We start from the raw sequence: 55429 nt of genomic DNA, 5'->3' as shown, positions 1-55429 counted from the left end.
GGTGCTGCGGGTGCACGACGCGGGCATGCGCCGCGAGGCGTGCGCCCTTGACCGGATGCGGTTCAATCTTGTCGTCCGGCGGCTCCAGGAGCGCTACGGCTGGCGGTAGTTTCCCGAGGCGGCCCGAGCCGCCCCCTTGAACCCCGCGCCGAACGCCTTCTCGAAGGCGGCCCGTGTCACCGCGCCGCGCGTGCGGTCGAGCACCCCGAAGACGATGTGCTCGAAGTACCCGCGGAACCGGCCGCCTTCGTCGAGCAGCGTCCGGAAGGCGTCGGCCACCTGCGCGGGGTCGTTCTGGAAGACCCCGCAGCCCCACGCGCCCAGTACCAGCCGCCGGTAGCCATGGGTGGCAGCGGTCTCCAGGACCCGCTCCGCGCGCCCGGCCAGGGCGGCCGGCAGCTCCCCGGCGCGCTCGGGGGTCTGGCGCAGGACGACGCCCGCGTTCGGCGCCGCCGAGGTCAGGAAGCCGACCGGGTACGGCGCGTCGAGGAGCCGGCCCCGGTCGTCGCGGAAGACCGGCACGGCCGGGGAGTGGATCACGCGGTCGCTGTAGAAGGGGTCGCGGTCGGCGCGGTGGTGGTCGTAGAACTCCCTCGCCTGCCGCACGCACGTGTACAGCGCAGAGGCCCGGCACAGCGCCTCTTCCTGGGCCTGGGCCCCGTTCAGATAGCCGCCGCCGGGATTGCGCGCGGAGGAGAAGTTCAGGGCGGCCACCGGGCCGCTGTCCTCCGCGCTCTCCGTGGCCTCCGCACCCGTCAGGCGGTGCGCGGCCTCCAAGCTGCTCTCCCCGGTCACCTCGACTACCGTGGAGGTCAGCTCGGGCGGCGTCACGGGAGTCACGTCCAGGGCCGCAGGACCGAACATCCGCGTGCCGGAGCGCGCGGCGTCCACCGCATCCGCGATCCACACCTCGCGGCCACCAGGAGCGGCGTACCACCCCGCCGCCACGATCTCCTCGGTCTGCTGCGCGATGCCCCGCAGCCGCGCGCTCATCCTCGCTCCCCCGACCCGAACCCTGACCTGTCCCCCGACTCACACATGAACGCATCGTGAGCTCCGCGCATCGCCCGCCGCAACAGAATTACCCGGCACGGGTTGGCCCCAAGGGCACTCTTGTGCGAACGGCCGACAAGGTCTTGGGTGGTACGAGCGCTGCCGACCCAGATCAGCTCAACCCATCCCACATCGAGTTGACCGGGTGGTCCGAAACCGCTGGACCAGGCAGAACTTGAACAGGAGGACCCCTGCATGCCCGAGGGTGACTGTACGACGTACCGCGCGAAGTACGGCACCGCGGTATCCGAGTCCGAGGCGGAGGCGCTGGTCACCGGCATCTGCTTCAAGACAGGACCGCCGCGTATCACCGGTGTCGAACTCGAATGGCTGATCCATGAGCCGCACCGGCTCCACCTGCCCGTGTCCCCCGCCCGCCTCGAAGCGGCCTACGCCGCACTGCGGGCCCTGCCCCTGCACTCCCTGATCACCGTCGAACCAGGCGGCCAGCTGGAGCTCAGCTCGCTCCCCGCCGCCTCGCTCATGGAGTGCGTATCCGCCGTATCGGCCGATCTCTCCCTCGTACGTGATCGACTCGCCGCCCTGGACCTGACGCTCACCGGCCTGGGTGCCGATCCCTGGCGCCCGCCGTCCCGCATCCTGCACCGGCCGCGCTATGACGCGATGGAGCGCTATCTCGACCGCGCGGGCCCCGCCGGCCGCCGCATGATGTGCTCCACGGCCTCCGTGCAGATCTGCCTGGACGCCGGGCACGAGGAGCCGGGCCCGCTCGGCTACGGCCGGCGCTGGCGGCTCGCGCATCTGCTGGGCCCCGTACTGGTCGCCGCGTTCGCCAACTCACCGGTCCAGGACGGGCGTTCCACCGGCTGGCGCTCCACGCGGCAGGCGGTGTGGGCGTCGATCGATCCGGGCACGTCCGGCGCGCCTTCGCTGGACGCCGAGCCGCGGACGGCCTGGGCGCGGCACGCCCTCGACGCACCGGTGATGTTCATCAGAGCCGGGGACGACGAGGAAGCGCCCTGGACCGTGCCGGAAGGGCTGACCTTCCGCACCTGGGCGCGCTCGGGCGGGCCGCGCCCGCCGACCCGCGACGACCTCGACTACCACCTGACCACGCTCTTCCCGCCCGTACGCCCGCGTGGCCATCTGGAGCTGCGGATGGTCGACGCCCAGCCCGGCGAGCACGGCTGGATCGTGCCGCTGGCCGTGACGAGCGCGCTGTTCGACGACCCGCAGGCGGCCGAGACCGCCTACCGCGCCCTGAAGCCGCTGGCCGAGCGCGCCTGCCCGCCCGGCGCGCCCGCGGCGCCGCGCAGCCCGCTGTGGCTGGACGCGGCGCGGCACGGGCTCGCCGACCCGGAGCTGCGCGAGGCCGCGGCCGCCTGCTTCGCGGCGGCCGCCGAGGCGCTGCCCCGGACGGGCGCGAGCACCGAGGTCCAAGAAGCCGTCGCCGCCTACGCCGAGCGGTATGTCACGCGGGGCCGCTGCCCGGCGGACGACCTGCTCGACGGGCACCGGGACGGCCACCCCTACGACCACGAGCACGAGAAGGGCATCCTGCGATGACTCCGACGACCGGAACCGTCAGCGACCCCGATGCGCTTCGGCGGCGCGCCCTGGCGGCGCTCCTCACCGCCCGGGACCGCACCTCGCTCCTCACCACGTGCGTCGAAGAGCCCGAACTGACCGCACAGCACTCGCCGTTGATGTCGCCGCTGGTCTGGGACCTGGCGCACATCGGCAACCAGGAAGAGATGTGGCTGCTGCGCGCGGTGGCGGGACGTGACGCCATGCGTCCCGAGATCGACGGCCTGTACGACGCCTTCGAGCACCCCCGCTCCGAGCGGCCGAGCCTGCCGCTGCTCGCGCCCGCCGAGGCCCGCCGGTACGCGGCCGAGGTGCGGGGGCGCGCCCTGGACGTACTGGAGAGCACGCCCTTCCGCGGATCACCGCTGACCGACGCGGGCTTCGCCTTCGGCATGATCGCGCAGCACGAACAGCAGCACGACGAGACGATGCTGATCACCCATCAGCTGCGCTCGGGCCCCACGGCGCTCACGGCCCCGGACCCCGCGCCCGCACCGCCGTTCAAGGGCCCTGCCGAAGTCCTCGTACCGGGCGGCCCGTTCACGATGGGCACGTCCACCGAGCCGTGGGCACTGGACAACGAACGTCCCGCGCACCACCGGCTGGTCCCGCCCTTCTACATCGACACGACGCCGGTGACCAACGCCGAATACCAGCGCTTCATCGCCGACGGCGGCTATGCCCGGCAGCAGTGGTGGACCCCGGCGGGCTGGGACATGGTCCGCGGCAACAACCTCTCGGCGCCGCTGTTCTGGCGCCAGGAGGGCGGCCGGTGGCTGCGCCGCCACTTCGGGACCGTCGAGGCCGTGCCGCCCGACGAGCCGGTGCTGCACGTCAGTTGGTACGAGGCGGACGCGTACGCCCGCTGGGCGGGCCGTCGGCTGCCCAGCGAGGAGGAGTGGGAGAAGGCCGCCCGGCACGACCCGGCCACCGACCGCTCGATGCGCTACCCGTGGGGCGACGCGGACCCCACGCCCGAGCGCGCGAACCTGGGCCAGCGGCATCTGCGCCCGGCTCCGGCCGGCAGCTATCCGGCCGGTGAGTCCCCGCTCGGCGTACGCCAGTTGATCGGCGACGTGTGGGAGTGGACGTCGAGCGACTTCCTGCCCTACCCGGGATTCGCCGCCTTCCCCTACCGCGAGTACTCGGACGTCTTCTTCGGCGGCGACTACAAGGTGCTGCGCGGCGGGGCGTTCTCCGTGGACGAGGTGGCGTGCCGTGGCACGTTCCGCAACTGGGACCACCCGGTGCGGCGGCAGATCTTCTCCGGGTTCCGCACCGCGCGCGACGCGGATCCGACGGAGACCGTCTGATGTGCCGTCATCTGGCCTTCCTCGGCCCCGAAGAGCCGCTGGGCAAGCTCCTGGTGGACCCCGCGCACAGCCTGTTCCGGCAGTCCTGGGCGCCGCGGCAGCAGCGCTACGGCACGGTCAACGCCGATGGATTCGGGGTGGGCTGGTACGCCGAAGGCGATCCGGTGCCCGCGCGCTACCGCCGCTCCGGGCCGATCTGGGGCGACCGGTCCTTCGCGGACCTGGCCCGGGTCGTCCGGTCCGGGGCCCTGCTCGCCGCGGTGCGCGACGCGACCGAGGCGGGCGCGGACGGGGAAGCGGCGGCGGCGCCGTTCTCCGCCGGGACCTGGCTGTTCAGCCACAACGGCGCGGTCACCGGCTGGCCGCACTCGCTGGCCCCGGTGTCCCGGCTGCTGCCGTCCGCCGACCTCCTGTCCATGGAGGCGCGGTGCGACTCCGCCCTCGTGTGGGCGCTCGTCCTGCACCGGCTGCGCAGCGGCGACGACGAGGGCCAGGCCCTCGCGGACACCGTGACCGAGGTCGCGGAGGCGGCCCCCGGATCGCGCCTCAACCTCCTGCTCACCAACGGCGAGACGATCGCCGCGACCGCCTGGGGGGACACCCTCTGGTATCTCACCGAACCGGGCCGCCGCACCGTCGTGGCCTCCGAGCCCTACGACGACGATCCGCACTGGCGCCAGGTGCCCGACCGCACCCTGCTCGCCGCCAGCCGAACCGATGTCCTGCTGACCCCGCTCAAGGAGCCCACCGCGTGAGCCCGTTCCAGCTGACCCGCACCCTGCCCCTGGACGCCACCGACGCCGCCCTGCGCGCCGACGTCCTGCACGGCCTCACCCACACGCCCAAGACGCTGCCGCCCAAGTGGTTCTACGACGCGCGGGGCAGCGCGCTCTTCGACGAGATCACCACGCTCCCCGAGTACTACCCCACGCGCGCCGAGCGCGAGATCCTGCAGACGCGCGCCACGGAGATCGCCGGCGTGACGGGCGCGCGCACACTGATCGAGCTGGGCTCGGGCTCCTCGGAGAAGACCCGCCACCTGATCGACGCGCTCGATGACCTGCACACGTACGTCCCCGTGGACGTGAGCGAGAGCGCGCTCACCGGCGCCGCCAACGCCCTCATCGCCTCGCGCCCCGCCCTGAACGTGCACGCCCTGATCGCCGACTTCACCCGCGGCCTCGCCCTGCCGGGCACCCCGGGTCCGCGCCTGGTCGCCTTCCTGGGCGGCACGATCGGCAATCTGCTGCCCGCCGAGCGCACCGCGTTCCTCACGTCGGTGCGCACCCTGCTCTCCCCCGGTGACGCGCTGCTGCTCGGCACGGACCTGGTGAAGGAGGAGTCCGTGCTCGTCTCGGCGTACGACGACGGGTCGGGCGTCACGGCCTCCTTCAACAAGAACGTCCTGACCGTGATCAACCGCGAGCTGGGCGCGGACTTCGACCCCGACGCGTTCTCGCACGTGGCCGTCTGGGACCGCGAGCACGAGTGGATCGAGATGCGCCTGCGCTCCCGCGCCGCCCAGACGGTGAAGATCCCGGCCCTTGACCTGGCGGTCGACTTCGACCGCCACGAGGAGATGCGCACCGAGATCTCGGCGAAGTTCCGGGAGGAGGGGGTGCGGTCCGAACTGGCCGCGGCGGACCTGAAGCTGACCCACTGGTGGACGGACGAGAGGGCACGCTTCGCGCTGTCGCTGAGCGTGGCGCGCTAGGGGCTCCCGGCGCCCGGCGGGCCCTCTCCGGCCCGCCGGGCGCCCCCGCCTCACGACCCGCTGACGTCCAGCTCCCGGGTGATCCGGCGCGAGGCCGCCTTCGCCTCCGTCGTCGGGTCGCTCCCGGCCAGCACCTTGGACATGTACGCCTTGATGGGGTTGTCCGCCTCCACCGCCGCCCACTTCGGCGAGGCCGGGGTCGCCCGGCCCCGTGCGGCGCCCGCGGCCATCGCGGCGACCCCCTCCTCGCCCGAGACGGCGGAGGCCAGCGTCGTCTTGTTGGGCACGTAGTTCATGGTCCTGGCCAGGTCCTTCTGCCACTTCTTGCCCGCGAGGGCCTCGATCACGGCGACCGCGGCCCTGCGGTCGTCCGTCTTCCCGCGCACGACGAGGTCGGACCCGCCGGTGAAGACCGCCCCCGGCTTCGCCGCCGTCTTGCCCGGGATGGGGAAGTAGCCGAGCTTCCCCTTCAGTTCGGGGTTCTTCTCCTCGATGGCCCGCGCCGTGCCCGGCACGGCGACGATCTGCGCCACGTTTCCCTCGGCGAAAACGCCGGCCTGCGGCGGGTGCTCCTCGTCCGCGTCCCGGGGGCCCTGGCCCAGTGCCTGCAGCTGCCGGTAGAACTCCATGCCCCGCAGCGCCGCGGGCGTGTGCAGGCTGCCCTCCCACACGCCTCGTGACCCCTTGGCCTCCGTGGCCAGTTCGCCGCCCTCGTCCCAGATGAAGCCGGCCAGGGTGTACCAGTCCTGGCCCGCCAGGTAGATCCCCTGGTCGCCGCCGGAGTTGAGCTTCTTGGTGTCGGCGATCCACTGCGCGCGCGTCTTCGGGGGCTCCTCGATCCCGGCCCGCGCGAAGAGGTCCTTGTTGTAGATGACGACGCGGTTGGCCGCGTACCAAGGGATGCCGTACTGGCTGCCGTTGTACCGGCCCGGCTCGGCCAGGCCGGGCAGCCACTGCTTCATGCCGAGGTCGCGCGCGGACTCCAGGGTGAGGTCGTAGAGTCCGCCCTCGTCGACGTACTGGGCGACCTGGGTGTTGCCGACCTCGATGACGTCGGGCCCGTCCTCGGCCTTGAGCGCGGCCTTGACCTTGTCGCCGACGCCGGTCCACTCCTGGAGGCGTATCCGGAGGTCGATGTCGCCGTGGCGCTCCTCGAAGTCCGTGGTGAACCTCTTGATGAACTCCGCCGACGCACTGCCCCGCATGAGCCACACGGTGACGGTCCGCTTCTCCTCTTCCCCGCCCGGCAGGACGCCGCATCCGGGGAGCAGCACGGTGGCGGCGAGGACGAGGGACAGGGACATGGCGACGCGGCGGTGCGGTTTCACGTGGGTCACTTTCTTCCTGCGGACAGGGGAAGGTCGGCCCGACGTGGGGGTGAGCTGGTGGCTCGAACGGGTACGGCTGGATTTTGGTCTGTACCAATGGGTCGGTCAAGGGGGAACGGCACCGGGATCGCAGATTCCGGTGCCGTTCCCGGGGTCGGATCAGCTGCCGGGGACGGTGTCCTCGAACGCCGTACCCGCACTGCGGTAGGAGCTGACCTGCGCCTTCACCTGCTCCGGGGTGAGGACCTGGTCCTTGACGTGCAGGACGTAGTCGACCTGCTGGTCGTAGGCGCGCGGGGCGGTGCCCGACTGGCCCGCCAGGTCGATGAGCCACTGGTTGAAGTTGATGGACATGGGACGCTCCGGCAGGTACTTGGCGTCGTGCGTACCGAACAGCCGCCCGTCGACGTAGTACTTGATGGTGCTGTCGTCGATGGTGAACACCACGTCGTGCCAGCCCGCGTAGCTCTGCCGCACCTCGGTGTGCTGGTTGACGGCCTCCCACGGCTCGGGGTTGAACGTCTCCCAGGACGTGGTGTAGAGGATGTTGGCCGGCTCGCCCCAGCCTCCGTTGGGCAGGTACTCGAAGTCGTACTCGGAGTAGTCGTCCGCCATCGGGGCCTTGAGGTCGTTGATGGCGAAGAACGCCTGCACGAGGTGGTCCCCGTCGGGGCCGGACCTGGGCGCGTCGGCGTACTTCACGCGGGCCGCGTAGGTGCCGTTCCTGAACTTGACCGCCTTGGTGAGGATCTCGGTCTGCTCGGTCGAGGCGCCCGTGCCCGCGGTCGACGTCTCCAGGTTCATGACGGAGTTGCCGTCGGCGGCGGAGAAGGTGACGTTCTCGGGCACCCAGGACGCTCCGGGGACGCCGGGGCCGCCCGCGTTGGAGCGGATGTTCCAGCCATGCGCGGAGATCTTCGGGTCGCCGTGCCCGGTGTAGTCGAAGTCGTCGAAGAGCGCGGGGGCGGCGACGGCCGCCGCGCCACCGGCGTCGGGCGCGGCGGACGCGGGCAGTGCGGCAGGACCGGCGAGGCCGAGCCCCGCCGCCACCGCGACCGCGACGGCCGTACGGACCCGGAGTCTCACGCTGGAGCGGTGTCGGTTCATCGACTTGGTTCCTTTCGCGTGGGGGGAGGTGCGGTACAACGACACACCGTGGCCTTACCAATTGGTAAGCTGACCACTCGCGAGGACTGAAGGTGGCATAGACCACTGGGGGCGTCAAGTCCCCTTGCGCGAAAGGGCGTTGCGCGGCGTGGACGGCTCGGGAAGGGCGGCGGCATCGATGGACCAGCGGGGCACATCCGGCGGCGTACTCAAGCGCGAGCGGGTGCGCGAGGTCCTGCTCGATCTGATCGAGGCCCGCCGCCCCGGCGACGCGATCCCCTCGGAGCGCACGCTCTGCACCGAACTGGGTGTCTCCCGGCCGACGTTGCGCGCCGCCGTCGACACGCTGGTCGCCTCGGGTCTGCTGGTGCGCGAGCACGGCCGCGGCATGTTCGTGGCCCGAGCCAAGGTGACGCAGGAGCTGGCGCCGGGCAGCCGCCCGCTGACCGCACCACGGGCCGCCGGCGACTGGACGAGCCGCGTCCTCGACTTCAGCACGGTCCGGGCCGGGGCGCGGGTCGGCCGCAAGCTGCGCATCTCGCCCGCCGCCGGGCTCGTGTACGTGGTGCGGCTGCGCCTGGTCGACGGCGAGCCCATCGCCCTGGAGCATCTGCACGTCCCGGCCGCTCTCGCCCCGGGGCTCACCCCCGCGCAGGTGGAGTCCGGCTTCTACGCCCACCTCCGCGAGGCCCGCCGCATCCGCCCCGCGCACGCCGCGCAGTCCATCGAGCCCACGGTCCTGACGGAGGACGAGGCGGCGCTGCTCGGCGTGCCCGTGCTCTCCCCCGCGCTGCTCTTCGACCGCATCACCACGGACAGCGAGGACCGCCCGGTGGAGTACGTGCGCTCCCTCTACCGAGGCGACCGCTACCGCATCGTCTCGCGGCTCGAACTGGACGGTGCCGAAGAGCACCCCGCGCCCACCGCCTCGCGCACCGCGGCGTGGTGGGGCACGGTGGAGTGACCTCACCCCACGGCGGTGAGGTCACCACACGGCGGAGAGGAACATCCTGATGTCCGACCACACCTACCGGGTCACCGAGATCGTCGGCACCTCGCACGAGGGCGTCGACCAGGCCATCCGCAACGGCATCGCCCGCGCCTCGCAGACGCTGCGCTCGCTGGACTGGTTCGAGGTCACCCAGGTGCGCGGCCACATCGAGAACGGCGAGATCGAGCACTACCAGGTGGGCCTGAAGGTCGGTTTCCGCCTGGAGGACGGCGACAGCGCCTGACCCTCACCGCCGAGCGGTCACGTCCGCCCCTCGCGCTCCTGCGCGTCCTTCAGCGCGGCGGACGTGCTCGCCCAGCGCGCCCGTACGACCGTGAATCCCGCCCGCTCGGCCTCGTCGCACACCAGCTCGTCGTCGTCCACCAGCATCCGGACCTCGCGTGACCCGGAGATCTTCTTCAGGATCTCCAGCTTGGTGCGGCGGGCGGGGCGCCGGTCGTCGTTGCGGCGCATCCAGATCCGCCCCTCGGGAAGCCCCTGCGCCGCGAGCCACGCCACGGTGTCCCTGCGGCACCGCTCCGGCCTGCCCGTGAGGTAGACGACCTCGCACGCCCGCGTGCTCTCCAGGGCGAGCGCCACGCCCTGCTCCAGCGGCGGGTCGTCCGGTGCCGCCGCGAAGAAGGCGGCCCAGTCGCGCGGCTTGCGCTCCAGGAAGCGCTGGCGGTGCCCGGTGTCCGCGAGGGTGCCGTCCAGGTCGAATACGGCCAGAGGCCTGCTGTCGTCCGTCACGCGCCCAGCGTAGGCAATCCCCGCGGGTCCCCGAAGCTAGGCCCGCGCCCCTCGGTAGGTCCTGCCCCCACGACGCGGCAGAGCGGCCGACCCGTCTCCCGGAGGCGCGATCGTCTCGGCGGCCAGATGCAGCTCGGCCCTCACGGTCGCGGACGACAGGTCCAGCCCCAGGAGCCGGCCGCACTTGTCCAGCCAGGCGGTGAGGGTGGTCCGGTGCAGTCCCAGCGCGGCGGCGGCGGGAGCGGTCCGGCCGCGCTGCCCGAGCCAGCACCGCAGTGCGGTGCGCAGCCGCGCGTCCAGCGGTTCGAGCAGGGCGGACGCCCAGCGGTCGGCCTGCCCGGGGCCGATCAGCTCAGGGGGCAGCGGCGCGGCGGGAAGGCGTACGTACGTGGTGGCGGGCTCGGGCGGTGCCGGGGCGCGCAGGGCCAGCAGCAGCTGCGCCTGCACGGTGGGGTCGTCGAGGTCGGCCGCGAGCAGGGCGCCGATGCCGCGCAGCCGTGAGCGGACCGTGCCCTCGGACACCCCGAGGGCCGGCACCGCGGCCTGGGCCGAGCCCGACCGCAGCCAGGCCTCCAGGGTCCGGCGCCGCTCACGGTCCAAGGGCTGAAGGACGGCCGCGGACCAGGCGGCGAGCCGGTCCGCGGGCAGGACACGCAGCAGCCCGTGCGCCCCGAGGCCGGCCGCGGGGATGAGGCAGCCGACGGCGGCGCTGTTGCGCGCGGTCCCGGCCTCGCCCCAGGCGGTGGGAACCATGTCCAGGGGCGCGGGGTCGGCCGCCCCGCCGGTCAGCCGGTACCGCTCGGTGATCCGGGCCAGGAGCGGGAGCGCCGGGCTGTGGCTCTCCTGGGCGCCGTGCAGGGCGACGACCACCAGTTCCGGCCCGTCCAGGCCGACGAGCATCCGGGTGTCGCCGAAGGACACCCCGGACTGCGCCGCTCGCCACAGGGCCTGGTGTGCGGTGTGGGCGGTGCTTCCGGCCAGCCGGTACACCGTGGCGTGCGTGAGGTGGGCGGCGCCGGTGCCGAGCACGTCGACGGCCAGGCGGTGCCGGCCGTGCAGCAGGAGGTGCAGCGCGGCGGCGTGCAGCCGCTGCTCGGCGCCGCGCGTCTCCTCGGCCTGCCGGGCCCGCACCAGCAGCAGGTCGGCGGTGATCTGCGCGATCAGGGCGGCCCGGGGTGCGGGCGTCGCTCTGCCGGGGCCGATGACCAAGGCGGCATCGGCCACCTGCTGGACGGTGAGGTGCGGGTGGGCCTTGGGGTGCGCCGCGGCGCGCACGGCCGCGGGCCCGGCGCTGTGCGGGTGGCAGTGGACGGCGCCTGCCACCGGGTGCACCACGGCGGCCCAGCCGTCGGCCAGGGCGGCGGCCTCGGCGATCAGCATGTCGCCGGAGCGGCCCGCCGCACGCGTGAGCCGTCGCGCCGCTTCGTACGGCGTGTCCTCGACGGGTGCGGCGGGCGCGCGCGTGTCCTCGACGGGTGCGGCGGGCGCGCGCGTGTCCTCGACGGGTGCGGCGGGCGCGGGCCCCGCGCGGTGCTGCGCGCGGCCCGCCCTGCTCGTCGTCACGGAATGCGCGCGACGGCGCCCCAGCCCGCCCTCTCGGTGGTCCGGTCCGTGGTGGGGTCGGGCCGCCAGTTGGGCCAGGAGACGAAGCCGGGTTCGACCAGTTCGAGGCCGTCGAAGAAGGCGACGGTGACCTCCGGCTCGCGGAAGATGTAGGGAATCGCCCCGGAGTTGTTGTACTCCTCCTGCACCTTGCGGTGTTCCTCGTCCGATGCGGTGGAGTGGCTCAGGGCCAGATAGCTGCCCGAGGGAAGTCTCTCCACCAGGCGGCGCACGAGCGACAGGGCGTCGTCCCAGTCCACGATGTGGCCGAGCACGTCATTGATCACCAGGGCGACGGGCCGGGTCAGGTCCAGGGTCTCGGTCGCACCCCGCAGGACCGTGTCCGTGTCGCGCATGTCCGCAAGCACATAGGCGGTGGCGCCCTCAGGGGTACTGGTGCGCATCGCGTGCACGTGCAGCAGGACGAGCGGGTCGTGGTCCACATAGACCACGCGGGATTCGGGGGCGATGCGCTGGGCGACCTCGTGGGTGTTGTTGGCGGTCGGTAATCCGGCGCCCAGGTCGAGGAACTGGCGGATGCCGGCGTCCCGTGCGAGATAGCTGACCGTGCGCCGCAGGAAGTCCCGTGACTCACGGGCGAATTGCTCGATCATCGGGTACTTGTCGCGATAGGCGTCCCCGGCCTGCTGGTCGGCGGGGAAGTTGTCCTTGCCGCCCAGCCAGTAGTTCCAGACCCGCGCGCTGTGGGCGACGGTCGTGTCTATCTCCGGGGGCAGCTTCGTCGGTTCGGTCACACCAGTTCCTCTTTCGATTTGTGGGGGTGGGACGCGGCGGTGCAGGAGTAGTCGAGGAGCATGAGGTAGGCCGTCACGGTCTCGTGCGCGTCCCAGACGTCGGCCGTGCCGGGCAGGCCTCCCTCGCGGACCACGTGGTCGGAGATCTCCGGTACTTCGACCCGGTAGACGGTGAGCGGCGGATTGCCGGTCATGGCGTGCACCGGCCCGTCCAGCGGGTGGATCTGCAAGGTCACCTCGGGTCGCTCGGCGGCGGCCCGGAGCGACTTCCGCTGCCCGGCCATGATCTCCGCGTCCCCTACGCGCGTGTGCAGGGAAGCGGCCGACATCAGGGCCCAAAGACGCGTCTGCTGGGCACGCAACCGTTCTTGACGCTCCATCAGGAACTCGGTGCGCCGGTCCTTGTCCGCAGGGGACAGGTCCGGGCGCAGGACGTCGTCGACGGCACGGGCATAGGCCGGGGTGCGCAGCAGGGCGGGGACGAGCGAGGGGTGCCAGGTCCGGACGATGCTGGCCGCGGACTCCACGCTCATCAGGTCCAGCTCCCAGGCGTCCATGACGGCGCGCCACGGATGCCACCACCCGGGGCGGTTGGCGGCCGCCAGCTTCCCGAGGAATTCCCCGGTCTCCGCCGGGCCCGCCCCGTACAGCGCAAGGAGCGTGGAGACCTGACCCGCGTCCAGGGACGTCTGGGCCTGCTCGATGCGGCGGACGGTCGCCGGGTGGGCGCCGAGAGCTTCGGCCGCCTGCTGGAAACTGAGCCCCGCCGACTCGCGCAGGGTCTTCAGCCGGGTGGCCAGAACGAGATGCGCGACGGTCCGGCCGGATCGTTCGCGAGCCACAAACACCCCCCCTGCGCCCGCAGTTACCGCACTTACCGCAACTTGTGGATCGTGCACACTCTGTACCTTGCAATCGTTGCGCGCAACCCTTTGTATGGCCTCATTCCCCAGGGCGAGAGAAGCGGACCGAACCAGGCGAAGGGATGATCAACTATCCGTGAGAACACGTAAGTTGAAATCAAAAACAGAAAGAACTCCCGGTCTTCCGCCGAGCGACGAGCGATACCTTCAGCGAATCCATGACTTCTTCCGATTGTTGAACGGCGAATGGCATTGGGACGTCCTCGTGGCCCTCAATGACGGACCGCTGAAGTACACGGAACTGCTGAATACGGTTCGCGCGCAGACCCCCGTCAGCAACTGGCCCGGAACCGCCCACCATTACCTCGAGGAGGCCATGCTGAGCCGGACCCTGCAGCGCCTCACGCAGGGAGAGCTCGTCGAGCGCGAGCGGGCGTTGGGCTACCCGTACGCCACGACGTACCGTCTCGCCCAGCCGGCCCGGGAGCTCCTGACGGTCATGGCGCCCGCCGCCGAGTGGACGGAAGCACACTCCGCCCTTGTGGTCCGGGTCCAGGGGATGCGGCAGAGAGTGCCCGAGGAGTAGCGGGCCCCATCCTTCACGGCGATCGAAATCACTTTGCCCGCTTCCCGCACCTGACGGATCATGGAGACCACGGAGGAGATCAGAACGCGATCCCCGCCCGGCGAAGGGATCTCGTGTGGAAGCGACCCGGTTCTCCGTCCTCGACCGTTCCCGCACCCGCGAGGGGCACGACGGCGCCGAGGCCCTGCGCGACACCGTGCGCCTGGCCAAGGAGCTCGAAGACCTCGGCTACCACCGTTTCTGGGTGTCCGAGCACCACGCGGTGCCGGGTGTCGCGGGCTCCGCGCCGACCGTCCTCGCCTCCGCCGTCGCCGCCGCGACGCGCACCATCCGGGTCGGCACCGGCGGCGTGATGCTGCCGAACCACCAACCCCTCGTCGTCGCCGAGCAGTTCGGGGTGCTCGAAGCCCTCTTCCCCGGGCGCATCGACATGGGCCTCGGCCGGTCGGTGGGCTTCACCGACGGGGTGCGCAAGGCGCTGGGCCGGGACAAGCACGACGCCGACGACTTCGCGGCGCAGCTCACCGAGCTCCTGGGCTGGTTCCGCGGTACATCGGACACCGGGGCGCACGCCCGCCCCGCCGAGGGTCTGCGCGTCCCGCCGTTCGTCCTGGCCATCGGCGAGGGCGCCACCATCGCGGCCCGGGCCGGGCTCCCAATGGTCATCGGCGACATCAAGAGCCGCGAGAAGATGCTCCGCGGCATCGAGCACTACCGCACCTCCTTCCGGCCCTCGGAGTGGTCCAGCGAGCCGTATGTCGTCGTCTCGGGCACCGTCGCCGTCGCCGGGACGCCCGAGGAGGCCCGCCACCTGCTGATCCCGGAGGCCTGGTCGATGGCGTACTCGCGCACCCACGGCACGTTCCCGCCCCTGCCCCCGGCCGAGCGCATCGAGTCGCCGCAGATGCGGATGACCGAGAAGGAGCGCGGTTTCTACGAATCCGGGCTCCTCGGCCAGATCCACGGCACGGAGGACCAGGTGGCCGACGAGATCGAGACACTGATCAAGGAGACCGGGGCGCAAGAAGTGCTGGTCACGACCAGTACGTACGACCGCGAGGGCCTCCTCGACTCCTTCCGGCGGCTGGCTCGGGTCGCGGGTCTGGCCGCCACCTAGAATCGTGGGGTTTGCCCCCGAGCCGCGTACGGAGTCCCCATGCACAGCCCCCACGATCCGTTCGTACGTGTCCGGGGTGCCCGCGAGCACAATCTGCGGGACGTCGACGTGGACGTCCCGCGCGACGTCCTGGCGGTCTTCACCGGTGTCTCCGGCTCGGGGAAGTCCTCGCTCGCCTTCGGGACGATCTACGCGGAGGCCCAGCGGCGCTACTTCGAGTCCGTCGCACCGTACGCCAGACGCCTGATCCACCAGGTGGGGGCGCCGAAGGTCGGAGAGATCACCGGCCTGCCCCCCGCGGTCTCGCTCCAGCAGCGGCGCTCGGCACCCACGTCCCGCTCCTCGGTGGGCACGGTCACCAACCTCTCGAACTCGCTGCGCATGCTCTTCTCGCGCGCCGGCACCTACCCCGAGGGTGCCGAGCGGCTCGATTCGGACTCCTTCTCGCCGAACACGGCCGCCGGGGCCTGCCCGGAGTGCCACGGCCTGGGCCGCGTGCACCGCACGACCGAGGACCTGCTCGTCCCCGACCCGTCCCTCTCCATCCGGGAGGGCGCGATCGCCGCCTGGCCCGGCGCCTGGCAGGGCAAGAACCTCCGGGACGTGCTCGACGCCCTCGGGCATGACGTCGACCGCCCGTGGCGCGAGCTGCCGCGGGCGGACCGGGACTGGATCCTGTTCACGGACGAGCAGCCGGTGGTGACGGTGCACCCGGTGCGGGACGCGGGCCGCATCCAACGCCCGTACCAGGGCACGTACATGAGCGCCCGGCGCTATGTGATGAAGACGTTCTCGGACTCCAAGAGCCAGACGCTGCGCGCCAAGGCCGAGCGCTTCCTGGCAAGTGCCGACTGCCCGGCGTGCGGCGGCAGCAGGCTGCGTCCGGAGGCGATGGCGGTCACGTTCGCGGGCCGTACGATCGCCGATCTCGCCGCGCTGCCCCTCTCGGAGCTGGCCAAGTCCCTGGAGGGCGAAGGGGGTTCGGAAGCGGCCCGCGTCCTGTCCGACGATCTCCTCGCCCGCATCGCCACCATCACCGAACTGGGCCTGGGCTATCTGAGCCCGGACCGCGCCACGCCCACCCTCTCCGCGGGCGAGCTCCAACGACTGCGCCTGGCCACCCAGTTGCGCTCCGGTCTCTTCGGCGTGGTGTACGTCCTGGACGAGCCGTCGGCCGGTCTGCACCCGGCGGACACCGAGTCCCTGCTCACCGTCCTCGACCGGCTCAAGGCCGCGGGCAACTCGGTCTTCGTCGTGGAGCACCATCTCGACGTCATGCGCCATGCGGACTGGCTCGTCGACGTGGGCCCGGACGCCGGTGAGCACGGCGGGCAGGTCCTGCACAGCGGCCCGGTGGCGGACCTGGAGAGCGTGCCGCGGTCCGCCACGGCCCGCTTCCTCTTCGACCGCGAGCCCGCTCCGGAGCGCCGGGTGCGCACCCCGCTCGGCTGGCTGAAGGTCGGCCCCGTGAGCCGGCACAACCTGCGCGACGTGACGGCCGAGTTCCCGCTCGGCGCCTTCACCGCCGTCACCGGCGTCTCCGGTTCGGGCAAGTCCACGCTCATCGGCGAGGTCACCGAGGACCTGGACGGCGTGGGACGTCTGGTGTGCGTCGACCAGAAGCCGATCGGCCGCACACCGCGCTCCAATCTGGCCACCTACACCGGCCTCTTCGATGTCGTGCGCAAGGCCTTCGCGGCCACGGACGCGGCACGGACACGGGGTTTCGGCGTGGGGCGCTTCTCGTTCAACGTCGCGGGCGGGCGGTGCGAGACCTGTCAGGGCGAGGGGTTCGTGAGCGTGGAGCTGCTCTTCCTGCCCAGCACGTACGCGCCGTGCCCCGACTGCGGGGGCGCGCGCTACAACCCCGGGACCCTCGAAGTGACGTACCACGGACGGAACATCGCGGAGGTGCTCGACCTGACGGTGGAGTCGGCCGCGGAGTTCTTCGCGGACACCCCGGCCGTCGCCCGCAGCCTGCGGACCCTCCTCGACGTGGGGCTGGGCTATCTGCGCCTCGGCCAGCCGGCGACGGAGCTCTCGGGCGGCGAGGCCCAGCGCATCAAGCTGGCCAGCGAGTTGCAGCGGGTGCGGCGCGGCCACACGCTCTACCTCCTGGACGAACCGACGACCGGACTGCACCCGGCCGACGTCGAGGTCCTGATGCGGCAGCTGCACGGCCTGGTCGACGCGGGCCACTCGGTGGTGGTCGTCGAGCACGACATGGCGGTGGTGGCGGGCGCGGACTGGGTGATCGACCTGGGTCCCGGCGGCGGCGACGAGGGCGGTCGCGTGGTCGCATCGGGGCCGCCCGCCGCGGTGGCGGGTGCCGAGGGGAGCCGGACGGCGCCGTATCTGGCGCGGGCGACGGGTGGGGACCGGTGAGGCTGGTACACACCAACTCCTTGACGGGGCCCGTGAGTCTGCCTTAAATCAAGTACTGAACAAAGCGGTGGGGTTGATCGCTCGCCGCGTTCAGTTCTCGATGTTCGGTTGTCATGCGCATGGCTTGGAAGTTCGCACCCCCCACTCTCTCGCCACCCCCACGTGAAGCGATGTGATGACAGTGCACACCTCTTGGCGCCGCCGTGCGGCGCTCTCCACGGCCGCCCTGGCCTGCTGCGCCTCGGCCCTGGCCGGGCTGCCCTCCGGAGCGTCCGCGGCCCCCTCCCCCACCCGGCCCGCCGCGGCGGCCGCCACCTTCACCGACGACTTCAACGGCGCCGCGGGCTCCGCGGTCGACGGCGGCAAGTGGCAGATCGAGACCGGCGACAACGTCAACAACCACGAGCGGCAGTACTACACCTCGGGCAACAAGAACGCCGCCCTGGACGGCCAGGGCAACCTGGTCATCACCGCCCGCAAGGAGAACCCGGGCAACTACCAGTGCTGGTACGGCCGTTGCGAGTACACATCGGCCCGCCTGAACACCTCGGGCAAGTTCACGCAGACGTACGGCCACGTCGAGGCCCGGATGAAGGTGCCGCGCGGGCAGGGCATGTGGCCCGCGTTCTGGATGCTCGGCGCCGACATCGGCACCGTGGGCTGGCCCCAGAGCGGTGAGATCGACGTGATGGAGAACGTCGACTTCGAGCCCGGCACGGTCCACGGCACCCTGCACGGCCCCGGCTACTCGGGCTCGGGCGGCATCGGCGCGGGCTACACCCTGCCCGGCGGCGAGGCGTTCGCGGACAAGTTCCACACCTTCGCGGTGGACTGGTCACCGAACAAGGTCACCTGGTCCGTGGACGGCAACGTCTACCAGACCCGCACCCCGGCCGACCTGGGCGGCAAGCAGTGGGTCTTCGACAAGCCCTTCTTCCTGATCCTCAACCTCGCGGTCGGCGGCTACTGGCCCGGCGACCCGGACGGCAGCACGGCCTTCCCGCAACAGCTCGTCGTCGACTACGTCCGCGTGAGCACCAACAACTAGCTTGATCTCCAACAGCCGACCAGTACACGCTAGTTGAGCCGCGCCAGCTGGTGCGCGGCCTCGCGGGTCGCCGGATACAGGTCCAGGTAGATCCCGTACAGCCGGTCGTAGACGGTCGAGGTGGTGGCATCGGGGGCCACCACCTCGACCGTCGGATTCCAGTGCGCGATGTCGGCCGGCTCGGCGAGCCCGGCGCCCACCGCCGCGAGGAACGCGTCGCCGTACGCCGCTCCGATGGTGTGGCGCGGCAGATGCTGCTCGCGCCCGGTCACGTCGGAGACGATCCGGGTCCACAGCGCACGCGCGCCGCCGCCGACCGCGACCAGGCGCTCGGCGGTGGCACCCGCATCGGCCATGGCGGCGAGATTGTGCCGGACGCCGTACGCGGTGGCCTCCAGGGCGGCCCGGTAGAGATGTCCGCGGCCGTGCCGCAGCGTGAGCCCGTGGACCAGTCCCCGGGCGTCGGGGTCGAAGAGCGGGGTGCGCTCCCCCGCGAAGTACGGCAGCATCAGCAACCCCTCGGCGCCGGGCGGCAACGCCCCTGCCTCCGCCGTCAGTTGCTCGTACGAAGCGCCCGTGAGGTCACGCAGCCACCCGGTGACGGCGCCCGACGTGGCCATCCCGGCGGCCAGGCAGTACGTGCCGGGGAACGCCCCCGCCGTGCCCCACAGATGCGGGCTGGTCAGCGGCTGCGGCACGATGCCGACCAGGAACATCGTCGTGCCGTACATGAGCATGAGGTCGCCCGGCGCGGCCACGCCGACACCGGCCGCCTCCGCCCAGGCGTCGACCGTGCCCGCGACGACAGGAGTGCCCGCGGGGATGCCGGTGCGGGCCTCGGCCTGCGGCGTCACGGCGCCGACGACGTCGGAGGGCCAGACCAGCTCGGGCCACTGGAGGCTCGGAGCGACCTCCTCGCAGCGGTCCGCCATCCAGGTCCGGGCGGCCAGGTCGTAGAGCGGGGTGCACTGGCTCGCCGAGTGGTGGTCGAGGACGTACCGGCCGGTGAGGCGGTGCACGAGGTACGAACTGGCCATGTACCAGCGGCGGGTGATGCCATAGGCCGCCGGTTCGTGGCGGCGCAGCCACGCGAGCTTGGGGCCGATCGCCTGACTGGTCAGGGGTGAGCCGCAGCGGCTGATGATCTCCTCGGGGCCGTAGCGCTCGTTCTGCTCGGCGATCTCGGCACCGGCCCGGGTGTCCACGCCGTACAGGATGGCCGGACGCACCGGCGCGCCCTTCTCGTCGACGGGGAGCAGACAGGGGCCGATGCCGCTGACGCCGACCGCGGCGAGCGTCTCGCCCGCGGGCAGCTCGGCCAGCAACTCCCGGGCCAGATCCCGGAATTCGGCCCACCACACGCCGTCCGCGTCGTGCTCGAACCAGCCGGGGTGCGGCGTGGACGTCACGTGCTCGCGCTGCGCCCGGGCGACGAGCGTGCCGTCGGGGCGGACCAGGACGCCCTTGGAGGAGGACGTCCCGATGTCGACGCCGAGCAGCAGTCCGGTGCGGGGCGCGGTGGCGGAGGTCGTGGCCGCGGAGGGGACGGTCGCGGAGGCCATGGCTACGGGAGGATCGAGTCCACGTAGCCGCCGTCGACGCGGATCGCGCCGCCGGTCGTGGCGGAGGCCAGCGGGGAGCTGAGGTAGACGACCATGTGCGCGATCTCCTGCGGCTCGATGAGCCGCTGGATCAGGGACTGCGGGCGGTGCTTGATCATGAACTCCCGCTGCGCCTCGTCCCAGGGCAGCGCGGAGTCGACCAGCTCGTACACGAAGTCCTCCACGCCGCCGGTGTGCGTGGGGCCCGCGATCACGGAGTTGACGGTCACGCCCGACCCGGCGGCCTCCTTGGCGAAGCCTCGGGAGACCGCGAGGAGCGCCGTCTTCGACATGCCGTAGTGGATCATCTCGGCGGGGACGACGACCGCGGAGTCACTGGCGATGTTCTGGATGCGCCCCCAGGCGCGGTCCTTCATCCCGGGCAGGTAGTGGCGGATCATGCGGACGGCGGTCAGGACGTTCACCTCGAAGTAGCGGCGCCATTCGTCGTCGCTGATGTCGAGGGCCGGCTCCGCGCCGAAGATGCCGAGGTTGTTGATGAGGATGTCCACCTGGGGGACGGCCGCGAAGACCTGCGCGGCGCCTTCGTCGGTGGAGATGTCACCGGGGGCCCGGAGGAATTCGGCTGCGCCGTGCTCCCCCTTCAGCCGGTCGACGGCCTTGTCGACGGAGGCCGCGGACCGTCCGTTGACGGCCACCCGGGCACCGGCCTTGGCCAGGCCGACCGCGATGGCCGCCCCGATTCCCTGGGTCGATCCGGTGACGAGGGCGGTCTTGCCGGAGAGATCTACGAGCATGGTGCGTTCCTCCTGCTGCGGTGCGACTGGACGGGCCCGGTGCGTGGACCCCGCCTTGCCCCCGATGCCCAGTAGATCATTCCGGCGGGCTCGGCGGGCCTTTTGAGGGCTTGCTGCGGGCTTTCTGAGGGCTTTATGCGGGTCAACCATGCTGCTTTCTGTAGGCGCTCGGGGTCACTCCCACCTCTCTTCGGAAGATCGTCCGGAAATTCGCGGCCGAACCGAATCCCACCTCTCCCGCGATTCTCTCGACGGACCAGTCGGAGGCCTCAAGGAGTCGGCGCGCGCCGAGAATCCGCTGGAGGGCGACCCACTGCATGGGCGGCATTCCCGTCTCGCGCACGAAACGCCGGATCAGCGTTCTGCGCGAAAGCAGGCTGCGGTCGGCCAGTTGCTGCACGGTGATCGAGGCTCCCAGGTTCTCGCTCACCCATTCCCGCGTCGCCCGCAGGCTGTCGCGACGAGGGGTGGGGACGTCCGCGTACTGCGGCTCGCTCGCGCCACGGACAGAAGAGAAGACGACGTCCTTCGCCACTCCGTCCGCGACCGTGGTGCCGAAATCGCTCTGGACCACATGAAGACACGCGTCAATGGCCGCGCCCCCGCCCGCTGACGTCAAAATCGCCCCGTCCTCGACAAACAGCCGATTCTCGATGACGTCGACGCGCGGGTACGCCAGGCGGAGTTCGTCGGTATGGCGCCAGTGCGTCGTGGCCGACTTGCCGTTCAGAATGCCGCCGGCCGCGAGCGCGAACACCCCCGTACAGACGCCTACGACACGCGCGCCCCGGTCGACAGCGATCCGCAGCGCTCTGAGGTATTTCTCCGGGACCGGCAGATGCGGGGCTTCGTAACCCGGGACCACGACGATATCGGCGTGCTCCACGTCGGCGAGCGACGACGATCCGTCGCCGGCATCCCCGCACACCCGGACGCGATATCCCAGATGCCGCCCAAAAACATGTTCAGGGATGCTGACGTCCAGCGCGTAGAAGCGCGGCATCGCCAGGACCGCGACAACCGTCCCGCCCTCCGTGGATCGCAAGTGCGCCCCCTCATACCTTCGCGTACCCGTCGCTCGGACCTGGCACGATCCTTGCCTCACGTGGCACAGCCGAGCCTGTTCCACCCCGGAACCGGCCTCATATCGTCGACACCATGAGCAGCACACAGCAAGTCGAGAACTTCGGGGTCCCGTGGGAAGAGACGTACGGGTACGTGCAGGCGGTCAGACGCGGCGACACCATCTACCTCTCCGGCCAAGTGGCCCACAGCGGGACGGAAGTTGTCGCCCCCGCTCCCGTCAATGATGCAGGACTGGTCACGGACTTCTCCCGCATGGGCGATCAGCTGCGCCAGTGCTACGCCAACGCGGCGCAGCTGCTCCGGCGCTTCGGCGCGTCGCTGGACGACGTCGTCGAAGAAGTCATCTACGCACTCGACGTCGACGCGGCCGACGCCGCGGCGGGACCGGTGCGCAAGGAGGCCTACGGCCGGCCGGACCCGCAGGTGGCGAGCACCATGGTCGGAACCCCGCGGCTGGCCTTCCCGGAACTCCTGGTCGAGGTCAAGTTCACCGCCCGGGTCTGACGGGCCCCGGGCCGGGCCCCGGGGCGAACGGTCCCGGGGCCCTTGGCTCTCAAGCGGAAAGGGTCTGCTTCAGGGCGGCGAGACCGTCGCTGAAGATGCCGTGGAACAGGGCGACGACCTCCTCGTCACCGACACCCACCGGTGTGAAGACGCCGGACCACTCCACGCGGGACGCGTCCTGTCCTGGCACCTCGTGCACGGTGAGGGTGGCCACGTAGTCGGTGGCGGGGAACGGCGCCTGGAGGATGGAGTAGCTGTACGTGCGCGCCTTCTCGTCGAAGGTCAGCAGGCGCTCGATGATGACGCCCCCGTCCTCGCTCTTGAGGGTGCGCACGCGACCGCCCTCGCTGGATTCGCTGGAGGGGATGAACGGAAGCCAGTCGGGCAGCGAGTCGAAGCCGCCGATGAGCTGCCAGACGCGGTCGGCCGGTACGGGGATCTCGATGGACGCGGAGGTGGAAGCCACGGGTTCTCCTTGAAGGGTTCCTTGAGGGGCGTACGAGGTGTGCGGGGGTGTGCGGCGGGACGTACGGGCTTGCGAGTCAAGCCAGTTCGCCGGTCAGACGGTGGGCACCGGTGCGTCCGCCGCGATCAGCTTCTCCTGGCGCAGGTCCGTCCAGAAAGCGGCCGGGACCTGCTCGCCGAGCGCGGCGACGTCCTCGGCGATGCGGCTCGGCCTGGTGGCGCCGGGGATGGCCGCCACCGTCGCCGGGTGCGCGAGGGAGAACTGCAGGGCGGCGGCCTTGATGCCGACGCCGTGCCGCTCGGCGAGCGCCTTGATGCGCTCGACCTTGGCGATGATGTCCGCGGGCGCCTTCTGGTACTCGAAGTGCTGACCGCCCGCGAGGATGCCCGAGCTGTAGGGGCCGCCCACGACGATGTCGACGCCCTGGGCCTCGGCGGCCGGCAGCAGTCGCTGCAGGGCGCGGTCGTGGTCGAGGAGGGTGTAGCGGCCCGCGAGGAGGAAGGCGTCGGGCTTCGGCTCGTCCAGGTCGAGGGTGAGTTCGAGCGGCTCCACGCGGTTGACGCCCAGGCCCCAGCCCTTGATGACACCCTCGTCGCGCAGCCGGTCCAGGGTGCGGAAAGCGCCCGTACGGGCCTGCTCATAGGCGGCCAGCCATTCGTCGCCGTAGAAGTCCTGCGCGACATCATGCACCCACACGACGTCGAGCCGGTCCGTCCGCAGCCGCTTCAGGCTGTCCTCGACGGAGCGCAGGGTGGCGTCGGCCGTGTAGTCGTTGACCATCTTGTTCGGGCGGCCGTGCTCGAAGAGGCCGCCCTTCTCGCCGAGGTCGCGCGCGGCGGGGTCCTCGACCTCGTCCAGGATGACGCGGCCGACCTTCGTGCTCAGGACGTAGTCGTCGCGGGGGTGGCCCGACAGGACGTCGCCGAGGCGGATCTCGGAGAGGCCCGCGCCGTAGAAGGGTGCGGTGTCGAAGTAGCGGATGCCCTGGTCCCAGGCGGCCTCGACGGTGGCCGCGGCCTCCTCGTCGGGGATGGCCCGGAACATGTTGCCGAGCGGGGCGGTGCCGAAGCCGAGCGCTCCGGGGAGGAGGGAGGTGATGCTCATGAGGGGTCCTCGCGGTGGTGGATTTCCGATGGTTCCCTGGGGTTCGGGTGATCCGTCGGCCTTGCGAGTTCGAGGTTAGGATCGATGCTTGAGACTGTCCAAGACTCGCTTGGACACACTTGAGTCCTGCGAGGTCTTACATGCTTGACCTGCGACAACTCCGCTATTTCGTGGCCGTCGCCGAGACGGAACACGTCGGCCGGGCGGCGGAAGCGCTGCACATCTCCCAGTCGCCGCTCAGCCGCCAGATCGCCCAGCTGGAGAAACAGCTCGGCCTCGCCCTGTTCGAGCGCAGCCAGCAGCGCATCCGCCTCACCTCCGACGGCAAGGTCTTCCTGAGCGAGGCCCGCGCCCTGCTGCGGCACGCGGACCGCCTGGAGAACCTCGGCCGCAGGCTCGGCCGCGGCGAGGAGGGCGGGCTGTGCATCGGATACGTGGGCGACGCCATGCACACCGGCGTCCTGCCGGGCGCGCTGCGCACCCTTCAGGAGGAGCGCCCCGGCATCCATGTCGCCCTCTACAGCCTCTCCACGGCCGAGCAGTTCGAGGGCCTGCGCCAGCGCAGCCTCGACATCGCCCTCGTCCAGGATCCGCCGCCGCAAGGCGACCCGGACCTCCTGGCCGCACCCTTGCTCGAAGACCCGCTGCTGCTCGCACTGCCCGCCTCCCATCCGCTGGCCGCGCAGGCGGAGTTGACGCCGGACGACCTGGACGGCCAGGCGTGGATCGCGGTGGAGAACTCCCAGGACCCGGCCTGGCGCGACGCCTTCCTCGCCTCCTGCGTTGCCTCCGGCTTCACCCCGGACATCCGTCTGGACGCCGCCGAGCCGCTCACCGCGCTCGGCCTCGTCGCCTCCGGCCTCGGTCTCGCGCTCATCCAGCGGAGCATGGTGCGCGGCACGACGGACGGTGTCGCCGTACGCGAACTGCCCTGGCACAAGGCGTCCGTGCACCTGTGGGCGGCCTGGCACGCCGTCGATCTGCGGCCGGTGGTGGCGTCCTTCCGCGAGACGGTCCTGGCGAGCGGCGAGATCGACGGCGCCACCGACTGACTCCGCGCTCAGTTCCAGTACGACCTGCGCAGCGAGGACTTGGCCAGCTTCCCGGTCGGCGTGCGGGGCAGCGAGTCCGCGAAGTCCACGGAGCGGGGCGCCTTGTAGTGGGCGAGCCTCTCCCGTACGAACGCGACCAGCTCACGCTCCAGTTCGGGCCCCGCCGTCACCCCGTCGGCCGGCTGCACCACCGCCTTGACCGCCTCGCCCATCTCCGCGTCCGGCACCCCGATGACCGCGACGTCCGCGACCGCCGGATGCAGCACGAGACAGTCCTCGGCCTCCTGCGGATAGACGTTCACCCCACCCGAGATGATCATGAATGCCTTGCGGTCGGTGAGGAAGAGATAGCCGTCCTCGTCGACGTGGCCGATGTCCCCCGTGGTGGTCCAGTTGGGGTGCTCGGGGTGCTGGGCCTCGCGGGTGCGGACGTCGTCGTTGTGGTAGCGGAAGGAGAGTTCCTCGCGCTCGAAGTAGACGGTGCCGGTCTCGCCGGTCGGCAGCAGTTTGCCCGCGTCGTCGCAGATCCGCAGCTCGCCGAGGAGCCCGTCCTTGCCGACCGAGCCGGGCTTGCGCAGCCACTCCTCGGGCGAGATGAACGTGATGCCGTTGCCCTCGGTCGAGGAGTAGTACTCGTACAGGACCGGCCCCCACCACTCCAGCATCCGCTGCTTGACCTCGACGGGGCAGGGCGCGGCCGCGTGGATGGCGGTCTTCATCGACGACAGGTCGTAGCGCTCGCGCACCTCGGCGGGCAGCTTCAGCATCCGTACGAACATGGTCGGCACCCACTGGCTGTGCGTGACGCGGTGCCGCTCGACGGCCGCGAGGGCGCCTTCCGCGTCGAAGGCGTCCATGAGCACGACGGTGCCGCCGAGCGCCGTGACGACGCCGCAGAAGCGCAGGGGCGCTGCGTGGTAGATCGGGGCGGGCGAGAGATAGACGGTGTCCTCGCCGAAGCCGTACATGGCCTGGAAGATCAGGACGTAGGTGCTCGGCTCGTCACACACGTCGCCCTCGGGCAGCGCGGGCTTGATGCCCTTGGGTCGGCCCGTGGTGCCGGAGGAGTACAGCATGTCGGTGCCGCGCGGCTGGTGGGCGGGCGGCTGCGCGGACGCGGCCGCCAGGGCCTTCTCGTACGTTCCGTCGTCGAGCCCGAGCAGGATCGGCGGGCCGCCCGCCGACTCCACGACGGCCGCTCCCAGTTCGGCGAGTGATCCGGAGACGATCAGCGCCTTGGCCCCGCAGTCGCGGACGATGTACGCGGCCTCGTCCGTCGAGAGGTGGTGGTTGACGGCGGTGAGATACAGGCCCGAGCGCAGCGCCGCCCAGTAGACCTCCAGGGCGCGCGGATCGTTGTCGCTGAGCAGGGCGAAGTGGTCGCCCCTGCGCAGGCCTGCGGCCCGCAGATGATCCGCGAGCCGCAGGGAGCGTTCTTCGAGTTGTCCGTAGGTGAGGGTCCGTGTGCCGTCGGCGGTGACGACGGCCGTCCTGGCGGGGTCGTACGCTCCCGGATGCATGCGGGCGACGGTAGCGCCCCAAAGGGGCGCGGGGAACTGCGCGACCAGCCACAACGGACCCGCAGATCCCAACGGCCCCACGCAGTACCTAGCGGCTGACCTTCCGCGTGGCCCGCAACCACTCCTTGTTCATCGCAGAGATGGAAGGCAAGGGGATCCCCTTGGGACAGGCAGAGGCGCAGGCGCCAGTAAGCGTGCAGCCGCCGAAGCCCTCCTCGTCCATCTGCGCCACCATGTCGAGCACACGCGTCTCGCGCTCGGGAGCACCCTGTGGCAGCACGCCCAGGTGGTTGACCTTCGCCGAGGTGAACAGCATCGCCGAGCCGTTGGGGCAGGCGGCGACGCATGCCCCGCAGCCGATGCACTCCGCGTGCTCGAACGCGAAGTCCGCGTCCGGCTTGGGCACGGGGGCCGCGTGGGCCTCGGGTGCGGCGCCGGTCGGGGCGCTGATGTAGCCGCCGGACTGGATGATCCGGTCGAAGGAGGAGCGGTCCACGACCAGGTCCTTGACGACCGGGAAGGCGGAGGCGCGCCACGGCTCGACGTCGATCGTGTCGCCGTCCTTGAAGGACCGCATGTGCAGCTGACAGGTGGTGGTGCGCTCGGGCCCGTGCGCGTCGCCGTTGATGACGAGCGAGCACGCGCCGCAGATGCCCTCGCGGCAGTCGTGGTCGAAGGCGACCGGGTCGTCGCCCTTGACGATGAGTTCTTCGTTGAGGGTGTCCAGCATCTCCAGGAAGGACATGTCGGAGGAGATGCCGTCCACCTCGTAGGTGGACATGGCGCCGTCGGCGTCGGCGTTCTGCTGGCGCCAGACGCGCAGGGTGAGCTTCATGCGTAGCTCCGCTGAGTGGGGTGGACGTACTCGAAGACGAGGTCTTCCTTGTGAAGGGTGGGAGCCTCACCCGTGGCCGTGAACTCCCAGGCGGCGGCGTACGAGAACTCCTCGTCCACGCGGGCCGCCTCGCCGTCCGGCGTCTGCGACTCCTCGCGGAAGTGGCCGCCGCAGGACTCGGCGCGGTGCAGGGCGTCGAGGCACATCAGCTCGGCGAGCTCCAGATAGTCGACGATGCGGTTCGCCTTCTCCAGGGACTGGTTGAACTCCTCGCCGGTGCCGGGCACCTTGAGCCGGCGCCAGAACTCCTCGCGGATCTGCGGGATGCGCTCGAGCGCCTTGCGAAGACCCGTCTCCGTTCGGGCCATGCCGCAGAACTCCCACATGAGCTCGCCGAGTTCGCGATGGAAGGAGTCGGGGGTGCGGTCGCCGTCGACGGCGAGCAGCCGGGTGACACGGTCCGTGGTCTCGTCCAACACCTCGCGTACGACGGGGTGTTCGTCGGAGATCTCGTCGTGGTGCGGGTTGCGGGCGAGGTAGTCGTTGATCGTGGACGGCAGGACGAAGTAGCCGTCGGCGAGGCCCTGCATGAGGGCCGACGCGCCGAGCCGGTTCGCGCCGTGGTCGGAGAAGTTGGCCTCGCCGACCGCGAAGAGGCCGGGGACGGTGGTCTGCAGGTCGTAGTCGACCCACAGTCCGCCCATCGTGTAGTGCACGGCGGGGTAGATCCGCATCGGCATCTTGTACGGGTCCTCGTCGGTGATCCGCGCGTACATGTCGAAGAGGTTGCCGTACTTGGCCTCGACCGCCTTCTTGCCCATGCGCTGGATGGCGTCGGCGAAGTCGAGGTAGACGCCCTGGCCGCCGGGACCCACTCCCCTGCCCTCGTCGCAGACGTTCTTCGCCGCGCGCGAGGCGATGTCGCGGGGCACGAGGTTGCCGAAGGAGGGGTAGATGCGCTCCAGGTAGTAGTCGCGCTCATCCTCGGGGATCTTGTTGGCCGGGCGGTCGTCGCCCTTGGCCTTGGGGACCCAGATGCGGCCGTCGTTGCGCAGCGACTCGCTCATCAGCGTCAGCTTGGACTGGTGGTCGCCGGTGCGCGGGATGCACGTCGGGTGGATCTGCGTGAAGCAGGGGTTGGCGAAGTAGGCGCCGCGCCGGTGGGCCCGCCAGATGGCCGTGGCGTTGGAGTTCATGGCGTTGGTCGACAGGTAGAAGACGTTGCCGTAGCCGCCGGAGGCCAGGACGACCGCGTCGGCGAAGTACGTCTCGATCTTGCCGGTGATCAGGTCGCGGGCGACGATGCCGCGGGCCCGCCCGTCCACCACGATGACGTCGAGCATCTCCGTGCGCGGGTGCATCTCGACGTTCCCGGCCGCGATCTGCCGCGAAAGGGCCTGGTAGGCGCCGAGCAGGAGCTGCTGCCCCGTCTGGCCGCGCGCGTAGAACGTCCGGGAGACCTGTACGCCACCGAAGGAGCGGGTGTCGAGGAGCCCTCCGTACTCGCGCGCGAACGGCACGCCCTGCGCGACGCACTGGTCGATGATCTCCACCGAGATCTGCGCGAGGCGGTGCACGTTGGACTCGCGGGCGCGGAAGTCGCCGCCCTTGACGGTGTCGTAGAACAGGCGGTGGACGGAGTCGCCGTCGTTGCGGTAGTTCTTCGCGGCGTTGATGCCGCCCTGCGCGGCGATGGAGTGGGCGCGGCGCGGCGAGTCCTGGTAGCAGAACTGCACGACGTGGTAGCCCTGTTCGGCGAGCGTGGCGCCCGCGGAGCCGCCCGCGAGGCCGGTGCCGACGACGATCACGGTGTGCTTGCGGCGGTTGGCGGGGTTGACCAGCTTGGCCTCGAAACGGCGGGTGTCCCAGCGCTCGGCGACCGGTCCTGCCGGGGCCTTGGTGTCGACGACCGGCTCCCCGGTCGCGTACTCGGCATACTCACGAGAGGAGTGCTCACGGGAGGAATTCATCTAGCTCACCACTCCGGTCATGACGGCGACAGGTACGACCACGAAGCCCGCCGTCAGGACCAGCGCGAGGCCATTGGCGATGATCTTGAGGGCGCGGTCGCGGGTCGCCTTGCCCGCGCCGAGGGTCTGCGCGGCGCTCCACAGCCCGTGGCGGACGTGGAAGCCGAGGGCCACGACGGCGACGATGTAGATGACGTTGCCGTACCACGTGGAGAACGTGTCGATGATGTTCTGGTACGGGTGCAGGTGTTCGTAGCCGCCCGGGTGCACGGTGCCGGTCGTCAGGTCCAGGATGTGCCAGACGATGAAGAGGGCGAGGATGATCCCGCCCCAGCGCATCGTGCGCGTCGCGAAGCTCTTGCCCGCCTTCTTGTTCACGTACTTGGTGGGGCGCGCCTTGATGTCGCGGCGGCTCAGTTGGAAGGCGGAGACGGCGTGCGCGACCACGGCGGCCACGAGCACGACGCGGATCAGCCAGAGCGTCCACTCGTAGTGCATGAAGGGCTCGCCGACCGTGCGCAGCCAGTGGGCGTAGTGGTTGAGCTCCGCGGGCCCGAAGAAGATCTTCAGGTTCCCGATCATGTGGGCGACCAGATAGAGCAGCATGATCAGGCCGCTCACGGCCATCACTGTCTTCTTGCCGACGGACGAGTCCCAGATCGTGCGCGTCATCGACGACCGTTTTCGGTCCGTCCGCGTTGCCAGAGCCATGGAACCGACGCTAAGGCCGAAAGTCCCGATCGGTCCAAGAGATGGATCAGCTCATCTCGATAGCGAATGGCTATCATCGGCCGTACCCTGCCCTGTATGCAGTTCCAACAGCTCCTCTACTTCGTCGCGGTGGCCGAGACGAGGCACTTCACCCGGGCCGCCGAGCAGGTGCACGTCTCGCAGCCCTCGCTCTCCCAGCAGGTCCGCGCCCTGGAGAAGGAGCTGGGCGCCGAGCTGTTCAGCAGGGCCCGCGGCAACATCGCGCTGACCGACGCGGGCGAGGCGCTGCTCCCGCTGGCCCGCAGAATCCTCGCGGACGCCGACACCGCGCGCATCGAGGTCCAGGAGCTGGCCCAGCTGCGCCGCGGCCGGATCCGCCTGGGGGCCACCCCCAGCGTCTGCACGGGCCTGCTGCCCGAGGTCCTTCGCGCCTTCCACGACCGGCACCCCGGCATCCAGCTCCTCCTGGAGGAGGGCGGCTCCCACGACCTCGTACGGGAACTGGCGCGCGGCGCCCTCGACCTGGCGATCGTCGTGCTGCCGCTGCCGTCGCCGTCCCCGGCGCTGACGACCGTCGAGCTGCTGCGCGAGGACCTGGTCGTGGTGTCGTCACCGGACGCGCGCAAGTTCGGCGGCAGGTCGGTGCGGGTCGCCGATCTCCAGCGCGAGCGCCTTGTGATGTTCCGGCACGGCTACGACCTGCGGGAGCTGACCGTCGCCGCCTGCCGGGCCGAGGGGTTCGAGCCGGAGTTCGCGGTCGAGGGCGGCGAGATGGACGCGGTGCTCGGCTTCGTGCGGGCGGGGCTCGGGGTGGCGGTCGTGCCGCGCATGGTGGCCGAGCGCGCGGGGAGCGGCCTGCGGATGACTCCGCTGGCCCGGCCGGCCCTGCACCGCACGATCGCGCTCGCCCACCGCAGCGATGTGGCTCCGCCACGGGCCGCGCGGGAACTGCAGCGGATGTTGTTGGAGCGGTGAGGGTTGTGTGTCACCGCGGGCCCGGTGGGGGCTGGCCGCGCAGTTCCCCGCGCCCCTACGGGCGCTCACCTTGCAGGCGCCGGGTTCCCAGCGCCCCGTAAGGGGCGCCGGGAGCTGCGCGCTCAGCACCCACCGGCCCGCAGGTGCCTAACGGGCGGAAGGCAGACCGCCCGTCTCGGGGTTCCTGATCGTCAGGCAGTACGTGCCGCCCGCCGGGTCTCGCATCACGATCCAGTGCGGGCCCCGCCACACGCTCTCGGCACCCTGACCCTCGTGCCGGACGCGGTCCGCGTCCGGGTCGGAGCAGGAGAAGTCCAGGTGGGCCCCGGCGGGCCCGTCCGAGTCGAGGCGCTGGAGCAGGATCCGGACCGGCAGGTGCGGGGTCGGGTCGACGAGGTGGAACTCGGGGCGTGAACCCGGGCGGTCGGACCACCCCGTGAAGGCGGGCCAGAACCTCTTCTCCGCCTCCCACACCGCCGGCGGCACATCGAGGCACACCTGGTCCAGACGGATCGTGGTCCCGTCGGGCGCGACGAGCGGCTCGGGGCGGACCCGCTCGCCCTGCCACTCCACCACGCAGAACAGCTGCCCACCCGGGGAGCGCAGGACCTCAAGGCCCTCCTCCGCGTGGACCGGGGTCGCCCCGAGCGCGCGGGCCTCGCGCGCCTTGGCGGGTACGTCCGCCACGGAGAAGTCGAGGTGCGCGCCCCCGGGGCCGTCGACCGCCTGCGCCTTCAGGAAGGCGTCGGCGCCCTCCGGCAGGAGGGTCACGAACTGCGCCTCGTCGCCGCGGAACGCGGAGAGCCGCGTCCCGGTGACCGCCGTCCAGAAGGCGTGCGCCCGCACGAACCGGTCCTTGGGCCGGTCCACGAAGGCGTACACCCACTGGATCTCTCCGGAGGACATCCGTGCTCCTCAGCTCGTCGCGTCGGCCAGCGCCAGTTCGTGCAGCTGGTCCGGCGGGCCAGGCCGTGCGTAGTACCAGCCCTGCGCCGTGTCGCAGCCCAACTCTCGCAGCTGGTCCGCCTGGGCGCCCGTCTCGACGCCCTCGACGGTGACCGCGAGGTCCAGGCTGTGGGCGAGCGCGACGATCCCCTCGACGATCTTCAGGTCGACGGGGTCGGCCGGGAAGTGCTGCATGCCCTGCGTGAAGGAGCGGTCGAGCTTGAGGATGCTCACCGGCAGGCGGCGCAGGTTGGCGAGGTTCGAGTAGCCGGTGCCGAAGTCGTCGAGCGCGATGTCCACGCCCATCTCGGCGAGCCGCCGCAGCGGCTTGAGCAGGTCGTCGTCGGCGCCGATCAGCGCGGACTCGGTCACCTCCAGGCACAGGGCGCCCGGTTCGAGCCCGGCACGCTCCAGGATCTCCACCGTGTCCGAGACCAGGCCGGGGTGGGTCAGCTGCATGGGCGAGAGGTTCACGTTCACGCGCAGCGGCCCGGCGTCCTTGTGCCGTGCCTCCCAGGTGCGGGCCTGGCGGACCGATTCCTCCAGGACCCAGCGACCGAGCGGCACGATCAGACCGGTGTGCTCGGCGAGCGGGATGAAGCGGTCCGGGCCGATGACGCCGTGCTGCGGATGCAGCCACCGCACCAGCGCCTCGGCGCCGCGCACGCTGCCGTCGCCGAGGTGCACGAGGGGCTGGTACTCGATGAAGAACTCGCCGCGCTCCAGGGCCGCGGGCAGCGCGGTGGTCAGCCCGTGCCGGGTGATGGCGCGGGCGTCGGCCTCGGGGTCGGCGAGCTCGAAGCGGTTGCCGCCCGCGGACTTCGCGCGGTACATCGTGATGTCCGCGCTGCGCAGCACCTCCGCCGCGCCGCGCTCCCCGGCCGGGCCCTCGACGATGCCGATGCTGCCGCGCACGGTCAGCTCGCGGCCCTCCACGCGGATGGGCGTGGACAGCGCGTGCATGATGCGCCCGGCGAGGTCGTCGACCTCGACCTCGGTGTGCCGGCCTGTGGTCAGCGCCACGAACTCGTCGCCGCCGAGCCTGGCGACCATCTCGCCGGGCGCGGTGGCGCAGGACTGGAGCCGGTCGGCGACCTCGACGAGGAGCCGGTCGCCCGCCGCGTGCCCGAGGCTGTCGTTGACGGTCTTGAAGCCGTCCAGGTCGAGATAGCAGAGCCCGAACCGTGCGCCGTCGCCCGCCGCGAGGGCCTTCTCCAGGCGCTCGAAGAACAGGGTGCGGTTCGGCAGGCCGGTGAGCGCGTCGTGCGTGGCCTCGTAGCGCAGGCGCAGATTGAGCAGCCGGCGCTCGGTGGTGTCCTCCATCAACGCCAGCTGGTACTGCGGGACTCCGTCGGCGTCACGCAGCAGCGAGACGGTCAGGTTGGTCCACAGGACGGTGCCGTCGGGCCGGTAGAAGGCCTTCTCGACGCGGTAGTGCTCGCGCTCCCCGCGCACCAGCTCTTCGTAGAGCTTCCATACGTGGGGCGAGTCGTCGGGGTGGGTCCACTCCGCGACGTTGCGTCCGCGCACCTGGTTCTCCAGGCCGCCGAACATGCGCACCAGCGCGTCGTTCACCTCCAGGACCGTGCCCGTGAGGTCGGCTATGCCGATGCCGATCGCCGCGCCGTGGAAGACGGCACGGAAGCGTGCCTCGCTCGCGTGCAGGGCTTCGGCCACGGCACTGCGGGCGTCCAGGGCGGCGCGGGATATCGCCTCCTGCTCGGCGAGGGTCCGCTCCCTGAGGGCGGCCGCGAAGCCGGCGGCCAGGGCGTGCTGCAGGCGCGCGGACCGGGCCCGCAACTCCTCCTGGGGGCCGTCGTCACCGCAGTACAGGACGAGATAGGCGTCCACGCAGTCGAGCGTGCGGCTCAGTGCCTCGGGGTCGGTGCAGTGCGTGCCCACGAGCGCGGCGCCGATCGCCTGGCCCTCGGCCGCCTCGAAGATCCGCTCGTGCAGCGCGGCACGCAACCTCCGCGCCAACGGCACCAGTTGCTGCTCGAACTCGGGACGGGTCAGCGATGTCGCCGTCACCGGGAAGATGGCGCGGCTCCAGATGGTGGCGAACCTGCGCACTCTGCCCTCGGGCCCGTCCGGTTCCCCGCTCATGCCCTGCGCCCCACGCCGGCGAGCCCGGAGAAGGCGTACGGATCCTCCTCCTCGGGCGCGGTGTCGGGCCGCCAGCGCGGCATCGGCACGAGGCCGGGTTCCACCATGTCGTATCCCTCGAAGAACCGCGCGATCTCTTCGCGCGAGCGCATGATCAGTGGATTGCGGATGTCCTTGTAGACGCCGACCGTCTGGCCGGCCTGCTCGGCGGGGATCGGCATCCCTTCGTACGCGGCGTGCGTGAGGACGATCATGCTGCCGGGCGCGAGTGCGTCCCGCAGCTCGGCGACCGCTGTGTAGGGATCGTACGCGTCCTCCACGAAATGCAGGACGGCGACGAGGAGAAGGGCGACCGGCCGGTCGAGGTCGAGGAGTCCGTTGACCTCCGAACTGCCCAGAATGTCCAGCGGTTTGCGCAGATCCGCGGCGAGGACCGTCGCTTTCTCGTCACCGTCGAGCACGGCCCGGCTGTGCGCGACGGCCACCGCGTCGTGGTCGACGTACACCACGCGGGCCTCGGGGTGCGCCTGCCGCGCGACCTCGTGGACGTTGCCGAACGTGGGAATGCCCGAACCGATGTCGAGGAACTGCGTGATGCCCTCGGCCACGGCGAAACGCACTGCTCGGCGCATGAAGGCACGATTCGCCTGCATGATCTTGGGCAGCCCCGGCATGAACTCCATGGCCCGGCGGGCTGCGTCCCGGTCGACCTCGAAGTTGTGCGAACCGCCCAGGTAATAGTCGTAGATGCGGGACACGCTGGGCATCGTGATGTCGATGCCCTGCGGTGCCCAGGCGGGACGCTCCATCAGGACTCCAAGACGTAGGCGAGGCGAGCCGGTGTTCGAAGTGAGGCTACTGATCGTCCGCCAAGGGAGCGAGTCAAAACGGAAATTGGTCGTCCGTTCTCGGTCACTGCCTGTGGCAAGTGCCGAATATCAACCCAAAGAACCGGTCCGTTCCTTCCCCGGGGAGGGGAAAAGAACGGACCGGTAGACCGTACGCGAGGTAGTTCTGACAGGACCCCCTTCTTGGCCGGACTTCCTCTTCTGAACTCGTGCTTCGGCAAGGCTCCTTCTGTACGCCTATTTCCCGTACGTCTGCTTCCCGTACGTCTACTTCGGTGCGCCGACGGCCTTTCCGTCCGGGCCGGCCGCGAACCAAGTGCCGCCCACTCCCTGACCGTTGGTGTCGCCGGGCTTCTTGTCGCCGGAGAACGTGTACATCGGCCAGCAGTCGATCGTCTGCTGCCGCTGCCCGTCGGGGCGATCGAAGACGACGAAGCCCTTCTTCAGGATTCCCTTGGTGTCGTTCTTCTCGACGGGCGGAACCACCGGCCACTTCTCCAGGCAGGCGCCGGTGCAGGCGGACTTCATCGGCCAGGCGGAGTCCTTCGTGAAGCGGTAGACGGTCATGCCGTTCTTGTCGACGACGATCTCCCCGAGCTTGGGGTCCTTGCGGGTGGAGAGTCCTGCCGGGTCGACGGGGGCCGTCTCGGCGGGGGGCTCGGCCTCCTCGGCGGCGGGCGCGGCCTTCTTGCCGTCGGGGGCCGCCGCGTACCAAGTGCCGCCCACACCCTGACCCTTGGCGTCACCGGCCTTGGTGTCCTTGGCGTACCGGTACATCGGCCAGCCGTCGATGGTCAGCTGCTTGCTGCCGTCGGTCCGGGTGACCTCGCCGAGCAGGGACTTGTCCACTCCGGGCGGGGCGGCCGCTCCCTCGGGGGACGCGACGGGCCAGGTCGTGGCACAGGCGCCGTCACAGTTCGACTTGGGGGGCTCGGCGGTGTCCTTGTCGAAGCGGTAGAGCGTGCGGCCCTCGCTGTCGGTGACGACCTTGCCGAGCTTCTTGCTGTCCCAGACGGCGAGTTGGCCGGCGGCCTTCGCCTTCCCCGCGCCCTCCTTCGCGTCGCCGGTGTCGGCGCCGTATCCGTCGCTCCCCGCCCCGTACCCGTCTCCCTTGGCCGGGGCCTGGTTGCCGACGTTCTGTCCGTTCGGCGACTGGTCCCCCTTCTCCTGACCGCACGCCGTCGTCAGCGCCAGCATGGCCGCAGCTGTCGCCACGAGCGAGGCGCTCCGCCAGGCCCGGAAGGAACTCCCTGATGGATGCCGCATTTCTAACTCCCGCTGTCGCTTGGGTGTCGCGCCGCTGAGTGCGTCACGCATGGCCCTAGGTACGGGTGGGAACAGCTGATGCGTTCAACCCGCGTTCAAGATTCTTTTGTTCGTCAATCCCGCGCCCGGCGTCTCCTCCCTTCGGGTATGAGGAGGGTGGCGGCAGCGTGGCAGGGCGACGCGCTGCCGATGATCCTTGTCGTGCATGGATCCTCTAGGGCCTCATCCGGCCTGGTCACACGCTTAACCGCGCTGATGGTGCTGGCCTGGCTGTTCGGTTCACCGGCGGCCTCCGCGGTCTCGGCCACCGCCCCCTTCGACAGTTGCGCCTACGCCTCGATCGGTGACGCTCCCGGCGGCGACGCGGTGGCGGTCGCGGGCGACGGAGTGACCTGCAGGGCGGGCCCCACACACCGCCCCAAGCCTCCTCCGCCTCCTCCGCCACCGCCGCCCGCTCCGGCCCCACCGCCGCGTCCGGAGCCACCGGCACCGGCGCCGGAGCCCCCTCCCCCGCCGCCCCCGCTCGCGCGCCCGGCCCCGGCCAAGCCCGCGCCGCCTCCGCCACCCCCGCCGCCACCACCCCCGAGCGCGACCCCGAGCCCGGAGCCGAAACCGAAACCGACCCCCACGCCTGCCCCCGCCCCCAAGATCTCGCCGAAGCCGGTGAGTTACCCCAAGTACCGCATCACTCCGCGTAAACCGCCGCCCCGCAGCGGCCCGTCCCTGGTCTCGCTCACCCTGCTCGTCACCGCACCCGCGGTGCTCGCCGTCGCCGCCCTGCGGCCTCGCTGACCGTCGGAGGTCCCATGTCGGAATGGCTTGTTCTCACCCTCGCGATGGCCGCCGCGTGCGGCGTCGTCCTCGTCGTCACCGTTCTGCGGCACCGCAGGACGAGCCCGGACTACGACGCCTCGGAGACTCCTGACGTCATCGAGTACATGACGATGATGATCGGCGTGGTGTACGCCATCGTCCTCGGCCTGGCCATCGCCGGTGTCTGGGAGGCGCGCAGCGTCGCCCAGGACCATGTGCACGCCGAGGCCCAGGCGTTGCACGAGGTGTCCGAGCGGGCGCGGGTCTATCCGGCCGACGTCCGCGACCGCATCCGCACGGGCGTGCACGCCTATGTCAGCCATGTCGTCACCACCGAGTGGGACTCCATGGCCGACCACGGTGAACTCACCGACCGCGGTGCCGAACTCCTCACCCGCGTACGCCACGACGTCACCGACTACCAGCCCAAGTCCGACTTCGAGGCCCAGGCCTACCAGCCGCTCGTCGACGCGGTCGCGGCCGCGTCCGACGCGCGCAACCAGCGCGGCGACAGTGCCGGGGCCACCATGCCCGGCGTCGTCTGGTTCGGTCTGATCACCGGCGGTCTGGTCACCGTCGGCATGATCTTCGCCCTGCAGATCCGCCGCACGCCGCGCGAACTCATCCTCGCGGGGCTGTTCTCGGCCTTGATCGCCTTCCTGCTCTTCCTCATCTGGGACTTCGACGCCCCCTACAGCCGCGGCGTCGCGGCCACCCCGGAGCCGTTCCGCGCGCTCTTCGACAACCTCGGAAAATGAGGGAAGGGCGGCTCCACCGGCCTCAAAGGCACGGTGGAGCCGCCCTGCTGACACTCATTCAGCGATGATCGAGGCGACCTGGGTGAGGGAGTCGATCCGCCAGTCCGCGGCCTCGACCACGGCCGGGTCGTCGGCCCACCAGTGCCCCCAGGGCCCGCGCCGGATGTGCGCCGTGCGCAGCCCGGCCGCTTTCGCCGGGTAGATGTCGTTCGCGGGATGGTCGCCGACGTACAGCGTCCGCTCCGGCGCGCTCTGCGCCGCCTCGACCACCCGGGCGAAGAACGACGGATCCGGCTTCGCCACACCCCACTCGCCCGAGGTGGCCACGAGATCGGCGGGCAGATCCAGGCCGCGCAGCAGTTCGCCCACGCGATGCGTCTGGTTCCCCGCGATGACGACGCGCAGCCCCTGTTTGCGCAGCCCGCCGAGGGCGGGACGCACATCGGGGTAGAGGTCGGTCTCGGCCAGGTGCTCACCGCGCCCCGCGACCTCCCGGGCGCTGTAGGCGGCGGCGACGTCTATGTCCGGGCTCAGCAGCCGCAGCGCTTCGGCATTGTCGCGGCCCCGCGTGACGACACCTCCCACGAGCGCGGAGACGGTGTGACGGGGCACGCCGAGCCAGTCGGCCCAGGACGCCCAGTAGCGGTCATCTTTGGTGAGGGTCTCCCCCACGTCGAACACGACGGTCTCAATCATCGGGCCCAGCCTATGGCGCCACCGGGCCCGACCGGCCGTGCGAGCCCGCGACCCGCAGGGAGTTCACATGTACGCCACGGTGATCGGCCTGGTCGGCGGGCCCCTCACAGGGAGCGGGCGGCGCCGCCGTCGATGCGGATGGATTCGCCGTTGACGTACGCGGCGTCGTCCGAGACCAGGAAGCGGGCGAGCTTTCCGATCTCCCGGGTGGTGGCGTAGCGGCCCGCGGGAATCCTGGCGAGGAAGTCGGGGTCCTCGGGCCAGCTGTCGACGTAGCCGGGCATGAGGCTGTTCATGCGGATGCCCTTGGCCGCGTACTGGTCGGCGTACAGCTTGGTGAAGCTGGTCAGGGCCGAGCGCAGGGCGGAGTTGACCGGGATGATCCCCATCGGCTCGAAGGCCGTGTACGAGGAGAGGTTGACGAAGGCGCCCTTGCCCGCCGCCTCCATGTGCGGGGTGACGAGCCGGGCCATGCGCACGACGCTCAGGAGCAGCATGTCCAGGCCGTCGTGCCAGTCCTGGTCGGTGACCGCGAGCAGTGCGTCGTTCCTGGCGTGGCCTGCGCCGTTGACGACGGCGTCGATCCGGCCGTAGCTCCCGAGGGTGGTGTCCACCAGGCGGGCCAGGTCGTCGGGGGCGGTGAGGGAGCCCACCGTGGCGATGGCGCCGAGCTCGCGGGCGAAGTCCCCGATCGCGGGGTCGATGTCGAGGAGCGAGAGGCGATAGCCCGCCTCGGCGAGTTCGGTGGCGATACCCCGGCCTATGCCGGAACCGGCGGCGGTGACGATGGCTGTGGGGGCGGCGGGGGCGGTGCTCACGGCGGTTCTCCAGGTGCGGGAAGAGGGGCGCAGGTCCGTACGTCGGTACGTCAGTACTCGGTACGTCGGTACGTCGGTACGACATTCAACGTACAGTAGGCCGATGAAACGGACAAGTGGGGCAATCGCCCTAGTACGAGATACGCCGTACAGTCGAAGCATGGCGACGTACCACCCGCACCGTGACCAGCTGCTCGTCGAGGACGTCCTGGCCGCGCTCGGCCACCCCGTCCGGCTCGGCATCCTGCGCGAGCTGGCCGCGTCCGACGGCGAGCGCACCTGCGGCAGCCTGCCCATGGAGGTCACCAAGGCGACCGCCACCTTCCACTGGCGCGTGCTGCGCGAATCGGGGATCACCCGGGAACACAAGGTGGGCCGCTACAAGGCCGTGGCCCTGCGCCGCGCCGACCTCGACGCCCGCTTCCCCGGCCTCCTCGACGCGGTACTCGCCGCCACGGCCCCCACACTCACGGACGCGACGGCCGATTGACGGGCGGTGCGGCCCAGTTGGGCCACCAGTCGGCGGTGGTTCGTCCGCCAGGCGATTCCGGGACGGGCTCGGCGCCCGACTGAGGGACGAGGCGAGGCAGTTGCCCGGGCCGGGCCGCCCGGCTGTGCGCAGGCCGGTGGGGTGCCCGCGCCGTCAGGCGGGCGCGTCTGGGAGGGGTATCGGCGCGGCGGTTACCCCGGCTCCCGGACACCGGCTTCGCACACGGGTCCGTAAACCGTGCTGCGCCGCGGCCCCGCGCGGCGCACTCTGGTGGCATGACCTGGCAGACACCCATCATCGTTCACCCGCCCGCTCCCGACGGCGGACGGCGGATCACCGTGCGCGGCCAGCCCGTCGGCGTCGCGCACGACGACCGCGACCTGGTGGAATTCCTCCGCCGCGCGGGCCTCGGCGACGCCGACATGTCCCTGGACGACCCGCACCTCGTGGAGTGGCGCGGCAGCGGGGCGCACGTGTGGGCGACGGGTTCCTGACCCGCCAGGGCGCACCCGGGGCCGCGGGCGGCCGGTCTCAGCGGCCGGGCGGGGCCACAAGGCCGGATTCGTAGGCGAAGACCACGAGTTGGGCGCGGTCGCGGGCATGGAGCTTGGCCATGGCGCGGTTGATGTGGGTCTTCGCGGTCATCGGGCTGATCACCATGCGGTCCGCGATCTGGTCGTTGGACAGCCCGTGCGCGACCAGTACGACGGCCTCGCGCTCGCGATGGGTCAGCCCTTTCAGCTCCCTGTCGCCCCGGACGGTGTGAGGCGGCTGGGCGACGTACCGGTCGATCAGCTTGCGGGTGATCGACGGTGCGAGCAGGGCGTCGCCCCGCGCCGCGACGCGGACGGCGTGCAGCAGGTCCTCCGGCACGATGTCCTTGACGAGGAACCCCGCTGCGCCGGCGCGCAGCGCGTCGAAGACGTACTCGTCGAAGCCGTAGTTGGTCAGGATGACGACGTGCACCCCGGCCAGGGCCGGGTCCGCGGCGATGAGCCGGGTCGCCTCGATGCCGTCGACGACCGGCATCTGGATGTCGACGAGGGCGATGTCGGGCAGGTGCAGCCGGGCGAGGGCCAGGCCCTCCTGACCGTCGGCGGCCTCGGCCACCACCTCGATGTCGTCCTCGATGTCCAGGAGCGCGCGGAAGCCGCTGCGCAGGAGCGGCTGGTCGTCGACCAGCAGGACGCGGATCACGACACCCGGTCCACGGGGAGTTCGGCGTGGACGCTGAAGCCGCCCTCGACGCGCGGTTCCGCGCGCAGGCTGCCGCCGAGGGCACTCACCCGTTCGCGCATCCCCAGCAGCCCGACGCCGGGCACCGGGGCGGCCTCCCGGGTGGCTCTGCCGTCGTCGTCGATCCGTATGCCCAGGGCGTGAGGGAGGTAGTCGATCCGCACCGACGCCGTGGCGGCCGAAGCGTGCCTGGCGATGTTGGTGAGCGACTCCTGAACGATCCGGTAGGCGGTCCTGGCCACCGCGGTCGGCACGTCGTGCCGCTCCCCCTCGATCGTCAGGGCCGCGTCCAGGCCGTTGCCGCGCGCCCGTTCCACCAGTTCCGGTACGTCGTCGAGCCCTCGCGGCGGGGCCTTGCCGTCGTCACGCAGCGCCTCCAGGGTCGCCCGCAGCTCCCGGGTCGCCTCACGGCCCGCGTCCCGGATCGCGAGGAGGGCTTCCGGCACCTCCTCGCCGCGCTTGCGGGCCACGTGGACGGCCGCTTCCGACTGCACCTTGATGACCGAGATCTGGTGGGTGAGCGAGTCGTGCAGCTCCCGCGCGATGTGGAGCCGCTCCTCGTCGGCACGGCGCCGCGCGGTCTCCTCCCGGGTGCGCTCGGCCTCGTCCGCCCGCCGCTCGGCCTGCCGCAGCGCTTCGCCCGCGGCCCCGGCCGCGACCAGCCAGGCCACCTCCAGGGCGCCGCGGGCCTGCGCGAACGCCGCGCCCACGTCGTGCAGCGAGACCAGGGCTGCGAGCGGGAGAGCGGCCAGCATGGTCACGCTCGCCGCCACCGTGACGATGCGGTGCCCCGCCCGCATCGCGGCGTACACCGCGAACAGATACGCGACGGCGGGCACGTCGAAACCGGCCGCCTGGTATCCCACCGCGCACAGCCCTGTGACGACCAGGACGGGAACCGGAGCCCGGCGGCCCGCGGCCAGCGCCAGGCCACCGGCCGCCAACAGCACCTGGCCGAGCACGTCGAGATCCGCGCCGCCCTGATGTGCGGACCGCCCGGCGATCGACAGCACCGCCGCCACGCAGACCGCGACCACCCGGTCTCTGACCTCGGCCCGTACGCCCCACCGTCCTGAACCCATGGGCGCACCTTAGCCAGAGGCCGGCGCGGGGGAGTCCGGCCCACGGATGACCGACCGCCTACCGCGCACGCGGTACTTCGGCGCCTCCTGCGGCATCCGCGGCAGCAGGACGCCCCGTCTGCGGCAGCACGAAGTGTCCGCGCCTGCTGGACGACCGGCACGGGAGCCGGCGGCCATGCTCGGTCCGCAGCCACACATCGACGCCATCCACACATCGACGCCATCCGCACATCCACGCGTCGGAAACGAGAGCACGGAAGAGGAGCAGGACATGAGCGCATCAGCAGCCCTGATGATGGCCGCCGCCGGGGATCTCGGCACCGGCAACGGACGGGCCGGGGCCGTCCTCGCCGCGGTGGTGGCGCTGGCCGGCGTGGCCGTCGGCGGCCTTGCCCTCGCCCGTTCCGCCGGTCGCATCAGCATCGGAGACGGACGGAGGTGGGCCGGGGCGGCCATGGCGATGGGACTGATCGGCGTGGCCCTCGGAGGCCTGCATCTGGCCACCACGACCGGCGGCTTCGGCACCGGCAACGGGCGGGCCGGGGCCATCGTCGCCATAGTGGTGGGACTGGGCGGCACGGCCCTCGGCGGACTGGCGCTTGCGCGCTGCGGCCGCACCGCATCGACGGGCTGACCGCCCGCTGCCGGGTCCCGGTCGCCGGACCCACGGCCCGCACCTCCCCCGCTACACGCCCCACCGCTGAATCCCCGTCATCACCCCGGCGACACCCCGCCCCGTTCCCCTGTCCGGCCCACATCGTTGCCCCGTTCGCGCGACTGCGATCGCGGGCGCGCGAGTCCCTGCCTAGCGTTTCCGGCATCGAGGTGCATATCAGGTGAAAGCGGAAGAAGGTCCGCGGCTGCTCCTCGGAGACCCGGAGGAATGATCATGCGCGCGATACGCGTCGCCTCGGCCACTCTGCTCGCCGCCACCGCCCTGACCCTCACCGCCTCCACCGCTTCCGCGGCCGTCGCGGACGACAACGACACGAACAACAACATCACCTCGTTCGGCTTCCGCGTCACCCCGTCCACGATCGCCGCGGGCGGCCAGGTCCAGCTCAGCGTGGACGGCTGCGAGGGCGACGCCAAGGTGACCTCCGGCGTCTTCGACGACGCCCACATCCCCAAAGGTCAGCAATCCGTCTCCGCGATGGTCTTCCCCGACGCCAAACCCGGCGCGATGTACGAGGTGACCTTCGACTGCAAGGGCGAGACGGGGACCACGGACCTCACCATCGCCACGGGCCGCCCGACCTCACACCCGACCCACCACACCTCGCACCCGACCGCCCCCGTCCACCGAGGCGTGAAGGCCGGTGTCGGCGGCAGCCTCGGCGGGCTCGACCTGCACGAGATCGCCCTGGGCGGCGCCCTCATCGTGGGCACGCTCGGCACCGCGTACTACTGGACGCGCCGCCGCACCGGCGACGGCAAGTCCTGACCCACCCCCGCACGGCGCCGTACACACCGCCGCCCGGTCGCCCGCTGAGCTCAGCGGGCGACCGGGCGGCGGTGTGCGGGTGGGCACGGACCGCCCCGTGACCGGCACCGGCGCGGAAGGGGGGACGCGCCGGTCGGACAGGAGGCGGAACGGTGCACACCCGACGTACGAGCACCCGCCGTACGAGCGCCCGCATACGAGTGCCGGCCTACGCGTGGCCGACGTGCCGGTGCCCGACGTGCGAGTGACGGGCCTGCCGGTGACGAGCCTGCCGGTATCGGGAGCGCGGTCAGATGCCGCGCCCCGCGTTCTCCGAGCGCCGGCGCATCCAGAACACCCCGCCACCGACCACGGCGGCCGCCACCAGCACCCCGCCGATCGCCATGTCGGTGCTGGTCGCACCGGTGTTGCTGCTGCCGCCCAGACCGCCGCGGACACCACCGTGGATGACGGTGAACGCGTTGGGCTTGGTGAGGGGCGCGCTCGTGCCGCAGTGGACGGTGATGCTGTGCGCCCCCGGGCTGGCGTGATGGTGGATCGTGGGGTTCGCGCTCGCCGTACCGGCGCCCATGGACTTCAGGTTGGTGTCGGGGAACGCGTCCGACGTGATCTTGCTGCCGTGGGTCGAGCAGGCCGAGCCGTCGACCGTGACCGTCAGCTGCCCCCCTCGGGGAATCACGCTCGGCATGGCGACGATGTTGGACGGATCGGCCCAGGCCGATGCCGTCGGGGCGGCGAGGCCGACGACGGCACCCGCGGTGACTGCGACCGCGAGGGCACGAGTGGTGCGCATACGAGAAGTACGCATGTGAATCCTCCGCGGAAGACGCCCCGGGGTAACCGTCCCCGGTCGATCGGCGAGAGCGCCTCCCAAACAGACCCTCAGATGCCCTGCACAGACCCGCATTTCGGCGATCGGCCGTCCTGGTGAGGCGACACGCCGAAGCGCGGACGTACAAGCCGATATTGCCGCAGGTCACGGACCGTCAGAAATTTCCTGCCGTCCTCGACTCGGATGGCGCATGCCCGGTATGGGCGCCACCCGTTCGCTCCCGCTCTGTCGCCCGCCGCGTGCGCCGCGTTTAGCGTTCTTGTACGCGCAACGGACGCGGTTCGAATGCCGCGTTGAGAGGGGATCTGAGAATGCCTTCGTCCCAACCGGCCGATGAGGAGGAACAGCAGAAGAAGCGCGCGCCGTGGGGCGCGATGGCGCTTGTTCTGCTGACCGGCCTCGCGCTGATCCGGAATGGCTCAGGGGAATTCGATGTGGGTCCGCCCCAGCCGGCGTCGGCCGCCGCCGCGGACCAGGCGCCCGACGAGGCGGGACAGGGCGTCGCGCCGCTGACGTACTCCCCCGCCCAGCGCGTGGGTATCAAGGGCATCCGGGTGGACGCGCCGGTCATGCCCGTCGGGCTCGACGCGGAGGGCTGGGTGGACGCGCCGCCGGCGCAGGACCCGAACCTCGCCGGCTGGTTCACCGGAGCCGTCTCGCCGGGCCAGAAGGGCACGTCCGTGATCGTCGGCCATGTGGACAACGAGCAGGGGCCCGCCGTCTTCTACGGCCTGGGCTCGCTGAAGAAGGGAAACAAGGTCGAGGTCCTGCGCAGGGACCGGCAGACCGCGGTCTTCGAGATCTACGGCATTGAAGTGTTCGAGAAGGACAATTTCCCGGGAAGCCGCGTCTACAGCGACAAGGGCGCTGCGGAACTCCGCGTCATCACCTGCGGCGGCGGATTCTCCAAACAGGCCGGATACGACGGGAACGTCGTCGTTTTCGCCCGCCTGGTGGACGTGCGCTGACGACGAAGACGTCGGCGGAACACGGCACCGGGCGGGCGAAATACCCTCCCTGCATTCCGGCTACATCGCTAGATTCCGAAGCGGCTCGGCACGGTGATGCGGTAACCCGAGTCGATGAGCTCGGGCAGATATGTCCGCAGGGCTTCCACGCTCTGGGTGCGGTCGCCGCCCGCGTCGTGCGAGAGCACGACGACTCCGGGTGCCGCGCCGGCCCGTACCCGCCGGATGATCGTGCGGGTGCCCGGCTCGGTCCAGTCCAGGGTGTCCACGGTCCAGGCGAGCGGCTCCATGCCCAGGTCGGCGCCCAGCTGGAAGGCGTTGCGGTTCCAGGCCCCGTAGGGGGCGCGGAACCAGGCGGGAGGTTCGCCCACGGCCTCCTCGACCACCTCGCAGGTGCGCTCGATCTCCTCGCGCATCGCGCTCCGGCTCATCTTCGGAAGCAGCGGATGCGTCCAGGTGTGATTGCCGATCACATGCCCGTCGTCGACCATCTCGCGCAGCAGGTCCTTGTTGTCGACGGCCATCTCGCCGCAGACGAAGAACATCGCACGCACGTCGTACCGGCGCAGGGTGCGCAGGATGCCCGGCGTGTAGCGGGGGTCGGGTCCGTCGTCGAAGGTCAGCACCATGCTGCGGCCCTGTCCGTCCATGCGCAGGATCGGCGCCTTGCGGACGCGCGGCACGACGCGCGCGGCACGCGGCGGGCCGTTGCCCGCCATGGGCTGCAGGCGGTACGCGGAGGGCTTGAGGGCGCGTGCGGCGGGCGGGCCACCGGCCGCGGCGCCGCTGGAGGCCGTGGGACCTGGCGTGCTCGGCCGCTCCGTACCCGCGCAACCGGCGGTCGCGGCCAGACCGAAGACAGCGGCGCCGCGCAGGAGTGCGCGACGCCCTGGAGTCATCTGATCCTTTTTCATGACTAATCAGTCACATGGCGGAAGGCCGACGCGGACCACCAACACCACGGCGGGCCGCGAAAGCACCCGATGGGACCAGCAGGAGCGAGGGGGTCAGCGGCGGCGCACCAGCGGGAAGGGCAGCGTCTCCCGGATCGTCAGGCCGGTGAGGAACATGACGAGCCGGTCGACGCCGATGCCGAGCCCGCCGGTGGGCGGCATCGCGTACTCCAGGGCGTCGAGGAAGTCCTCGTCCAGTTCCATGGCCTCCGGGTCTCCCCCGGCGGCGAGCAGCGACTGCGCGGTGAGGCGGCGGCGCTGCTCGACGGGGTCGGTCAACTCCGAGTAGGCGGTGCCCAGTTCGGTGCCGAAGGCGACCAGGTCCCAGCGCTCGGCGAGGCGCGGGTCGGTGCGGTGCTGGCGGGTCAGCGGGGAGACGTCGGTCGGGAAGTCCTTGTAGAAGGTGGGCAGCGTCGTCTTCTCCTCGACGAGGCGCTCGTACATCTCCAGTACGACGTCACCGCGGCCGTCGTCCGCCTGGTACGGGACGTGGGCGCGGTCGCAGAGGCGGTGCAGCCCCGGCAGCGGGGTGTCCGCGTCGACCTCTTCGCCCAGCGCCTCGGAGATCGCGCCGTAGACCGTCTTGACCGGCCAGGGCCCGGAGATGTCGTGCTCGGTGAGCCGCCCGTCCTCGTCGGCCTTGCGGGCGACGGGTGCGCCGAAGGCGGCGGTGGCGGCGCCCTGGATGAGTGCGCGGGTGAGGTCGAGCATCACGTCGTAGTCGGCGAACGCCTGGTAGGCCTCCAGCATCGTGAACTCGGGGTTGTGTTTGTAGCTCACCCCTTCGTTGCGGAAGGTGCGGCCCATCTCGAAGACCTTCTCCATGCCGCCGACGCAGAGCCGCTTCAGATACAGCTCGGGCGCGATGCGCAGATACAGGTCGAGGTCGTAGGCGTTGATGTGGGTGGTGAAGGGGCGGGCGTTGGCGCCGCCGTGGATCTGCTGGAGCATCGGGGTCTCGACCTCGAGATAGCCGCGGTCCAACAGGCCCTGGCGCAGTGCCTGTACGGCGGTGGAGCGGGCCCGGACGACGTCGCGGGCGCCGGGGCTCGCGACCAGGTCGAGATAGCGGCGCCGGACCTTGGCCTCGGGGTCGGCCAGACCGCGGTGCTTGTCGGGCAGCGGGCGCAGGCACTTGCCGGTGAGCTGCCAGCCGGTGACGAAGACGGTGAGTTCGCCCTTGTCGCTGGCGCCGACCGTGCCGGTGGCGGTGATGTGGTCGCCGATGTCGGTGCCGGAGGTGAAGCGGCCCAGGACGTCCGGCCCCGACCGGTCACGGGTCAGGGCGAGTTGACGGTCGCCGGACCAGTCGCGCAGGACGGCGAAGACGACCCCGCCGAAGTCGCGTACGAGCATGACGCGGCCCGCGACCGTGACCTGCTCGCCCGTCAGGGCGGGCGTCACGTCGGCGAGGGTGTGGGTGCGCGGCGCCGGGCCCACGGGGTAGGGATCGACGCCGTCGGCGCGCAGCCGGTCGAGCTTGCGGTGGCGGATGCGGACCTGGTCGGGCAGCGCGGCCAGCGGGTCGGCGTCCGCGGCGCCCTCTTGTCCCGCGAGGCCGAGGGCGGAGATCGGCGGGAGGCCCGCCGTGCTCGTGGGCTTGGTGACGCCCCTGGGCTTGTGGCCCTTGCCCCAGAGCGTGCGCAGCGAGGGCACGGAGACGAAGCCCTCCGCGATGCCCGAGGCGAGGCTGATGCGGGCGAGGGCTCCGGCGTCGCCGTAACAGATGAAGCGGGGGTACCACTCGGGGTGGTACTTGGCGTTGGAGCGGTAGAGCGCTTCGAGCTGCCACCACTTGGAGAAGAAGAGCAGCAGCTTGCGCCACAGCCGCAGGACGGGTCCGGCGCCGATGCGGGCGCCCTCCTCGAAGACCGAGCGGAACACGGCGAAGTTCAGGGAGATGCGGCGCACCCCGGACTTGCCCGCGCCCGCGCAGAGTTCGGCGACCATGAACTCCATCACGCCGTTGGGCGCGGTCGCCCGGTCGCGGCGCATCAGGTCGAGCGAGATGCCGTCCTTGCCCCAGGGGACGAGCGAGAGCAGGGCGATGAGCCGGCCGTCGGCGTCCAGGGCCTCCACGAGCAGGCAGTCGCCGTCCTCGGGGTCGCCGAGCCGGTCGAGTGCCATGGAGAAGCCGCGCTCGGTCTCGGTGTCCCGCCAGGCGTCCGCCTTGTCGATGATCTCCTCCATCTCCTCGTCGGTGAGGGTGGAGTGGCGGCGGATGCGGGTGGTGGCGCCGGTGCGGCGGACGCGGTTCACCGCCTGCCGCGTGACGCGCATGTCGCGGCCGTCCAGGTCGAAGTCCGCGACGTGCAGGATCGCCTCGTCGCCGAGCTGGAGGGCGCCGAGCCCGGAGCGTGCGTACGCGGTGGCGCCCTCCTCGGAGGCGCCCATCACCGCGGGCGCCCAGGCGTACTGCCGGGCCACGTCCAGCCAGGCGCCGATCGCGTGCGGCCAGGCCTCGCGGTCGCCGACGGGGTCGCCGCTGGCCAGGCAGACGCCCGCCTCGACGCGGTAGGTGACGGCGGCCTTGCCGCTGGGCGAGAAGACGACGGCCTTGTCGCGCCGGGTGGCGAAGTAGCCGAGCGAGTCCTGGGCTCCGTAGGTGCCAAGGAGCGCACGGATGCGGGGTTCCTCGTCGCCGTGCAGGGCGGCTTCCATGCGCTGGGAGCGGAAGAGCGCCGCGGCGGCGTTCAGGAGGGCGAGGGCGCCGAAGAGGCCGAGCCAGAAGTGCAGGGCGCGCGGGGGCCTGCCGTCGAAGTAGTCGTGGCCGGTGAAGAGCCCGCCGCAGACCCGGTTCGCCGCCCACGGCAGGGCCTCGCCGCGCGGCAACGTACCCGGGAAGAGCGCGACGAGCCCCCAGCCGACCAGGATCGCCACGGCGAGGCCCGCGACGAGCACGAGGACGGCCCGCCGGACGGCGCCCCTGCGGGAGTCCGCGGAGAACTCCTTGCGGGCCAGGACCAGCAGGACGAAGGCGATGCCGCAGACGATGAGCGAGGGCAGCGAGTCCGCCCAGTAGCCGAGGGCGATGCCGAGCACGTCGAAGGCGAGGAGGAGGCCCAGGTAGACGATGACGAGCCACCAGGCGACCTTCTTGCGGGCCGCCGTCGCCGCCGCGAGGAGGAAGAGGAAGACGGCGTACGCGAGGTTGGGGCTCACTGGGACCGTGAGGAGGTCCAGGACGCGGACCACCGGGCGCAGGAGGTGGCGCAGTGGGCCGATGATCGCGAGGATCGCGCAGAAGAGGCCCAGGGTGCCGAAGAAGGTGGCGAAGCCTTCCGGCACGTGTCTCAGGAAGCGGTCTCTCGCACCCCGCTGCGGCGCTGGCCCCTGGCTCTGCACGCTGGTGCTCATGGACCGACCCTAGGAAGGCCTCGGCCGGCCCGCTCGTCGAGGCCTGGTCCCGCCTCGGATCTCGGCGCCCGGCGGCCGGGCCTCGTGCCCCTCACGGAACGCCCGCCCTCGACGAGGGCGGCCGACCGCCTCCGATAGCCTCTCGGCGTGACTGAAGACCACTCCCACCAGTTCGAACGCGGTACCGACGGGCCGAAGGTGATCGTCGTCGGTGTCGACGGTTCGGACTCCTCGCTCCGGGCCGCGGCATATGCCGGGGGTCTGGCGCGGCGGCAGCACGCGCTGCTCGCCGTCGTCTACGTCCAGCCGGTGATGGCCGCGGGCGCCGCCCTCGGCGCTCCGGTGGCCGAGACGACCGACGAGATCGCGGAGGGGCTGATCACCGAGATCAGGGAGGCGGCCGAGCGGGTGAAGGACATATTCGACGTGCGCTGGGAGTTCCACACCTTCCGCGGCGACCCCTTCAGCGGTCTGGTCACCGCCGCGGACGACCTCAAGGCCGACGCCGTGGTCGTCGGCGCCTCCGAGCAGGCGGGCCACCGTATCGTCGGCTCGGTCGCGGTACGCCTGGTCAAGGCGGGCCGCTGGCCCGTCACCGTGGTGCCGTAACCCGCACCCGCCAGAGTGCTGAACCCTCACCGGTGCGAGGGGTGTGGCGTCTTCCGTCATGCGCATGCCTGCGCCATCATGATCCGCCATCAGCCGACTGCCGTCTGCGAAAAGGTGGAGCTCATGGCGGGACTCCGGATGGGGCAGGGCGTCATGCGCCGCAAGCCCATCGAAAGCATCGATGAGACCGAAGGCGCGGAGGGCGGCGGACTCGCCCGCTCGCTCGGCCTCTGGCAGCTCACCGCGATCGGCGTCGGCGGCATCATCGGCGCCGGTATCTTCACCCTCGCCGGGACGGTGGCCAACGGCACGGCCGGGCCCGCCGTCCTCATCTCCTTCCTCATCGCCGGTGTCGCGAGCGCCGCCGCGGCCTTCTCGTACGCCGAGTTCGCGGGCCTGATCCCGAAGGCCGGATCGGCGTACACGTACGGCTATGTCGTGCTCGGCGAACTCACCGGCTGGTTCATCGGCTGGGACCTGCTGCTCGAGTACACGGCGATCGTGGCGGTGGTCGCGATCGGCATCTCGGGCTACTTCAACTTCCTCCTCAACGACATGGGCGCCCAGCTGCCCAACTGGATGCTGGGGGCGCCCGGCACCGGGGACGGCCACAAGGTCGACCTGTTCGCCGCCGTGCTCTGCCTGCTCATCGCCTATCTGCTGACCCTGGGCATCAAGAACGCGGCGCGCTTCGAGATGATCGTGGTCGTGCTGAAGGTCATCGTCGTGCTCGTGGTGATCGCGGTCGGGTTCTTCCACATCAACACCGGCAACTACGAGCCGTTCTTCCCCTTCGGCGTCAGCGGCGCGTTCACGGGCGCGGCCACGGTCTTCTTCGCCGTGTTCGGTTACGACGCCATGAGCACGGCGGCCGAGGAGTCCAAGGACGCGCAGCGCCACATGCCGAAGGCGATCCTCTACTCGCTGGCGATCTCGATGGTCCTGTACGTCCTGGCCTGCCTGGTCCTGACGGGCATGCAGAACTACAAGGACATCGACCCGGAGAGCGGATTCTCCACCGCGTTCAAGTCGGTGGGACTCGGCGGTCTCGCCGACGTCATCGCGGTCGGCGCGATCATCGGCATCCTCACCGTGATGTTCACCTTCATGCTCGGTGTCGCGCGCATGCGTCAAGGTGAGCATTGTTCCCGAGCAGCAGTTCCGGGATCACCCACAACCGGACCGACGTCTCCGGGATCGGGGCAGGGTCGAACGGCTCTGCGCCCCCGAGTTCTTTCAGCTCGCCCATCACGGCCGGCCAGACGTCCGGCATCCATTCCAGGCAGACTTTCCTCAGCGCCCCGCCGTCCCCGTACTCCCGAGGGAGCTTGGCCCAGGCCACACCTGTGCGGACCTTTTCCAGCATTCCCGCCAGGGCCTTGCGCGGGTCGCGGCCCGCGGCTGCGGGGACGATCCTCTTCACCCGGGCCCACGCTTCGTCGGTCAGCTCCGGTACCAGGTAGCCGTTGTCCCGGAACCAGGCGATCAGTGAGCACCGGACACCACCTTTGCCCTGCGGTGCTTTCTGCGTCACCGTCACCTCGGCTTTGAGCAGCTCCAGGAGCCGGGACTGCTTCTCCAGCGGCAGTTTTCCAAAGCGCTCCTGCGCCGCCCTGGCCAGGGTCATCAGGTCATCGGCCCGCATGGCCGCTTCCGCAGCCTCCTTCTGCCACTCGGTAGTCTGCGCCCGCAGGCCCTCCGTGTCGGCCAGCTGCTTGTTGAGCGGACGGACAGCCTCGGCCGCCGCCGCGACGGCCCCCGCCTCATCCAGCCCCCGGTCAAGGGCCTCACCGATGGCGACGGTGCGCGTCACCTTGATGACCTTCTGCTGCCGCTCGATTCTGGCGTCCAGCTCTGCAATGCGGTCCTCGAAGTTCACATCTCGTTCGGCAGCCGCACTGACCCAGTCCGCCGCCACCTTCTTCAGCCGCTCCAGGTCGCTCAGGGCTGCGAGCACCCTGCGCCAGACATCCTTCTCCATGGCCTCGGCAGGCACCAGCTTGCATTGGGGTCCCCCCTCGTTGCAGCGGTACTTGGGGTTGCGCTTCCCGGTGGGGTTCCATCCTGTGTAGGTGCCTCCGCACAGACAGATGAACCGACCACTGATCGGATACACCCGCCCCCGCCCCTGAGAGGGCCCCTTGGATGTCAGCTTGTCGGCAGCCTTCAGCTCTTCCTTCTCCTGGTCGGTGAAGACCGGCGGCAGGCTGATGACGACTTCCGGCCCCCACAGCGGTTCACCGTCGCGCGCCAGCTTCGCCTTCGACTTCTTGCGGAACACGACCCGCGACCGCAGAAGGGCGTCGCCCATCAGGATGTTGTGCAGGTTCCTGCCGGACCACGGAACGCCGCTCCGGGTGAACAGGCCCTCGGCGTTCAGCAGTTCAGCTGCCCGCTCATAGTTCCGGTGCGCCACGAACAGATCCCGGCCCCGCCGGGCCACGCCCGCTTCCGTGCACCGGGTGCACTTCCGGTCGTGCTCGCATTCGTCGGGGACAAGCCTGCTCTCCTTCTTCTTCCCCCGGTTCGCAACGCGGTAGGCGAAGGGGACATAGCCACCTGTGTATCCGCCGTCTTCGGCATGTTCCTGCATGCCGCTCTGCGTGCGGCTGCGAATGCGCGTGTACTCCTTGAAGGCGTAGTTCGCCTCCTCGCGCATCTTGTCGCGGCCTTCGTCGGTGGTGTTGTCGATGTCCAGCTTGGCGTCAGCCACGAAGACGTCGTATTTTTCCAACCCCCACACCCAGGGGTAGTAGGCCTTGTCGACGCGGCCGATCACGCGGCCTTCCGGGACTACGACGACGTCGAAAGGGCAGGGCGTCTGCTGCGCCATTTCCATCAGACGCTTCAGGTCGGGGCGCTCATCCCAGGGCAGCGATCCGGGTACTCCTTCGTCTGCGAACGTGTCGACGAAGAACCATTCCTTCTTTTCGATATAGCGCAGGCAGCGCTTGACGCCCGCACCGATGCCGTAGCCCTTGACCTGCTCCTCCGTGCTGACCCGTGCGTAGATGACTGCGCGGAGCTGGCCGGGCCGTACGCTCCGTGCGGCTGTCTCGACTGCACTCGTGAGAGCCTGCGTCATGTCAGCCCTTTCACGCCGGGCGGGGCAATTCCTGCGGTCGGTCAACTGGTCACAGTATGCCCAGGATTGCTTACGCCAGGGGACCGAACAGGATTTCCATCACCTCTCGGTAGATGACCGGATCAGGTTCGGTCACCTCTATGACCAGATCCACCCTCGGATCGGGATCATCGCTGAAATGGCGTCGCAGCCATTCGCCTGCTTCCTCCGGTGTTATGTCCTGCATCGCCCCTCCTGACGTCACGCACAAACCACTTGATCACTACTGATGTACTGGAAGTAACACCTGGTCAACGGCGGCACCAGAGAGTGGCAAGTATTGCCAAGTTATCGAAACTTTTACTCCAACCCAGGGCACGAATTCCCCGGGTGAGGCTAGCCTTAGTGAGGTAGCCAACGCTTCACTGTCCGTGATGATCCAACCGCCAGGCCGCCCACGTGACCAGGATGCGACGTTTGATCCACCGCATCTGTCAACAGGTAGTGCAGTGAAGGGGCTGTAGAGCTATGGTCAACTCCCGCAAGGCCGCCACCGCCAGACGTCTGAACCACTGAGCGATCCTGGTCCCGTCACGCATGGGAGGATCTGTGCCACTCGCGCAGGCGCCGCGCCGAAGAGGGCGCCCCTCAGAAGATCCCTACCTGTGCAGCGGCCGAGACTCGCCTACCCGGTGCACCGACTGCGGGGGGTACTTCACCGCCACGGCGCATCAGCGCGGGGCGACCTACGCGGACGGCGAGATCCGCCACCACTACCGCTGCCACAGGCCGGCCGGTGGATGCGGCCGCACGATCGCCGATCAGCGAGTGCTGGACAAGGTCATCACTGACATGACGCTGCACCGGCTGACAGATCCCCAGCAGCTCGCCATGATCAGACAGATCAGAGCGGAGCACGAAGCGCGGCGTCAGCCTCACGTGGATGAGATCAAGCGACGCATTGCGCTGCGGGGTTACTGGGACCGGCGGCTCAATGACGGAAAGATCCCCGTAGATCAGTACGAGCCAGCAGTCGACGATCTCAATGCCGGGATCACAGCCCAGCAGAGATCACTGAGTGAAATCGACGCGCTGCCCGTCCCGGACTTCGATGACAAGACGGCCAGGCTGATCGTCGATGGATGGGAAGCCGCCACGCCCGCCGACCGGCGCAGGGATTTACAGCGGACGTGGCGCGGCTTCCAGATAGACGTAGAGCCAGGATCATCTACGGACACCGAGGAGCAGGTGCGCCGTCGGATCTCCCGCCCTAGGCGGATCGAGCAGCTACCTCTGTCATGACGGGACCGTCACCGACCAGCTTTCGGACGATCGTCAGGTCCTCCACATCGGCACGGCTCATGGGCGGCAGTCCCCGCACCATTTCGCGCGCCCACGACTCAGCGTCGTCATCGGTCTCTCCAACCCCGGTTTGCACAGTGCTCCCTTGATTGCTGGGACTGGACAGAGACGTCAGGGTCCGGGGCGCCTCTTCGTGCTCCGGGTTCCATCGAAGGACACGGCCGAACCGGTCCCGGAGCCATGTACGTACGTGCGCCGTGATCACTGACACCGTTTAACGGGACGGGCGACCCAGGGTGATCACGACGCAACGCACGTCAAAGATTCGTTCTTTCGCTTGTGCTACCTGAAATTGACCATGCGTCGCTGCCGCGACTCGGTCCTTGGACCGTGGCCTCTTCCCCTGTTGATCGGGGTTCTCCGACTCCAGGGATGTGACACCCGTCTGTGTGGGTCCCGGTCCAGGTGAGTACCGGCAACGACCCCCCGTGTTCTGGTCCGGGTGACCACGCTTTCGCGCGCCCTTCGGGCTATGGGAAAGATCCCCTGTTGTCACTCTCCGAGCGGTGGAGGAATTAACCACGCTCCGTGAGTGGCTCCATATTCCTCCGTGTCGCCCGTGTGTCAACAAGTACCGCGATGTCCGGTTCATGATTTTCTCCAACTCCTCGCACGTCACGTGCCCCAGGGCCCCCGTGATCAAGGGGCGATGATTCCGAGTCGAGTGCGGAACGCACGTGACCGGCCTCGGGGGACGGAGCCAGTCACGTGCGCATATGCCACCGTTGCACTGTGCACCGGAAGGGGTCAGAGGGTGCGATAGATATATGCGCGCACCCGTTTCACACGGGGTGTGAACCCGGCGTGCAGTACGAGAGCCATCTACGACAGACGACTGTGTCCCCGCTCCCCTGGGATGGGGAACGAGGACACATCGGATTGATGCCTATAGCACTCAGTACCGTTGCGGGACGATGAAGCCGCGCGCCGCGGTGCCGGTGGGCGGCTGGTCCACACCCTCCGCCAGGCGCTGCCGCGAGACGGCCGTAATGTCCCGCCGCGACACCGGGTCGGTGCCGTCATAGATCCGCCACTCACCG

52 protein-coding genes and 2 pseudogenes (2 of these 54 cut by a window edge) are annotated in these 55429 nt (G+C 70.7%); 24 read left to right on the top strand and 30 right to left on the bottom strand.

All coding sequences use genetic code 11. From position 1 onward, the window contains the following. On the top strand, window positions 1-109 hold the final stretch of the coding sequence (locus ACZ6ZP_RS23315) for a type II toxin-antitoxin system PemK/MazF family toxin (protein ID WP_399983195.1). The gene continues 350 nt to the left of window position 1, outside the view; the window shows 109 of its 459 coding nt (coding positions 351-459); its start codon lies off the left edge, out of view; it ends in the stop codon at window positions 107-109. On the opposite strand, the gene ACZ6ZP_RS23310 is transcribed toward ACZ6ZP_RS23315, so the two are convergent. Further along, window positions 94-993 (bottom strand): TIGR02452 family protein, encoded by a 900-nt coding sequence (locus ACZ6ZP_RS23310; protein ID WP_366464382.1) that lies wholly within the window; start codon window positions 991-993, stop codon window positions 94-96. The two genes, ACZ6ZP_RS23315 and ACZ6ZP_RS23310, sit on opposite strands and share 16 nt — an antisense overlap. 255 nt (window positions 994-1248) lie before the next feature. Here ACZ6ZP_RS23310 and egtA point away from each other — a divergent pair, with 255 nt between their 5' ends. The 4 genes from egtA to egtD are packed head-to-tail and all read left to right on the top strand — an operon-like array spanning window position 1249 to window position 5628. Then, window positions 1249-2580 (top strand): ergothioneine biosynthesis glutamate--cysteine ligase EgtA, encoded by a 1332-nt coding sequence (egtA, locus tag ACZ6ZP_RS23305; RefSeq protein ID WP_351164189.1) that lies wholly within the window; start codon window positions 1249-1251, stop codon window positions 2578-2580. After that, window positions 2577-3914 carry an ergothioneine biosynthesis protein EgtB gene (gene egtB / locus ACZ6ZP_RS23300; RefSeq protein ID WP_366464381.1) on the top strand — a complete coding sequence of 446 codons (1338 nt, stop codon included), beginning with the start codon at window positions 2577-2579 and terminating at the stop codon, window positions 3912-3914. The genes egtA and egtB overlap by 4 nt, the downstream gene beginning before the upstream one ends. After that, on the top strand, window positions 3914-4669 hold the full coding sequence (egtC, locus tag ACZ6ZP_RS23295; protein WP_351164186.1) for an ergothioneine biosynthesis protein EgtC: 756 nt from the start codon (window positions 3914-3916) through the stop codon (window positions 4667-4669). Before egtB ends, egtC begins: the two co-directional genes overlap by 1 nt. Next, entirely contained in the window at window positions 4666-5628 is a 963-nt protein-coding gene (egtD, locus tag ACZ6ZP_RS23290; protein WP_351164185.1) for an L-histidine N(alpha)-methyltransferase, read from the top strand. Before egtC ends, egtD begins: the two co-directional genes overlap by 4 nt. 50 nt (window positions 5629-5678) lie before the next feature. On the opposite strand, the gene ACZ6ZP_RS23285 is transcribed toward egtD, so the two are convergent. Then, a complete protein-coding gene (locus ACZ6ZP_RS23285; protein WP_383821663.1) occupies window positions 5679-6932 on the bottom strand; it encodes an extracellular solute-binding protein in 1254 nt (417 codons plus the stop codon). A 183-nt stretch (window positions 6933-7115) separates the two neighbouring features. Further along, window positions 7116-7919: pseudogene (locus ACZ6ZP_RS23280) on the bottom strand (glycoside hydrolase family 16 protein); the annotation flags it as partial. Window positions 7920-8241: 322 nt separating this feature from the next. Between ACZ6ZP_RS23280 and ACZ6ZP_RS23275 the strand changes: the two are divergent. Together ACZ6ZP_RS23275 and ACZ6ZP_RS23270 are read left to right on the top strand one after the other, a co-directional pair. Further along, entirely contained in the window at window positions 8242-9027 is a 786-nt protein-coding gene (locus ACZ6ZP_RS23275) for a GntR family transcriptional regulator (protein ID WP_383821666.1), read from the top strand. A 49-nt stretch (window positions 9028-9076) separates the two neighbouring features. After that, the gene (locus ACZ6ZP_RS23270; protein WP_160509111.1) at window positions 9077-9298 is read left to right on the top strand and encodes a dodecin; all 222 of its coding nucleotides are present in this window, start codon (window positions 9077-9079) and stop codon (window positions 9296-9298) included. Between the two features lie 17 nt (window positions 9299-9315). Here ACZ6ZP_RS23270 and ACZ6ZP_RS23265 read toward each other — a convergent pair whose 3' ends face one another. Genes ACZ6ZP_RS23265 through ACZ6ZP_RS23250 form a run of 4 tightly spaced genes read right to left on the bottom strand, consistent with a single transcriptional unit; the run spans window position 9316 to window position 13003 of the window. Beyond that, window positions 9316-9804, bottom strand: coding sequence for a phosphatase domain-containing protein (locus ACZ6ZP_RS23265; RefSeq protein ID WP_361473561.1), 489 nt, complete (start codon window positions 9802-9804; stop codon window positions 9316-9318). A gap of 36 nt (window positions 9805-9840) precedes the next feature. Beyond that, on the bottom strand, window positions 9841-11367 hold the full coding sequence (locus ACZ6ZP_RS23260; RefSeq protein ID WP_469408211.1) for a helix-turn-helix domain-containing protein: 1527 nt from the start codon (window positions 11365-11367) through the stop codon (window positions 9841-9843). Next, complete coding sequence (locus ACZ6ZP_RS23255; RefSeq protein WP_351164182.1) at window positions 11364-12161, bottom strand: SAM-dependent methyltransferase; 798 nt, start codon at window positions 12159-12161, stop codon at window positions 11364-11366. The genes ACZ6ZP_RS23260 and ACZ6ZP_RS23255 overlap by 4 nt, the downstream gene beginning before the upstream one ends. Beyond that, complete coding sequence (locus ACZ6ZP_RS23250) at window positions 12158-13003, bottom strand: helix-turn-helix domain-containing protein (protein ID WP_351164181.1); 846 nt, start codon at window positions 13001-13003, stop codon at window positions 12158-12160. The genes ACZ6ZP_RS23255 and ACZ6ZP_RS23250 overlap by 4 nt, the downstream gene beginning before the upstream one ends. Window positions 13004-13289: 286 nt before the next feature. Here ACZ6ZP_RS23250 and ACZ6ZP_RS23245 point away from each other — a divergent pair, with 286 nt between their 5' ends. The 4 genes from ACZ6ZP_RS23245 (at window position 13290) to ACZ6ZP_RS23230 (ending at window position 18160) form a co-directional block, all read left to right on the top strand. After that, the gene (locus tag ACZ6ZP_RS23245) at window positions 13290-13610 is read left to right on the top strand and encodes a winged helix-turn-helix transcriptional regulator (protein ID WP_361473568.1); all 321 of its coding nucleotides are present in this window, start codon (window positions 13290-13292) and stop codon (window positions 13608-13610) included. 115 nt (window positions 13611-13725) lie between these two features. Further along, window positions 13726-14727 carry an LLM class flavin-dependent oxidoreductase gene (locus ACZ6ZP_RS23240; protein ID WP_383821472.1) on the top strand — a complete coding sequence of 334 codons (1002 nt, stop codon included), beginning with the start codon at window positions 13726-13728 and terminating at the stop codon, window positions 14725-14727. Between the two features lie 39 nt (window positions 14728-14766). Beyond that, window positions 14767-17112: an ATP-binding cassette domain-containing protein gene (locus ACZ6ZP_RS23235; protein WP_469408209.1), complete on the top strand. Its 2346-nt coding sequence runs from the start codon at window positions 14767-14769 to the stop codon at window positions 17110-17112. Between the two features lie 175 nt (window positions 17113-17287). Next, window positions 17288-18160, top strand: coding sequence for a glycoside hydrolase family 16 protein (locus ACZ6ZP_RS23230; RefSeq protein WP_469408208.1), 873 nt, complete (start codon window positions 17288-17290; stop codon window positions 18158-18160). A 29-nt stretch (window positions 18161-18189) separates the two neighbouring features. Here the strand turns inward: ACZ6ZP_RS23230 and ACZ6ZP_RS23225 are convergent, their stop codons facing one another. The 3 genes from ACZ6ZP_RS23225 to ACZ6ZP_RS23215 all read right to left on the bottom strand — a co-directional run bounded on the left by ACZ6ZP_RS23225 (window position 18190) and on the right by ACZ6ZP_RS23215 (window position 21522). Further along, window positions 18190-19722 carry an FGGY-family carbohydrate kinase gene (locus ACZ6ZP_RS23225; RefSeq protein WP_469408207.1) on the bottom strand — a complete coding sequence of 511 codons (1533 nt, stop codon included), beginning with the start codon at window positions 19720-19722 and terminating at the stop codon, window positions 18190-18192. A 2-nt stretch (window positions 19723-19724) separates the two neighbouring features. Further along, a complete protein-coding gene (locus tag ACZ6ZP_RS23220) occupies window positions 19725-20519 on the bottom strand; it encodes an SDR family NAD(P)-dependent oxidoreductase (protein ID WP_361473581.1) in 795 nt (264 codons plus the stop codon). Window positions 20520-20661: 142 nt separating this feature from the next. Then, a complete protein-coding gene (locus tag ACZ6ZP_RS23215; RefSeq protein WP_366464545.1) occupies window positions 20662-21522 on the bottom strand; it encodes a GlxA family transcriptional regulator in 861 nt (286 codons plus the stop codon). 155 nt (window positions 21523-21677) lie between these two features. On the opposite strand from ACZ6ZP_RS23215, the gene ACZ6ZP_RS23210 reads away from it, so the two are divergent. Further along, window positions 21678-22109: a Rid family hydrolase gene (locus ACZ6ZP_RS23210; RefSeq protein ID WP_351164169.1), complete on the top strand. Its 432-nt coding sequence runs from the start codon at window positions 21678-21680 to the stop codon at window positions 22107-22109. A 49-nt stretch (window positions 22110-22158) separates the two neighbouring features. On the opposite strand, the gene ACZ6ZP_RS23205 is transcribed toward ACZ6ZP_RS23210, so the two are convergent. After that, window positions 22159-22575, bottom strand: a complete 417-nt coding sequence (locus ACZ6ZP_RS23205; RefSeq protein WP_351164167.1) for an SRPBCC family protein — start codon at window positions 22573-22575, stop codon at window positions 22159-22161. Between the two features lie 93 nt (window positions 22576-22668). Beyond that, window positions 22669-23679 carry an aldo/keto reductase gene (locus ACZ6ZP_RS23200; protein ID WP_351164166.1) on the bottom strand — a complete coding sequence of 337 codons (1011 nt, stop codon included), beginning with the start codon at window positions 23677-23679 and terminating at the stop codon, window positions 22669-22671. A 140-nt stretch (window positions 23680-23819) separates the two neighbouring features. Here ACZ6ZP_RS23200 and ACZ6ZP_RS23195 point away from each other — a divergent pair, with 140 nt between their 5' ends. Further along, a complete protein-coding gene (locus ACZ6ZP_RS23195; RefSeq protein ID WP_469408204.1) occupies window positions 23820-24731 on the top strand; it encodes a LysR substrate-binding domain-containing protein in 912 nt (303 codons plus the stop codon). Window positions 24732-24739: 8 nt separating this feature from the next. Here the strand turns inward: ACZ6ZP_RS23195 and ACZ6ZP_RS23190 are convergent, their stop codons facing one another. The 4 genes from ACZ6ZP_RS23190 to ACZ6ZP_RS23175 all read right to left on the bottom strand — a co-directional run bounded on the left by ACZ6ZP_RS23190 (window position 24740) and on the right by ACZ6ZP_RS23175 (window position 29728). Next, a complete protein-coding gene (locus tag ACZ6ZP_RS23190) occupies window positions 24740-26251 on the bottom strand; it encodes an acyl-CoA synthetase (RefSeq protein ID WP_469408203.1) in 1512 nt (503 codons plus the stop codon). Window positions 26252-26339: 88 nt separating this feature from the next. Continuing rightward, window positions 26340-27086, bottom strand: a complete 747-nt coding sequence (locus ACZ6ZP_RS23185; RefSeq protein WP_351164163.1) for a succinate dehydrogenase/fumarate reductase iron-sulfur subunit — start codon at window positions 27084-27086, stop codon at window positions 26340-26342. Continuing rightward, on the bottom strand, window positions 27083-29056 hold the full coding sequence (locus ACZ6ZP_RS23180) for a fumarate reductase/succinate dehydrogenase flavoprotein subunit (RefSeq protein WP_469408201.1): 1974 nt from the start codon (window positions 29054-29056) through the stop codon (window positions 27083-27085). Before ACZ6ZP_RS23180 ends, ACZ6ZP_RS23185 begins: the two co-directional genes overlap by 4 nt. Next, window positions 29057-29728, bottom strand: a complete 672-nt coding sequence (locus tag ACZ6ZP_RS23175; protein WP_351164466.1) for a succinate dehydrogenase — start codon at window positions 29726-29728, stop codon at window positions 29057-29059. A gap of 135 nt (window positions 29729-29863) precedes the next feature. Between ACZ6ZP_RS23175 and ACZ6ZP_RS23170 the strand changes: the two genes are divergently transcribed. Further along, a complete protein-coding gene (locus ACZ6ZP_RS23170; RefSeq protein ID WP_351164161.1) occupies window positions 29864-30742 on the top strand; it encodes a LysR family transcriptional regulator in 879 nt (292 codons plus the stop codon). Window positions 30743-30889: 147 nt separating this feature from the next. Here the strand turns inward: ACZ6ZP_RS23170 and ACZ6ZP_RS23165 are convergent, their stop codons facing one another. The 4 genes from ACZ6ZP_RS23165 to ACZ6ZP_RS23150 all read right to left on the bottom strand — a co-directional run bounded on the left by ACZ6ZP_RS23165 (window position 30890) and on the right by ACZ6ZP_RS23150 (window position 35907). Beyond that, entirely contained in the window at window positions 30890-31648 is a 759-nt protein-coding gene (locus ACZ6ZP_RS23165; RefSeq protein WP_469408199.1) for a VOC family protein, read from the bottom strand. Window positions 31649-31657: 9 nt separating this feature from the next. After that, window positions 31658-33793 carry a putative bifunctional diguanylate cyclase/phosphodiesterase gene (locus ACZ6ZP_RS23160; protein ID WP_351164159.1) on the bottom strand — a complete coding sequence of 712 codons (2136 nt, stop codon included), beginning with the start codon at window positions 33791-33793 and terminating at the stop codon, window positions 31658-31660. Beyond that, complete coding sequence (locus ACZ6ZP_RS23155) at window positions 33790-34602, bottom strand: SAM-dependent methyltransferase (protein ID WP_351164157.1); 813 nt, start codon at window positions 34600-34602, stop codon at window positions 33790-33792. The genes ACZ6ZP_RS23160 and ACZ6ZP_RS23155 overlap by 4 nt, the downstream gene beginning before the upstream one ends. 306 nt (window positions 34603-34908) lie before the next feature. Continuing rightward, complete coding sequence (locus tag ACZ6ZP_RS23150) at window positions 34909-35907, bottom strand: SCO0930 family lipoprotein (RefSeq protein ID WP_361473603.1); 999 nt, start codon at window positions 35905-35907, stop codon at window positions 34909-34911. Between the two features lie 663 nt (window positions 35908-36570). On the opposite strand from ACZ6ZP_RS23150, the gene ACZ6ZP_RS23145 reads away from it, so the two are divergent. Both ACZ6ZP_RS23145 and ACZ6ZP_RS23140 read left to right on the top strand, forming a co-directional pair. Beyond that, window positions 36571-36699, top strand: a complete 129-nt coding sequence (locus tag ACZ6ZP_RS23145) for a hypothetical protein (protein WP_351164155.1) — start codon at window positions 36571-36573, stop codon at window positions 36697-36699. A 14-nt stretch (window positions 36700-36713) separates the two neighbouring features. Further along, the gene (locus tag ACZ6ZP_RS23140; RefSeq protein ID WP_469408197.1) at window positions 36714-37478 is read left to right on the top strand and encodes a bestrophin-like domain; all 765 of its coding nucleotides are present in this window, start codon (window positions 36714-36716) and stop codon (window positions 37476-37478) included. A 54-nt stretch (window positions 37479-37532) separates the two neighbouring features. Here ACZ6ZP_RS23140 and ACZ6ZP_RS23135 read toward each other — a convergent pair whose 3' ends face one another. Together ACZ6ZP_RS23135 and ACZ6ZP_RS23130 are read right to left on the bottom strand one after the other, a co-directional pair. Beyond that, on the bottom strand, window positions 37533-38174 hold the full coding sequence (locus tag ACZ6ZP_RS23135; protein WP_361474603.1) for an HAD family hydrolase: 642 nt from the start codon (window positions 38172-38174) through the stop codon (window positions 37533-37535). A 104-nt stretch (window positions 38175-38278) separates the two neighbouring features. Next, the gene (locus tag ACZ6ZP_RS23130; RefSeq protein WP_469408196.1) at window positions 38279-38992 is read right to left on the bottom strand and encodes an SDR family oxidoreductase; all 714 of its coding nucleotides are present in this window, start codon (window positions 38990-38992) and stop codon (window positions 38279-38281) included. A gap of 160 nt (window positions 38993-39152) precedes the next feature. On the opposite strand from ACZ6ZP_RS23130, the gene ACZ6ZP_RS23125 reads away from it, so the two are divergent. After that, a complete protein-coding gene (locus ACZ6ZP_RS23125; RefSeq protein WP_351164150.1) occupies window positions 39153-39482 on the top strand; it encodes an ArsR/SmtB family transcription factor in 330 nt (109 codons plus the stop codon). A gap of 275 nt (window positions 39483-39757) precedes the next feature. After that, entirely contained in the window at window positions 39758-39976 is a 219-nt protein-coding gene (locus tag ACZ6ZP_RS23120) for a hypothetical protein (protein WP_351164149.1), read from the top strand. Between the two features lie 37 nt (window positions 39977-40013). On the opposite strand, the gene ACZ6ZP_RS23115 is transcribed toward ACZ6ZP_RS23120, so the two are convergent. Both ACZ6ZP_RS23115 and ACZ6ZP_RS23110 read right to left on the bottom strand, forming a co-directional pair. After that, window positions 40014-40679, bottom strand: a complete 666-nt coding sequence (locus tag ACZ6ZP_RS23115; protein ID WP_351164147.1) for a response regulator transcription factor — start codon at window positions 40677-40679, stop codon at window positions 40014-40016. Next, window positions 40676-41800: a sensor histidine kinase gene (locus ACZ6ZP_RS23110; RefSeq protein WP_469408193.1), complete on the bottom strand. Its 1125-nt coding sequence runs from the start codon at window positions 41798-41800 to the stop codon at window positions 40676-40678. The genes ACZ6ZP_RS23115 and ACZ6ZP_RS23110 overlap by 4 nt, the downstream gene beginning before the upstream one ends. A 271-nt stretch (window positions 41801-42071) precedes the next feature. Here ACZ6ZP_RS23110 and ACZ6ZP_RS23105 point away from each other — a divergent pair, with 271 nt between their 5' ends. Beyond that, a complete protein-coding gene (locus ACZ6ZP_RS23105) occupies window positions 42072-42434 on the top strand; it encodes a DUF6223 family protein (RefSeq protein WP_469408191.1) in 363 nt (120 codons plus the stop codon). 255 nt (window positions 42435-42689) lie between these two features. Next, window positions 42690-43244 carry a hypothetical protein gene (locus tag ACZ6ZP_RS23100; protein WP_351164143.1) on the top strand — a complete coding sequence of 185 codons (555 nt, stop codon included), beginning with the start codon at window positions 42690-42692 and terminating at the stop codon, window positions 43242-43244. 289 nt (window positions 43245-43533) lie between these two features. Here the strand turns inward: ACZ6ZP_RS23100 and ACZ6ZP_RS23095 are convergent, their stop codons facing one another. After that, on the bottom strand, window positions 43534-44037 hold the full coding sequence (locus tag ACZ6ZP_RS23095; protein WP_383821509.1) for a hypothetical protein: 504 nt from the start codon (window positions 44035-44037) through the stop codon (window positions 43534-43536). A gap of 350 nt (window positions 44038-44387) precedes the next feature. Here ACZ6ZP_RS23095 and ACZ6ZP_RS23090 point away from each other — a divergent pair, with 350 nt between their 5' ends. Beyond that, on the top strand, window positions 44388-45044 hold the full coding sequence (locus ACZ6ZP_RS23090) for a class F sortase (protein ID WP_351164140.1): 657 nt from the start codon (window positions 44388-44390) through the stop codon (window positions 45042-45044). A gap of 68 nt (window positions 45045-45112) precedes the next feature. Here the strand turns inward: ACZ6ZP_RS23090 and ACZ6ZP_RS23085 are convergent, their stop codons facing one another. Then, window positions 45113-45958 (bottom strand): polysaccharide deacetylase family protein, encoded by an 846-nt coding sequence (locus ACZ6ZP_RS23085; protein WP_469408187.1) that lies wholly within the window; start codon window positions 45956-45958, stop codon window positions 45113-45115. A gap of 93 nt (window positions 45959-46051) precedes the next feature. Beyond that, the gene (gene lysX, locus ACZ6ZP_RS23080) at window positions 46052-49354 is read right to left on the bottom strand and encodes a bifunctional lysylphosphatidylglycerol synthetase/lysine--tRNA ligase LysX (RefSeq protein WP_469408185.1); all 3303 of its coding nucleotides are present in this window, start codon (window positions 49352-49354) and stop codon (window positions 46052-46054) included. 147 nt (window positions 49355-49501) lie between these two features. On the opposite strand from lysX, the gene ACZ6ZP_RS23075 reads away from it, so the two are divergent. Continuing rightward, on the top strand, window positions 49502-49963 hold the full coding sequence (locus ACZ6ZP_RS23075; RefSeq protein WP_351164136.1) for a universal stress protein: 462 nt from the start codon (window positions 49502-49504) through the stop codon (window positions 49961-49963). Window positions 49964-50086: 123 nt separating this feature from the next. After that, window positions 50087-51091: pseudogene (locus tag ACZ6ZP_RS23070) on the top strand (amino acid permease); the annotation flags it as partial. On the opposite strand, the gene ACZ6ZP_RS23065 reads toward ACZ6ZP_RS23070, so the two are convergent. Then, window positions 51069-53048: a recombinase family protein gene (locus tag ACZ6ZP_RS23065; protein ID WP_469408183.1), complete on the bottom strand. Its 1980-nt coding sequence runs from the start codon at window positions 53046-53048 to the stop codon at window positions 51069-51071. The pseudogene ACZ6ZP_RS23070 and the gene ACZ6ZP_RS23065 sit on opposite strands and share 23 nt — an antisense overlap. Before the next feature lie 70 nt (window positions 53049-53118). Next, complete coding sequence (locus ACZ6ZP_RS23060; protein WP_469408182.1) at window positions 53119-53274, bottom strand: hypothetical protein; 156 nt, start codon at window positions 53272-53274, stop codon at window positions 53119-53121. A gap of 581 nt (window positions 53275-53855) precedes the next feature. On the opposite strand from ACZ6ZP_RS23060, the gene ACZ6ZP_RS23055 reads away from it, so the two are divergent. Further along, on the top strand, window positions 53856-54329 hold the full coding sequence (locus ACZ6ZP_RS23055; RefSeq protein ID WP_469408180.1) for a hypothetical protein: 474 nt from the start codon (window positions 53856-53858) through the stop codon (window positions 54327-54329). A gap of 955 nt (window positions 54330-55284) precedes the next feature. On the opposite strand, the gene ACZ6ZP_RS23050 is transcribed toward ACZ6ZP_RS23055, so the two are convergent. After that, on the bottom strand, window positions 55285-55429 hold the 3' portion of the coding sequence (locus tag ACZ6ZP_RS23050) for a hypothetical protein (protein WP_469408179.1). 86 nt of this gene lie beyond the right edge of the window; the window shows 145 of its 231 coding nt (coding positions 87-231); the start codon falls outside the window, past its right edge — the gene reads right to left on this strand; the stop codon is at window positions 55285-55287.

This window comes from Streptomyces sp. NPDC054047 (genome assembly GCF_055585065.1).
The sequence above is the reverse complement of the archived record's forward strand: the minus strand, read 5'-3'. Positions and strand labels throughout refer to the sequence as shown.

Coding starts and splice junctions, on each gene's coding strand:
- ACZ6ZP_RS23225 (WP_469408207.1), bottom strand. CDS start 19,722: ATGGCCTCCGCGACCGTCCCCTCCGCGGCCACGACCTCCGCCACCGCG.
- ACZ6ZP_RS23235 (WP_469408209.1), top strand. CDS start 14,767: ATGCACAGCCCCCACGATCCGTTCGTACGTGTCCGGGGTGCCCGCGAG.
- ACZ6ZP_RS23180 (WP_469408201.1), bottom strand. CDS start 29,056: ATGAATTCCTCCCGTGAGCACTCCTCTCGTGAGTATGCCGAGTACGCG.
- ACZ6ZP_RS23215 (WP_366464545.1), bottom strand. CDS start 21,522: ATGCCGCGCTTCTACGCGCTGGACGTCAGCATCCCTGAACATGTTTTT.
- ACZ6ZP_RS23195 (WP_469408204.1), top strand. CDS start 23,820: ATGCTTGACCTGCGACAACTCCGCTATTTCGTGGCCGTCGCCGAGACG.
- ACZ6ZP_RS23190 (WP_469408203.1), bottom strand. CDS start 26,251: ATGCATCCGGGAGCGTACGACCCCGCCAGGACGGCCGTCGTCACCGCC.
- lysX (WP_469408185.1), bottom strand. CDS start 49,354: ATGAGCACCAGCGTGCAGAGCCAGGGGCCAGCGCCGCAGCGGGGTGCG.
- ACZ6ZP_RS23210 (WP_351164169.1), top strand. CDS start 21,678: ATGAGCAGCACACAGCAAGTCGAGAACTTCGGGGTCCCGTGGGAAGAG.
- ACZ6ZP_RS23185 (WP_351164163.1), bottom strand. CDS start 27,086: ATGAAGCTCACCCTGCGCGTCTGGCGCCAGCAGAACGCCGACGCCGAC.
- ACZ6ZP_RS23100 (WP_351164143.1), top strand. CDS start 42,690: ATGCGCGCGATACGCGTCGCCTCGGCCACTCTGCTCGCCGCCACCGCC.
- ACZ6ZP_RS23105 (WP_469408191.1), top strand. CDS start 42,072: ATGAGCGCATCAGCAGCCCTGATGATGGCCGCCGCCGGGGATCTCGGC.
- ACZ6ZP_RS23165 (WP_469408199.1), bottom strand. CDS start 31,648: ATGTCCTCCGGAGAGATCCAGTGGGTGTACGCCTTCGTGGACCGGCCC.
- ACZ6ZP_RS23065 (WP_469408183.1), bottom strand. CDS start 53,048: ATGACGCAGGCTCTCACGAGTGCAGTCGAGACAGCCGCACGGAGCGTA.
- ACZ6ZP_RS23135 (WP_361474603.1), bottom strand. CDS start 38,174: ATGATTGAGACCGTCGTGTTCGACGTGGGGGAGACCCTCACCAAAGAT.
- ACZ6ZP_RS23125 (WP_351164150.1), top strand. CDS start 39,153: ATGGCGACGTACCACCCGCACCGTGACCAGCTGCTCGTCGAGGACGTC.
- ACZ6ZP_RS23090 (WP_351164140.1), top strand. CDS start 44,388: ATGCCTTCGTCCCAACCGGCCGATGAGGAGGAACAGCAGAAGAAGCGC.
- ACZ6ZP_RS23095 (WP_383821509.1), bottom strand. CDS start 44,037: ATGCGCACCACTCGTGCCCTCGCGGTCGCAGTCACCGCGGGTGCCGTC.
- ACZ6ZP_RS23060 (WP_469408182.1), bottom strand. CDS start 53,274: ATGCAGGACATAACACCGGAGGAAGCAGGCGAATGGCTGCGACGCCAT.
- ACZ6ZP_RS23230 (WP_469408208.1), top strand. CDS start 17,288: ATGACAGTGCACACCTCTTGGCGCCGCCGTGCGGCGCTCTCCACGGCC.
- ACZ6ZP_RS23170 (WP_351164161.1), top strand. CDS start 29,864: ATGCAGTTCCAACAGCTCCTCTACTTCGTCGCGGTGGCCGAGACGAGG.
- egtC (WP_351164186.1), top strand. CDS start 3,914: ATGTGCCGTCATCTGGCCTTCCTCGGCCCCGAAGAGCCGCTGGGCAAG.
- ACZ6ZP_RS23110 (WP_469408193.1), bottom strand. CDS start 41,800: ATGGGTTCAGGACGGTGGGGCGTACGGGCCGAGGTCAGAGACCGGGTG.
- ACZ6ZP_RS23285 (WP_383821663.1), bottom strand. CDS start 6,932: ATGTCCCTGTCCCTCGTCCTCGCCGCCACCGTGCTGCTCCCCGGATGC.
- ACZ6ZP_RS23150 (WP_361473603.1), bottom strand. CDS start 35,907: ATGCGGCATCCATCAGGGAGTTCCTTCCGGGCCTGGCGGAGCGCCTCG.
- ACZ6ZP_RS23270 (WP_160509111.1), top strand. CDS start 9,077: ATGTCCGACCACACCTACCGGGTCACCGAGATCGTCGGCACCTCGCAC.
- ACZ6ZP_RS23160 (WP_351164159.1), bottom strand. CDS start 33,793: ATGAGCGGGGAACCGGACGGGCCCGAGGGCAGAGTGCGCAGGTTCGCC.
- ACZ6ZP_RS23275 (WP_383821666.1), top strand. CDS start 8,242: ATGGACCAGCGGGGCACATCCGGCGGCGTACTCAAGCGCGAGCGGGTG.
- ACZ6ZP_RS23200 (WP_351164166.1), bottom strand. CDS start 23,679: ATGAGCATCACCTCCCTCCTCCCCGGAGCGCTCGGCTTCGGCACCGCC.
- ACZ6ZP_RS23155 (WP_351164157.1), bottom strand. CDS start 34,602: ATGGAGCGTCCCGCCTGGGCACCGCAGGGCATCGACATCACGATGCCC.
- ACZ6ZP_RS23220 (WP_361473581.1), bottom strand. CDS start 20,519: ATGCTCGTAGATCTCTCCGGCAAGACCGCCCTCGTCACCGGATCGACC.
- egtA (WP_351164189.1), top strand. CDS start 1,249: ATGCCCGAGGGTGACTGTACGACGTACCGCGCGAAGTACGGCACCGCG.
- ACZ6ZP_RS23085 (WP_469408187.1), bottom strand. CDS start 45,958: ATGAAAAAGGATCAGATGACTCCAGGGCGTCGCGCACTCCTGCGCGGC.
- egtB (WP_366464381.1), top strand. CDS start 2,577: ATGACTCCGACGACCGGAACCGTCAGCGACCCCGATGCGCTTCGGCGG.
- ACZ6ZP_RS23310 (WP_366464382.1), bottom strand. CDS start 993: ATGAGCGCGCGGCTGCGGGGCATCGCGCAGCAGACCGAGGAGATCGTG.
- ACZ6ZP_RS23120 (WP_351164149.1), top strand. CDS start 39,758: ATGACCTGGCAGACACCCATCATCGTTCACCCGCCCGCTCCCGACGGC.
- ACZ6ZP_RS23140 (WP_469408197.1), top strand. CDS start 36,714: ATGTCGGAATGGCTTGTTCTCACCCTCGCGATGGCCGCCGCGTGCGGC.
- ACZ6ZP_RS23175 (WP_351164466.1), bottom strand. CDS start 29,728: ATGACGCGCACGATCTGGGACTCGTCCGTCGGCAAGAAGACAGTGATG.